Below are 41,607 nucleotides of genomic sequence, written 5' to 3'. Positions count from 1 at the left end.
CCCAAATGGAGCAGCTTACCACTGGCAGGATTTCTCTCCGCCGCACCGGCACCTATGCCGGCGCTCCCGTGGCCGGGTTTGTCACCGCCCTACACATATATCTCGGCAAGCTGAGAAGGAGTGTAATCCTCTAGCCGGATCCACTCGATGTAGGGATCGAGCGCACGGGTCAGCTGGATGCCGGCGCTGTCCAGCACATCGGAACGAGAGGTAACCAGGAACTTCTTGCCGGCGCCTGCCAGCTCCAGCAGCTTGGGCAGCTCGCTGCTCCAGCGATCGGCGCCAGGCGTAAGCCGGTTCCCGCCCCACGGATCCCGGAGGTGGAATAGGACCGAGCGCCCATCCGACAGCGAGCGTCGGACCGGCCCGGGCCCATGCTCTTCGCCGACGACCTCGAACGCTGGGACGCCACTACGCAACTCGAGTTCGAGGATGTCTGCCGTCAAGGTCTTCCCCGTGCCCGACGGGCCGGCGATCACAACGGCGTGCTCGCGTTCCAGCTTGCGCTTGATCGCCTCGTAAGATGCCGGCCGGACGTAGTGATCCATGTCGCGCCGCGGCGCGATCGAGCCGCCGTGCGCCACGAGCACCGCGACCAGCTCGTCCCTGTTCCAAACTCCACCGTGTCCGCCGCGGATGCGTTCGCGCACCAGATCGCGCAGGTCGCGCACGCACTCGGCATGCTTGGCCTGTGGAATGTGACCATGCTGCTCCAGCTGCGTGGAGATGCGGCCGAGCAGGACCTCCTCGGTTAGACCTGTCAGCAGCAGCACCCGCTGGGCGAGAGCCTTCCGAGCTTCGGGCTCAAAATCGTCCCTGGCGTGGGGTGGAAGGTCGGTGGGCTCCGCGAAGTCGAATAGGTGGTCGCCCTCATGCGCCCGGAGCGCGTCGCCCGACGCCTCGTTGGTCACGAAGACGTAGCGGCGCCGCTCATCGGCCTCTAGCATCGCGAGCGGCCGGCTCCGCTTGCCGCCCTTGCTGGCGTCATCGTTGCCCTTGCCGAGCAGGACGTCGGCGATCGCCGCGGCCGTCCACGGTGCGCCGGAGCGGGTCTTCGCCTGCAGCACCAGATCGAAGCCGTCACCCGCCGCGGTGCTCTCGAGCAGGCCGCTGTCCGGATCGGCGACCGCCGCCTCCAGGTCCTCGTCCGAGCGCGGTTCGATGGAGACCTGGCTGGCGGCGCCCTTCACCAGCATCAGGTCGAGCCCGACCCAGACGCTCACGGTGATCTGGTATTCATAGCCGGCGTAACCCGGGTTGCCGGCCTTCGGCCGAAGCCGCGCCGCCGGCTCGCCACCATTCGCCGCCGTGCGGCGTTTACCCTTCGTCGATCCTGTCGCGCCCACGCCGTCCTCGTCCACTCATCGGCGCTCGCCAGGCACCTGCATCGCGACTTCTGCCGCCTCCGCTCTGGCTATGCCTTCGTCCACACCGGCTGCAAGAGCGTATCTCTCCGCTGATGATCCGGTCGATCAAGTCGAGAGCCGCGGTCGCGGGCTTCGCGTCGCGCAGAGCGCCACGCCAGTATGATTGCACGGTATCGCCATATTCTTCCGAGCGGAGAGCGGCGAGGAAGGCGTCGGTCCGCTTGGCCTCATCAGGTGCCTCCTGACGCATGTCGCCACTGGGATCGACCAGGAGGAGACTCTGGACGGTGTCGCCCAGTCGGTTAGCTAGCGCGAGCGCAATCGAGGCGCCGGCGCTGTGGCCTACCATCACCAATTTTCTGTCACCTGGCAGTTCCAAGCGCTTGGCCAGCGCCGCGCCACGAAGGACGGCGCTCCGCTCGGAATCGGAACGTCGCCGTGCCCGGGCCACGATGGGGCGGAGACAGCCGCTACGCCGCGCAGGTGAGCCATCTGCAGGCGCCAATGCGCGGGGCTCCCGGCGAGCGGATGAAGGAACAGCACGGTCGGGCGACGTGGCGGCTTCGAGGCGATCGCTCCGTTCGAAGATGCCGCGATCGGGATCGCCGCCAACGCAAGCGCCATGCGACGCATCGCCGCACGTCGACTCATTTCCGCACCGTCGGTGGTTCCATCCTGTCGCATTGTTGTCCCGAGGCTCAGCAGCACCGCACCTGGTCAGGTTAGCCGAAAAACACCGTAAAAGCTGGCGACGGCGGTGAATGGTCGAAGCGTCCGTCTCGATGTGCGGCGTAGCCGACCCGACGTTGTTCGCGTCGCTTGCTTGCGGCTCGCCACACGAGGCACGGCCTGATACCGTTCAGCGATGCCCTACGATGCGTTCACGATCGACACCAACGCCGTTATCCAGGGCGGGATGGACTTCGAGGCGGGTCTTCTGGCCCAGCTCAAACAGTTCAAGGATGGCCCAACCGAATTCATCATTTCCGAGATAGTCGTCCGAGAGACGCTCAAGCACCTCCTGCTTAGCACCAAGAAAGCGCGCGACATGGCACTCGCCGCTGTGAACCGTGCGTTCGCGACCGGTCTCATGGACGAGCCCAGCCGAGAGGCGGCGGTCGCGGCGCTTAAGGATTCCCGCGCCGTTGCGCGCAAGCGATTATCCGCTTTCCTCGAAGCCACCGGGGCGGAGACTGTTCCTGCCAAGCTGTGCAGCATCGACGACTTGGTGAAATCGTATTTCGAGACCACCGCACCGTTCGAGGCGACGGGCGACAAGAAACACGAATTCCCGGACGCACTGGCGCTACTGAGCCTCCAGGAATGGGCGCGCTCCTCCGGGAAGACCATCCTGGCGGCCAGCGGCGACAACGGCTGGAAGGCGTTCGCCGAGGCATCGGAGCACGTCTTCGTCGAGGGCGACCTAGCCGCCGCGCTGGGAATCGTGCAGCAGCACACCGAGGCTGCCACCGTAGCGATCGAAGCGTTTCTGCAGGCGATCGACGATGGCGCCCTCGAGGAGACGAAAGCGTCGATCAACGACCAGCTGTCGGATGCGCTTGTCGACTGGGAGTTCGACGTGGAGGCCTGGTCCTCGATCCGTTACGAGGTAGATCAGACCGAACTCAAGTTCGGCAGCTTCGAGCTCGTGAAGGCCGGGGAGCAGTATGCGATGACGATCGTCCGTCTCGCCGCAGACGAGACGGTCGTGCGCGTTGAGATGGAAATCTCGGCGACGGCCAACGCCGACTTCTCGCTCTACCTCTGGGACAGCATTGATCGAGAGGAACTCAGCATGGGAGGCACCTCCGCCTCGTCCGAGGAAACCTTCGAGGCCTCCGTGCTCCTCACTATAGCCGGCGCCATCGATGGCGCCCCTGACCAGCTCGAGGTCATCGGGGTGGAGGTCATCGATGCGCTGGGCAGCGTCGACATGGGCGAGGTCGAGATCGATTACGGCGGTGACGACGACGACTACGATCAGCTACAACTTGAGCTTGAGGCAGAAGGCGACGAAGCGGGCGCTGCCGACGCCGGCAACGATCAGGCCGACCAGCCAGCCGAATAAAAGTTTCATGTGCCCAGCTGCTGGGCACCAATCGACAGAAGGGGGGGGGCACCACAGGGGGCACTCGCTCTTGAGACGGTGGCCGAGACAGTGCCGAAATAAGCGTCTTAGGACCCAGGGTTCGAATCCCTCCCGCTCCGCCACTTGCGCCCTTTTCGGGCGTTCTAAAATCCAGCTAAACCCGCTAAAAACAGCCAGTTCTTGGCTGTTGGAGCGTCCGCTCGCATCCGCAGCCATCCACCCGTTCCCACCACCGTTGGTGGGAAAAATGGTGGGTAAGGAGAGGTGCGATGGGCCAGCTCACTGCCATGAAGATCAAGACGCTGACGGAGCCGGGCCGGTACACGGACGGCGACGGACTCATGCTGATCGTCGCGACCGGCGGCGCACGGAGCTGGATGCTCCGCGCACGGATCGACGGGAAGCGTCGCGACATCGGACTCGGATCGCTCAAGGTGCTAACCCTCGCCGAGGCCCGCGTTAAGGCGGCCGAGCTGCGGCGGCAGATTGCTCAAGGGTTCGATCCCATCGCCGAACGCAAGAAGGTTGAAGACCCGGTCCCCTCCTTCCGCGAGGCTGCGACGCTCGTGCACGAGGAGCACAAAGCCGCCTGGAAGAACGGCAAGCATCAGGATCAATGGATCAACACGCTGACCACCTACGCCTTCCCCAAACTCGGCGATCGGCTGGTCAACGACATCGAAGGCCCGATCATCCGCGACGTCCTCGCTCCCATTTGGCTCGCCAAACCGGAGACTGCCCGACGCGTCCGCCAGCGCATTGGTGCCGTCCTCGATTGGAGCTACGCCAAGGGCTATCGCCCGACCGAAGCACCGATGCGCTCTCTGTCGAAAGGGCTGCCCCGGCAGCCCCGCAAGGCCGGCCATTTCGCCGCCATGCCATTCACCGACGTGCCTAAGCTGATCGCCCGCTTGCGTGAGCGATCGTCGGTGGGAAGGCTCGCCATGGAAGCCCTGATCCTCACAGCGGCGCGCTCCGGTGAGATACGCGGCGCGACCTGGAACGAGGTTGATCTGGAAGCCGGCATGTGGACCGTCCCGGCCGAGCGGATGAAGATGGGCAAAGTTCACCATGTGCCCCTCGCACCCGAAGCGGTCGACGTGTTCCGGCGCGCCGAAGCCCTCCGCGCGCCGTGCAGCGATCTGGTCTTCCCCGGCCAGCGATTGAAGAACCAGCTCTCGGATATGACCCTGTTGAAGGTCAAGCGCCATGCAAGCCCCCTGGTCGCACCCTTAGTGGCGAAAGCCAGTGAGGCGAAGCGGCAAACGGGCGGCGACCTGAACCACGATCGGCCGATCAGCCCACCCTGTCCGCTCGCCAGCTTCGGCCGTACATTCAGTTGAATACGGGATCACTTCCAGTCTCGTTCCCTGGCGTGTTGACGCGTGGCGTTGAGCTAGCCGCCTGTCTGGCCTTCATATGGTCATCCGCGATGAGTACAGTCGTTCACGTTCATCAGCATGGATGGGGCCGCGGACACAGATGTGGTGGAGGGGATGATCCATTCAGCAAACGACGCGAAGTCTACAGCGCTCGCGGCTATCATCAGCAACGTGAAGCGGCTTCTGAACGATGCTCGTCTGCTGCAGGAGAGTGGCAGCGCAGGCTCAGCGCTTAGCCTAGCAATTCTGGCGTTCGAGGAGGCTGGCAAGGGTCACATAGTCGAGAACGGCTGGGAAAAGCCGAAGAAGATGCACAGCAACCATAGCTACCGCCACTTTATGGCATTCTTCGTCTTGCAGGTTTCGTTCACGCAAAAGTATCAGCTCGATACGGAAGGGGTGCAGAGAAAGATCGCCGACCGGTTCGAGGTCCTTGGTTTGAAGTCTGGCAACAATGCGCCGTTGCCGCCGATGAGCCCGGAACTCCGCGAGGCGCTGCGCGCGGAACTGATACCGCAGTTTGCGCGCATGACGGACGACCAGAAGGCGGTCTTTGGGATCGAGCAACGCTGGCTCTTGAAAATCGCCGAAGCGGTTCACCAAGGTCAGCTCGAAAAGCTCCGGCAGTCCGGCCTCTACCTCGACACCGACACATCGCTCGCGGTCGTCTCCACGCCTGGGAGCGACCGCCGCAGAACGGGCCTTCATCAACGCGCAGGCGCAGGTTCTGGCGAGTATGCACCTGACCGATGGCGAACCCTGTCCTGTCTGCGGGAGCGCGGAGCATCCGTCTCCCGCACACGGCGAAGGCGATTCTCGTGCGCTCCAGACAGAGATGCGCGCTGCCCGCGAGCGCCTCGACGGCGCTGTGCGGACGGCCGACCTCGCCGAAGCCGCCGTCAGAACAGCCGAGGCAAGGCGCGGCCATCGCCTTATCGATCAAGGCGTTGCGTGAGGCGCTGGCGGGAGCGGAGGAAGCTCTACGAAACGCTGCAACGGCGAGGGACATTACCGGCGCCAAGGTGCTCGGCGCGATCGATGCCGTCGCGCAGGCCGAAATCGAGGTGGAGAAGGGGCGCTTGGCCTTCGAAGCTCGCCTTGCCGAAGTGGGGCTGGACGAGACGGCCTATGAACTCGGGTGCGTGGACATCCGTCAGATTGCTGCGCACGCGGAGCGAATCCGGGCCTATCGGAACGATGTGGCGATCGCCGAGGCGCAACCGTACAGCCGCTCGTCCCACCATACCGGCTCCGGCAGGTCATAGGAGATGCCGGAGGCATCCCCGTGCGTCGGGTTGATCAGGAGGTTGCGTTCGAGCCGGGCCGGGATGGATGGTACCAGCAGAAGCGCGCTGCGCTGCTTCGATCTGGGCGGGACTTCGCAGAAGCATCGGGATGCGGCGGCGAGGCTGTGGCCGATCAGGGAATCGTACCTGTCGCTGCTGACCGACTTGCGTATGCGGCGAATCTCGGACGACGACGCCGTGAAGCGGCGCGACGATCTTCAAGCGATGCTCGCCGCCATCTACAAGGGTGCACCCCAGACGACCGCCGCCGCCTACCCGCAGGAGCATGACCGGGGTCAGCGCCGTCGCGACGAGGATAGTCGTCAGGTGGACCCAGATCAGCGGCGGCACCATCTGCCATTGCGCGTGGCCGCGCACGATCGCGGCTGCGGCCGCGGCGAACAGCACAGCCGCGCCGATCGACAGCACCCGGTCGATCCGTTCGGGGCGCACGACCGGCGTGCGTCCAGGAGAGGTGTGAAACGCAGACGCCATCACCCTTGCCCCGCCTCGACCGGCCTCATCCCACGGTTGCCGAGCCGGGTCAGGATCAGAAGGACGAACGGCGTCACCACGATCATCGCGATCAGCCCGGCCGCTGGTGACACCATGCCCGCCGCAAACCCCGCGCCGGCGATGACGATCGGCGACCACATGGAGCGGCGAAGTTGGCGGGCGTCCTCCGTAGCCTCTGGATCGTCCCGAGACAGGTGGCGCAGGGCAACCTTGATGACCCGAACGTTGGCGAGGCCAACGACCAGCAGGTAAGCGGTGTAGAAGCCGATCGCGACGCGCAGCAGCGAATAGTCGCTCAGCACCGCGGTCGGGAACGGCATGAAGGCGATCGCCATCAGCAGCAGACGGTTGGCGCGCACCAACGCCGGATCGGCCGCATCGATCATCGCCATGAGGCGATGGTGGCCGGTCCAGAAGCGTCCGATGACCAGGAAGCTGATGATGAAGCCGATATAGTTCGGCAGCAGGTCCACCAGCGCCTGCGCCAGCGAGTGATCGGTTGCCGCGTGCAGCTCGGGCAGGCGCACCTCGATCACCAGCAGCGTCATGGCAATGGCGAACACCGCGTCCGAGAAGAAGGTCAGCCGTTCGAGCTTCGCGTGTTCGCGATCATTTATCATCGTCACCCCCGAGCCGGCATCTTCACCGCCTGCCCACATGGAGGCAAGGCGAAGCGTATGGCGATCGAAGTGGGAGCGCCCTTCTCACATTACTATCGGCAGGTGAGTTGCGAGAAGCCCCCCGCTTTCCCGTTATTCGATCGTTTTCGGGACAACTAACGACCGCCCGGCCTGCGCCGATGCTGGCTGCACGACTCCCGCTCCGAACATGACTGAACGTCTGAAGTTGAGAAGCAACGAAGACGGCGCGAACGTCTGATTCTGGGTCAATGCGGCGACAATCCCAACTCGACGCCAGTCTTGTCGTGCAACGCGAAGCGGTCGACGAGATCGGCGCTGGCCTGGTTGTACCCGATCACCTCGACGTCACGTCCGTCACGACGCAAGCGGGCGACGATCTTGTCCAGCGCGCCGACGCCCGAAATGTCCCAGAAGTGAGCGTGGGTCACATCAATCACTACCCGTCGTGTCGGCCCCTCCGCCTGAAACGCGTGGGTAAACCGGTTGACCGAAGCGAAGAAGATCTCGCCGGTGACTCGATAGGTTGCCCCGATACCGTCTGCCGTTTCCTCGCGCTCGACCGAAAACATCCGCTGCACCTTGCCGGCGAAGAAGATGCCGGACAGCAGCACGCCAGCGACCACGCCAAGCGACAGATCTCGCGTTGCGACGACCACCACGACCGTCGTCAGCATGACGATCGATGAGGTCGGCGGATGACGGCGCAGATTGGCGATCGAGTTCCAGCTGAAGGTGCCGATCGACACCATGATCATGATGGCGACGAGCGCCGGCATCGGCACGCGCCCGACATAGGGACCAAGCACCGCCAGCAGGAACAGCAGGAAGCCGCCGGCGACGAAGGTCGACAGTCGGCCGCGACCACCGGAAGTGACGTTGATGACTGACTGGCCGATCATCGCGCAGCCGCCCATGCCGCCGAAGATCGCGGCGACGATGTTCGATCCGCCCTGGCCGGCGCACTCCACTCGCTTGTCGCTGTCGGTATCGGTCATGTCGTCGACGATCTGTGCGGTGAGCAGCGATTCCAGCAGGCCGACCGCAGCCATCGTCAGGGAATAAGGAAGGATGATCCGCAGCGTGTCGATCGTCAGCGGCACGTTCGGGAAAGCGACGCTGGGCAGCCCTTCGGGCAGCTTGCCCATATCGCCGACTGTGTTGACGCTAAGGCCCATGCCGATGCTGATCGCGCTGAGGATCAGGATTGCAACCAGCGGCGAGGGCACCGCCTTGGTGACGCGCGGCAGGCCGTAGATGATGGCAAGGCCAGCGGCGACCATCGCGTAGGTATCCCACCCGACGTTGGTCAGCTGGGGCAGCTGCGCCATAAAGATCAGGATGGCGAGTGCGTTGACGAAGCCCGTGATGACCGAGCGGGATACGAATTGCATGACGAGGTCGAGCCGCAGCATACCCGCGGCGATCTGAATGAGCCCCATCAGTATCGTCGCTGCATAGAGGTATTCGACGCCGTGCTCGCGGACGAGCGGGATCACGACGACGGCAACTGCCGCAGTCGCCGCGGAAATCATGCCAGGCCGGCCACCGATCAGCGAGATCGTTAGGGCAATCGCCACCGACGCGTAGAGGCCGACGCGCGGGTCTACGCCGGCGATGATCGAGAAGCCGATCGCCTCCGGGATGAGGGCGAGCGCGACCACGATGCCCGCCAGGACATCGCGGCGGGCGGCGGCGCCGTCAGTGAACCACTGGCGGCGATAGGAAGCGAAATCGAATGTCATGGAAAGTCCACATCAGGGCACATGGCGCAGCGAGCGGCGCAGTCAGGTTGCATGTGTGATGTTGTCCGGCGGATTGGCGGCCGGAATAGCCACCCGGTATCTCACCGGGTCCTTGCGATTGCTGCGGCCATTAAGTGAGGCTCGCGCCGAGCGCAACTAAGCGCGCGAGGAGTCAGGCAAAGCGGGCGGCTCATGAACGGGCGACCGGAAGCGAGAACAGCGCGAGCTCCAACGAATGACTGAGTTTGGGTCAATCCGCGGACAACGCGTCTGCAACGGTGCACCGGATTGTTTTCTCCGAAGGGTCGATTGGGTCGAGCAAGAACATGCCGAGATGACGGTTCGCGACTAGCCAGGCGATATGCTCGGCGGTGATCCGCTGGCCAGGTACGAGGCGCGGCACGCCTGGTGGGGCGGGCGCGATGGTTTCCGCGGCTATGCGACCTGCCGCTTCCGTCAGCGCGACCTGCTCGACCGGCCCGAAGAAGGCTTCGGCCGGGTCCATCGCCATCTGTGTCGACAAAGTCGCGATGCATGGAGCGTCTGCGGCGGACGGCAGGTCAAGATCGCCGGAGCGGAGCCGTGCGACGCAGTCAGCCAAACCTTTCGCTAACGCGCGGACGTCGCTGGATGTGGTTCCGACTGAGACGATCGCCAGCAAATGGCGCCCATCGGAGAGCCCGACACAAATCCGGTGATGTTCGTTCAACCAGTCGTCGATCGCATAGCCCGAAACGCCAAGCGCGGACACGTCGATCAGCACCTTGGTGGGGTCGAGCTCGGCTCCAGGCGGGATATCTGGCTCGCCAAGGACGCGAAGGCCATCGATTGCGGCGATACGTTCACGCAGAGTTTTTGCCCGGGCGATCGTTGCGCTCCATGTGGCTTCGCCATCGACGGCGTGATCGCGCCGTGCAGCGTCGAGACTAGCGAGGATCGGCACCGACGGGCTCGTCGTCTCGTATAGCTCGTAGGCCATCCACAGCTGCTGCTGATCGACCAACTCGCCACGCGCAAGTAGTGCCGAGCCCTGCGTCAGCGCACCCATGGTCTTATGCATGCTGTACACCGCGACGTCTGCGCCTTTGGTCAGCGCATCGTGCGGCAACGCCTCACAGAAAGCGAAAGCGCCGCCCCAGGCCGCATCGCAGATTAAGGGTACGCCACGGTGGTGGCATAGGTCGACTAAGGCGGCGATGTCGCTGGTGACGCCATAGTACGTCGGCGATACGACTACGAACGCCTTGGCAGCTGGATTGGCATCCAGAGCGGCGGCGAGTGCGTTCTGGCTGACGCCGTGCTCGATGTCCCAAGCCTCGTCGACGATGACCGGCACGATGCGAGCATCCAGTCCCGCCGCCAACGCGTGAGCTCGCTCAGCCTTGTGAACGTTTGCGGCGAACAGCACCGTATCCCCAGCGCGAGCGACCGCGGCCAGCGCCATGTGGAGGCTCAGCGTCGACCCGCCGGTGACGAACCGGCAGAAGTCAGCGTTCCACGCCTCGGCTGCAATCTCGTGGGCTCGCTGGACGACGTGCGCACCCTCGGTCCGGTCATCGAGCCCCTTGGGCGTGATCACGTCTGCCTCGAAGACGCGTGACCCGAGCAGCCTGCGAACGTCGCGCGCCGCCCCTCGGCCTAGGTTGTGTCCCGGAGCGCCGAAGCCGCGGACCGGCCTTCGCTCCATCGTCGCGAGCGCCTCGAGAATGGGTGTTTGCTTCTGGTCCATGCTTCTTCAAACGCGCGATAGCGCCAGACGACTCCGCTCAGAATGGCTCACGGACCGATAGTTGAAGTGAACGAGCTTCCGCTCACGAGATCGTCAACCTGAGCTGGGAGCAGCTTCTGGGTCGACGTGGCTAGCTTGAGAAACCATAAGCCAGCCACGTCTTCCATTTACGCGAGCGTCCGGACGGTCGGTTCTCGATCCCAGTAGCGCTTTTTGGCCGCCTCGACAAAGCCGGCGAGGTCGGTGACGCCATCGCCGGGCTCGACACCCGCCTTGTCGAGCAACGGCTTGGCATCCGCGTTGTAGCCGATCGCCTTGAGATGGCCGAACGCGTCCATCACCCACTGCACCGCAGCGCCCTCCTTGGTCAGCTTGGCGGTCGCCTCCGCTGACAGGATCACTGCGCAGGCGTCGACCGTCACGGACGGCTGGCCGAACAGCTGCTTGTCGGCGACTACCGCCGAGCCGTCCGAAAGCGGCACTTTGCCCACCTTGGGTGCGATCAGCAGCGCGTGGCCCTTGGCCTTGGCGACCGCATCGGTGACCGCCGCGATTTCACCGGCATCAGAGCCGTCGGCGATCAGGATGCCGACGGTGCGACCCTCCAGCGTGTGCTTTTCCAGCGGACCGCGGATGATGCGGAGCGCGGGCGACGGCTCCATGTCGAGCACCGGCGCGGCGGTCGGCGAGGCGTCGGGCAGGTCCATCGCCAGTCCGTCGGCGACGCGGCTGGCCAGCCTCTCGTCGACGTTCCGCAGGTTCGCCATCATCGCGGTGCGAATATGCTCGAGCGACACCTTGCTGAGCTCGAAGACCAGCGCCGAGGCGATATGGGCCTGCTCGGCCGGGTCCATCGACCGGAAGAACAGCCGTGCCTGGCTGTAGTGGTCTGCGAAGCTCTCCGGCCGGATGCGCAGCTTTTGGCCCTGCTCTTCCGACGGGAAGGTCTTGTAGCCGCCGTCCGGGTCCTCGCGCGCGCCGCCCGGCTCGCCGACCTTCGCCAGGCTGTTGGGCTCGTAGTTGGCGCGGCCCTTGGGCACCGCCATCTGCATGTGACCGTCGCGCTGCTGGTTCATGAAGGGGCAGCCGGCCGCCTCGGCGCGGCCCTTGGCCGAGTTGATCGGCAGCTGGTGGAAGTTGACTGAGCCCAGCCGCGACAGCTGCGTGTCGGTGTAGCTGAACAGGCGGCCCTGCAGCAGCGGGTCGTTCGAGAAGCCGATGCCCGGCACGACGTGGCTCGGCACGAACGCGGCCTGTTCAGTCTCCGCGAAATAGTTGTCCGGATAGCGGTCGAGCACCATCTTGCCGACAATGCGGACCGGCAGCACCTCCTCGGGGATGATCTTGGTCGCATCAAGTACATCGTAGGGCTGGCTGTTGGCGAACTCCTCATCGAACAGCTGCACGCCGAGCTCCCACTCGGGGTAATCGCCGCGCTCGATCCGCTCAAAAAGGTCCCGGCGCTGGAAGTCGGGATCGGCACCGGCGATCTTTACCGTTTCGTCCCAGATCGTCGAGGCGAGACCCGCCTTCGGCTTCCAGTGGAACTTGACGAAGGTGCTCTTCCCCTCCTTCGAGATGAAGCGGAAGGTATGAACGCCGAACCCCTCCATGTTGGCGAAGGTGCGCGGCAACGTGCGATCGGACATTGCCCACATGATCATGTGGGTGGACTCCGGCATCAGCGAGATAAAGTCCCAGAAGGTGTCGTGCGCGGTCGCGGCCTGCGGGTAGCCGCGGTCGGCCTCCATCTTGGCGGCGTGGATCAGGTCGGGGAACTTGATGGCATCCTGGATGAAGAACACGGGGATATTGTTGCCGACGAGGTCCCAGTTGCCCTGCCGGGTGTAGAACTTGACCGCGAAGCCACGCACGTCGCGCGGCGTGTCGATCGACCCCGCACCGCCCGCGACGGTCGAGAAGCGGACGAACACGTCGGTGCGCTGGCCCTTCTTCTGGAACAGGTCAGCGACGGTGATGTCGGACAGGCTCTCGGTGCATTCGAAATAGCCGTGTGCGGCCGAGCCGCGGGCGTGGACGATGCGCTCCGGAATGCGCTCGTGGTCGAAGTGGTTGATCTTCTCGCGGTAAACCTCGTCCTCCAGCAGCACGGGCCCGCGCGCTCCCGCCTTCAGCTGGTTCTGGTTGTCGCTGATCGGCGTGCCGTGGTTTGTGGTGAGAACCGGATGATCGTCATCGGCAACCTGATGGGTTTCGCCGCCGTGGCCGGCGTTGAGAGCGGTAAAGTCGGTCATGATGTTCCTGTCGGGATCGAAGAAGATGGGAGGCGGGTCGGGTCAGTACATCGGCATGCCGCCTGTCACCGGGATCACCGCTCCGGTCATGTAGCTGCCCTCCGCCGAGGCTAGGAGGACGTAGGCGCCGGCGAGCTCGCCCGGCTGGCCAGCGCGGCCGAGCGGTGTGTTCTGGCCGAGCGTCTTGAGCTCGTCCGGATCTTTGGCGATCGGCTGGATCGGCGTCCACACGGGTCCGGGCGCTACCGCATTGACGCGGATGCCCTTGGGCGCGAGCAGGTTGGAAAGACCGATTGTGTAACTCGAAATCGCGCCCTTAGTCGTCGCGTAGACGATCATGTTCTTGGTCGCGACTTTGGCCTGGACGCTGGTCGTGTTGATAATTGCGGCACCCGGCTTCATGTGCGAAACGGCGGCCTTGGCGAGGCGGATCATAGCAAAGACGTTGGCGGCGAAGGCACCCTGCATCTCGTCGTCGTCGATGTCGCACAGGTCCTCGTTGATCGTCTGCGCGGCGGCATTGTTAACGAGTATGTCGAGCCTACCGAACTCGGCCACGGTGCGCTCGACGAGGTCGGCGCAATGATCGCGGTCTCGGATGTCGCCGGGCAGCAGCAGGCAGCGGCGACCCGCCTTCTCGACCCAGGTGCGCGTATCCACGGCGTCGGCCTGCTCGTCGGCGAGATAGGAGATCGCAACGTCCGCGCCCTCGCGCGCGTAGGCAATAGCGACCGCCTTGCCGATGCCCGAGTCGCCGCCGGTGATCAGCGCGGCTCGGCCTTCGAGCGCTCCTTTGCCGGCATAGCTATGCTCACCGTGATCCGGCTTGGTGTGCATCGATCGCTCCAGACCCGGTCGGGGCTGGGTTGACTCGTCGGGAAAGCTGGTCGGTTCGCTGCTGCGGGGATCGTCGGTCATGGCCGTCCTATCTAATGCGCTGGAGGCCCAACGATGCAGGACAGCGGAACGCTCCGGTGTAGGGGGGCCTGTGCAAAGATCGCCTTGAAAAGTCCGCTGTTCGCGGCGGGACTCGAGCTTACACGCAACAGAGTGGAGGAACGACTGCCCCTCAGCCCAAATCCTACTTCTCCGCCGCTCGGGCCAGTTCTGGCCGTCCTGATCGAGATGAACAAGAGGCGGAAGTCGGGGAACTCTTGATGGGCTTCTGACGACCGCAACTGGGTCCTTGCCTCAAGATTAAGCGCTTGTGGGGCAAGCCGACCAACGCGACCAAGGCGACAGAAGTGCTACTCGCGGTCCCGGTGGTTCTGAACGGCGCCGCCGATATGGCCGTGATCGATACGGGCGCGCGAAGGAGCCGCGCCATTGAACCTTCGCCGCGCGCGCCGGCCTTCCGGCCCTCATTGTGCCGCTGCGCGCGAATCGCGGCGCCAACGGCAAGGCGGCACAGGTACCCATGGCGCAGGTTAAGGACCATGCGACTATCGGATCAGGATGTGGGCGCACGACGATCAAGGTTGCAGATCTGAGCATCTTCAAGGCGTTTGGACAGGCCGATCGGTCGGCGATACTCCTCAGCTTCAATCATCTCCGAGAGTTTCGCCTAATCGTCGACGCCGATGGTGTTAAGATCTGGTTTGCAAGGCCTCGTTGCGGACGGAGCGGGAGAGCTCCGGGTCGAGAAGGCGCGCGCATTCTAAAGTGTTAAGCGACACCTTGCCGTATGTAGCTCCCAACTATGTGATCTGTATCATAGTCATTTGCTGGTACAGCCTATTCGCCGAGGGGTGGCGACAGACGAACCAGCATTGCGGCCATAAGAGCGGGCACGGCGAGGAGGATGCAGATCAACTCGGGCGTGAGGCCCGCCGCCAGCAGGGATCCCCCAACCAGTGGACCCAACACTGAACCAACCCGCCCCGCTGTAGCAATCAGGCCTGCCGCAGTGACGCGGACGCGGGGCGGAAACGCTGCTGCTAGCAGCATGTATATTGAAGCCATGGTCGCGAACATTGTGAAGCCGAGGCCGAGCGCCGAACTGATGAGGATTGCACCGCCAGCACTGGCAGCGATCCCGAACCACCCGACAGCCAATCCCATCGCGCCAACGGCGACCTGCGTTACCCGTGAAAGACCATAGCGGGAAATGGCCAGCCCCGCGATCAGACCGCCGGCCATGCCGCCAATATTCAGGTACAGTCCCGCCGCGATCCCATCCCGTCCGGTGGCACCCAGCATCGTCACCAACTTCGGTGCCCAGTTGATGATGAAGTAGAAGGACAGCATCACCAGCAGGAACAATCCGCCCAGCGCCAGTGACGAACGGCGCAGGCCGGGCCCGACGATCTCCGCGATCTTGCCGGCGAAGGACTGGCGTTCGGCCGGGCGTGCTGCGATCGGCAGTGGCCGCTCCATCCGTGCCAGCATGTCTCGGGCGCGCTCGGCATCGGCGGCGTGGCCGGTCTGGGCGAGGAAGCTGGGCGATTCGGGCAGGTACAGGGCGACGAGCGGGATCAGCACCGCCGTGGCCGCGCCGCCGGCCAGGAACACGCCGCGCCAGCCGAAGCCGTCGATCAGCAGCAACGCGACGCCGCCGCCCAGCGTCGCGCCGGCGGGAAAGCATACCGCCATCGCTCCCATCGCCAGCCCGCGATAGCGGTCGGACGCGAACTCGTACACCATCGCGCCGGTGCTGCTGATGATCGCCCCCACGCCGATGCCGGTGACGATGCGGGCCGCCGACAGCTGGGCGAAGGAGTGCGACATGCCGGCGCCGATCATGCCGCTCGCGACGAAGACCAGGCAGAGCAGGATCGTGCGGCGCCGCCCGATGATGTCGGCCAGCGGCGACAGGGCCAGCGCGCCTGCCGCCATACCGGCGAGGCCCGCGCTGAACAACAGGCCCAGCCGGTCCGGCGCGATCGTCCATTCGGCGGCCACAGCCGGCGCCGTGAACGACATGGCGAGCAGATCGAACCCGTCCATCAAATTCATTGACAGGCAGAGCAGCACGGCCAGCAGCTGGACCACGGCCATGCTGCGGCCCTTGCCGGGAGCGATGATCGACGACGCCGGAGTCATGCGTGTTCCTTGCGTTCCGCCGCCTCGGCAAAGGCGGCCTCAATGGCGGCGTGGCGCGCCTTGACCCGGCCTGCGAGTTGCGGGTGGGTGATCGCGTAGAGGCGGCGATTCACGATGGCATCGACGACGATGCGCCCGACCGCGATCGGTTCCAGCCATGGCGGCCCGTCGGGACCGAAGATGCCGGCCGTATCGAGGTCTAGATCCACGAGCGCCCCGCCATCGGGAGCGGCCGGCCGGTTGCGCGAGCTGGCCCCGATCCGGCTGCGCACCGGGCCGGGGCACAGCACCGTCGTGCCGATCCGCGGTTCCTCTGCCGACAGGGCCTCGGTCAGCGCCACGACACCGAATTTGCTGACGGCATAGGCCCCCAGCGACGGGGCTGCGGCCAGCCCCGACATCGAGGCGGTGTTGACGATATGACCCCCGTCCGGATTGGACTTCAGCAGCGGCAGGAATGCCTGCACGCCATGGATCACGCCCCACAGATTGACGTCGAGCATCCATTGCCAGTCGGAGATCGACAGATGCTCGATCCGCCCGGCCGGGCCGATCCCTGCATTGTTGCAGACGATGTCGACGCCGCCGAGCGCGGCGGCGGCCGCCGCGGCAAGCTCGTCCACCGAGCCGCGCTCGCGAACGTCGACATGCCGGGCCGGGATGCCCAGCGCCGCCGCGGCGGTGTCGAGTGCCGCCGGTTCGACATCGGCGATCATCACGGCGGCACCGGCCTCGATCAGCGCCTGCGCGATGCCATAGCCGATCCCGGACGCGCCGCCCGTCACGACCGCGCGTCGGCCGCGTAGATCCGTCCAATGATGCATCACAGCGCGCCCTGCGGAGAGAGATCGGGTGACGCAGCGATGACCGCCTGCACCAGCGCATCGGCATCCGTGTCGCCGCGGAAGCCCAGGGCTGTCGCACCCGCCGCAACCAGCGGGACCTGTGCGAACGATCTTCGCACCGCCGCGTCGGGAATGCAGGTCAGCCCCGCGACCCGCTCGCGGCCATAGACGCGCTCCAGCGCCGCGATCAGCGCATCGATCCGCACCGCCAGTGCCGGCAGGGTCCAATATCGCCGCTGCGGCAGCCGCTCCGCAGGCAGGTCGAGCGCATGGAGCAGATTGTCGATCAGGCGCGTCCGCGACATCACCCAGGTTCGGTCCTCGCCCGCCAGCGGGATCGTCAGCGGCTCACCGCGCCTCGCCGCATGGAACATGTCGCTGAGGAAGGCGGACAGCATCGTGTCGGAGCCGGCCGGTCGCGCGACGATGCCCGGCAGGCGCAGCGCGATCCCGTCGATCAGGCCCGCACGCGAATAGTCGGACACCAGCAGCTCGCCGATCAGCTTGTGCGTGCCGTAGCTGGTGGTCGGGACCGGCAGCGTGGCGTCGTCGACCGCGTCGGGCAGCGGCGGGCCGAACACGCCGACCGAACTGGCATAGACGAAGCGCGGCGGCGCTTCGGGGCGTCGGGCGGCTTCCAGAAGCATCTGCATCGCCACGAGGTTGGTCGCGCGGCCCAGATCGAACTGCGCCGATCCCACCCCGGCCACCGTCGCCAGATGGACGATGCGATCGAAGGGCGACGCGAAGAGGCGCGCGATCGCGGCCGGATCGTCGAGCCGCTCCTCGTGCCACCGAACCCCGGCCGATGCAGGCGGAGACGCGAACGCCAGATCGGTCGCAACGATCTCGCCATCGGCCTTGGCGGCGAGGGCGTGGACCAGCGCCTGGCCGACGAAGCCGCCCGCCCCCGTCACAAGCGTGCGCGTCATGCGTGGACCGCCGGCAGTGGCGGGGCGTAGGTCATCGTCATCGCGCTCTCCCACGATCAGAGATGACGGCCCGCGTGCCGGCTGTCAACGGTTGTCCATACGTGTTGAAAGGTAGATACACTCGACAGATTGACACTTGTCCGAACATGTATAGGCTTGCCGCAACAAAGTCCGCAGCATACTGCGCATAGGGGAGGACGGGCGTACATGTTCCTGAGCAGCATCGATCGATTCGGCAATGCATCACGCTACGCTCTGGCCGTCGCCGCGCTGATCGGCGGCACCGCCGCCGCCGCCCAGACGAGCGCGCCACCCGCCGATGCCGCGACGACGGCGGCTACGACGACCGCCGACCCGGCACCGCCCGCCGTCGACGTCTCGACCGAGGCAGAGGCCGCCGACATCGTCGTCACCGCGCAGCGGCGCGTGCAGCGGCTGCAGGACGTGCCGGTCGCGGTCTCTGTGGTGTCGGGTGCGCAGCTAGACCGGACCAATATCAAGACGCTGACCGATCTCGCCGTGCGCCTGCCCAACGTCCGCATCGCACCGGGCGCGCTGGTTGACTTCCTCAACGTCCGCGGGGTCGGTTCGGGAAACAATGCCGGCTTCGAACAGTCCGTTGCGACGTTCGTCGACGGCGTCTACCGATCGCGGTCGCGCGCCACTCGCGCCGCCTTGTTCGATATCGATCAGGTCGAGATCCTCAAGGGACCGCAGACCACCTTCTTCGGTGCCAACGCGATCGCGGGCGCGCTCAACATCACGACCCGCAAGCCCCGGCAGGAGTTCAGCTACAACGCGCAGGCGCTGTACGGCACCGATGGCGAATATAATGCCGAAGGTGGCGTGACCTTGCCCGTCACCGATACGCTCAGCGCGCGCGTCGCCGCGCGGTTCTTCGGCATGGAAGGGTTCGTGAAGGTCGGGCGCGACCAGCGCGGTCCGGCACAGGACGGCGCGCAGGGCCGGCTGTCGCTGCGCTGGGAGCCGGACAGCGGAGCCACGTCCGACCTGCGGGTCGATATCGGCCGTACCCGCACGCAGAACAGCTTTCCGTTCGAGCTGATCGGCTGCCCGCCGCCCGCGCCCTTCACGCTGGTCGCGACCAGCACCTGCGCCCGCTTCATCGCCTATAATGGCGGCCGGCCCGTCGACGACAAGCTGGACGGACATAGCGATCAGACACCCACCTTCTCCGACTATGACTTCGTCGAGACGGCCTGGACCAATTCGGCGGATGTCGGCGGCGGCACGCTGACCGGGATCACCGCCTATTTCCATCATCTCGCCAAGGACCGCGTCAACCAGGTGCCGTTCCCATTCCGCAGCCCGGTGGTCGACGGATATGACGGGCAGACGCTGGAATCGTTCGAATATTACGATCAGCTGTCGCAGGAGGTCCGCTTTCAGTCGGAAAGCGGCGGCGCCTTCGAATATATGGTCGGCGGCTATGCGGCACTCGGCAAGCTGAAGTATCTGCGCACCGCCGCCTTCGGCTTCAACACCTTCGGGGCGGTCCCCGCGGTCGCCGCGACGGGCACCACCGCCGCAACGCCGGTCGCCGCGCAGAACGACCTGCGCGAGACCAGCCAGACGCTGTCGGCCTTCGCCTCGGCGACGATCCGGCCGATCGACGGGGTGCGGATCAATCTGGGCGGACGCTATTCGCGCATCCACAAGAGCACCGACCGCCTCTCGACCTTCGGCACCGCGATCAATGGCCGGCGCGAGACCTATGCGGTCCTGCCACTCGCCACGCAGGTCGCGCTGTCGCGGGTGATCGGCGCGGATCTTGGCCAGTTCCCGCGGCCGACCCGAACCGACGACAAGTTCATGCCCTCGGCCGGCGTACAGGTCGATCTGGCCCGCGACGTCATGGCCTATGCCACCTATTCCAAGGGCTTCAAGGCAGGCGGCTACAACAGCAATTCGCTCGCGCTGGATTATGGCCCGGAATCGGTGAACGCATACGAGCTCGGCCTGAAGGGCGTGTTCCTCGACCGCGCCCTGACCCTGAACGCCGACATCTTCCGCAGCGACTATCGCGACCTGCAGGAAACGACGCTGATCTTCACCACGGCGGTTCCGACTTCGGTCGTCGCCAACGCCGCCGGTACGCGGTCGCAGGGCGTCGAGGCGAGCGTGACCTATCGCGTGTCGCCCATTCTGACGCTCAGCACCGACATCGCCTATCTCGACGCCAAATATACCGACTATACCAACGCGCCCTGCACGATCGCGGCAGGCATCGCCGGTTGCCGATCGCAGGATATGTCGGGCAAGCGCCGGCCGTTCGCGCCCGAATGGAGCGGCAACGTCGGCGCCACGCTGACGCTTCCGGTCGCCGGCCAATCGCTGCGGGTCAGCCCGCTGGTCTATTGGTCGTCGCGCTACTTTCAGTCCGCGACGGCCGATCCGCTCCTGTCGCAAAGCGGCTATGCCAAGGTTGACCTGACGGTCGGCTACGGTCCGGCCGACGGCCGGTGGGAATTGGCGCTGATCGGCAAGAACCTGACCGATCGGCTGACCGCCTCGTTCCGCCAGCCGGTGACGGGATCGACCGGCAGCATCGCCGCCGTGACCGAGCGCGGGCGTGCGGTCGCGATCCAATTCTCGGTCCGTCCATAATCGGGTAGAGGGGAGGGGCGGCCCGCCACCCCTCCCGTCAGCCGATCGGCGGTACGTCGAGGCGCGCGACCATCCCGGCCAGCTCGGGCGAGGGTACCGGGTAGCGGGCCATTACCAGCGGATCGTGACCGGGGATAACGTGGTCGTCGCCGTCCGCAAGCTCGCGCAGGCGATGAAACCCCTCCAGCATGTCGCCCAGATGATAGACCAGCGGGAAGCTGCGCCCGGTTTCCATGTTGGCGTAGAAGTGGCTGGCGTCGGACGCGAGCACCACCCGCCCCCGCGCGGTGCGGACCTGCACGGCCTGCAAGCCATCGGTGTGGCCTCCGATGCGGTGGCAGACGATCCCCGGTGCCAGTTCCCAGCTGCCGTCGTGGAACGCGACGCGCTCGGCGAAGATGCGGTGGACCATCGCCGCGACGTCATCCGCTTCGTAGGGGGCCCGCAGCGCGCCATGCACCATTGCGCGCCCGGTCGCATAGGCCATCTCGCGGTCCTGGACATGGAAGCGCGCCTGCGGGAACAGGTGATGGTTGCCGGCATGGTCGTAATGGAGGTGGGTGAGGATCACATCCTCGATCCCCTCCGGATCGACGCCCATCCGGGCGAGCGTCTTGGCCGGGCAGGCGAGATGCGTGCGACCGCGCCGGTCCGCCATCGCTCGGTCGAAACCGGTATCGACCAGTATTGCCCGCTCGCCCGAGCGGATCAGCCAGACGAAGTAGTCGAGCGGCATCGGTCCGTCATGCGGGTCGCCGCCGATGAAGTTCTGCGCCGCGCGCTGGCCGGGATTGACGGCGTAGCGGATCGCATAGACCTGCCACACGCCGTCCGTGTCAGCCATGGGCCGGCACCGCGGCATCGCGGCTGCGGATCTTCACCCCGGCCGCGCGCTCGGCGCGTTCGACGACGCGGGTAAAGTCGGCATCGCCGCCCAGTTCCTCGGTGGCCTTCGCCCAGATCTCCGCGACCAGTTCGGAGGCGGGCATCGAAAGTTCCATCGCCTTCGCCTGGCTCATGCAGAGATGCAGATCCTTCTGCATCAACCCCATGGCAAAGCCGGCATCGAAGGTGCCGGGTAGCACCTGGCGTGGGAATTTGTCGAGCGTGGCGCTGTTGCGGCCGCTTCCGGCGTTGAGGACGGACACGACGGTTTCCGGGTCGAGCCCGGCCTTGACCGCCATGGCTGCGGCCTCGCCTGCGACGACCAGCGCGTGCGCCGACATCAGATTGTTCACCACCTTCATCATCTGGCCCATGCCGGCATCCGGGCCGACATGGAACAGCCGGCCGAAACATTCCAGCAGCGGGCGCACCCGGGCGACCGCTGCGTCGTCGGCGCCGGCCATCAGCGCCAGCGTGCCCGCCCGCGCGCCGGCGACCCCGCCGCTGACCGGGCAGTCGACCAGCGTGATGTCCGCTGCGGCGAGCGTCGCCGCCGCCGCCCGCGCGCCGTCCGGACCGGTGGTGGACAGGTCGACGACGATCCTCGTCCGGCCGGGGGCGGCGGCGATCGCCTCCACCACCTCGGCGACGATCGGCGGCGTCGGAACGCTGAGGAACAGGATTTCCGCCTGCACCGTCAGGTCGGCGACGGTCGCGCCGATGCTGTCGAAGCCGGCGCATGCGTCGGGCTTTGCGTCATGCGCGATCACCCTGTGGCCGGCTGCGACCAGACGCTCGGCGATCGGCCGTCCCATTTTGCCGATACCGATAAATCCCAGGGCCTGAGCCATGCCGAACGTCTCCAGATAATCCGCCGTAACTTGTACGGATATGTACCTGCGGCGGTCCGTCTTGCCAAGCCACCTCGTCGACGACGACGGCGCGGGCTTGCCCGGCGTAGCCGAGCCTCGTTACATTCCCCGCCATGGCCAGATCCTCAAGCAAGCCGGATATGATCGCGACCGCCGAGAAAGGCGAGGACCGGCTGCACCAGATGGTGCTGAAGGCGCTGCGGACCGAGATCCTGCGCGGGCTTCACCCGGTCGGCGCGGCGCTGCCGTCCGAAGCGACGCTGGTCGCCCGGTTCGGGGTGAGCCGCCATACGGTGCGCGAGGCGCTGCGTCAGCTTCGCGAGCTCGGTTTGGTCGAGCCACGCCAGGGGTTCGGCACGGTCGTTACCCAGCAAGGCGGGCCGCAACCCTATGTCCACCGGGTCAGCTCGATCAGCGACCTGCACGACTTCGGCGTCGAGTCCCGCTACTTCGGCGACAGCGCGACGCTCATCAAGACGCCGCCCTCGGTCGCACCCCATCTGCATGCAACCGATGCGCAGTCCTGGCTGCGGATCGACGGACTGCGCTACGCGCCCGGCGACGACGTGCCGCTGTGCGAGGTGGAGATCTTCGTCGCCGCACAGTTCGCCGGCGTGGGGCGGCTGCTCGGCAAGCAATCGGGGCCGATCTATGCCCTGATCGAGCTGATCTATGGCGAGAGCATCGGCGATGTCGAACAGTTCGTCCGGGCGTTCAAGCTCGAGGCGCCTAGCCACGCGCTGAAGCTGCCCGCGGGCGAAACGGTGATCGAGATCCGCCGCGTATACCACACGCTGGACGGAGATACCGCCGAAGTGACCTTCAACCGCTACCCCGCCGACCGCTTCAGCATGTCGATGCACTTGCGCCGCATGAAGGCCTGATTCTAATCTAACTTGTCTGGACAAGTTTGTTGTGACACAAGCCCGGCGAGGATCGACGGGAGGATGACGGGTGAGCAACACGAAGTTTGATGCCGGGTTGGCGCTGCGCAAGGAGGTGCTGGGGGCTGACTATGTCGAGCGGTCGTTAGCGTCCGCCGACGATTTCAGCCGGCCGATGCAGGAATTGTCGACCGAATATTGCTGGGGCCATGTATGGACCCGCCCGGGCCTGTCGCGCCGCGACCGCAGCCTGCTCAACATCGGCATGATCAGCGCGCTGAACCGTCCGCACGAACTGAAACTGCACGTCAAGGCGGCCCTGACCAACGGTCTGTCGCGCGAGGAAATTTGCGAGGCGATTCTGCAGGTCGCGGTCTATTGTGGCGTGCCGGCGGGGCTCGATTCGACCCGGATCGCGCGCGAAGCCTTTGCCGAGCTCGACGCGGCGTGACTGGGAAGGCGGATGCGGCGGCGGCCGGCATGGATGCGGCCCGGCTCGACCACCTTTGCCGCGTAATCGAGGCCGATCTGGCCGCGCGCCGCTATCATGGTGCCGTAGTCAGGGTCGCCCGTGGCGGCCGGATCGCGCTCGATGCGGTGATCGGTCACGCCGATGCGGATCGCGCGCGTCCGCTGGCGGCGGATTCGGTCTTCACCATCTTCTCGACCACCAAGGCGTTCACCAACGTCCTCGCGCTGCGCGCCGTGGAGCTCGGCCGCTTCGCCCTGACGACCGCGGTGTCGGAAGTGATCCCGGAATTCGACGGCGGGCTTCGCGCCCAGATCACCGTCTTCGACCTTCTGACCCACAGCTCCGGGCTGCCGATGCACTATGCCCCGCAGCCCGGAATGGCGCTCGACGATCTGGATGCGGTGTTGCGCGTCGTCTTCGAGAACGTGCACAGCATCGAGCCCGCCGGCGACCGGGTGAACTATTCGCCGATGTACAATCAACTGCTGCTCGGCGAGATGCTGCGGCGAACCGATCCGGCGGGCCGCGGCTATCGCGAGATCATAGCCGACGATCTGTTCGCGCCGCTCGGCATGGACGATACCGCGATCGGCGTGCGCGCCGACCTGCAGGCGCGCCACATCGTTCCGGACTTTCAGGGCCATTCGCCGATCGAGCATCGCAGTGCGCGCGTGCCCGGGCCGAACGGCGCCTTCGAGGACGAGCGGGCCGAGATGCCCTGGGTCGGCGCGGTCTCGACCGTTCCCGACCTTCATCGCTTCGCCGAGATGCTGCGCCGTCGCGGCACGCTCGATGGCGCGCGGATCCTCTCGCCGGTGACGATGGCGCTGGCGACGCGCAACTGGACCGGCGACAAGCCCAACGAACTCTATCGTATGCTCGCGCACAAGCGCGGCTGGACGCCGGCGCCCGCCGGTATCGGCCTCGGCTTCACCGTCCGCACCGACCATGTCCGCCATCACATGTTCGGCACGCTGACCGCGCCCGGCACCTTCGGCAATTACGGCGCCGGCAGCGCCCTGTTCTGGATCGATCCGGTATCGGACGTCAGCTTCGTCTGCCTGACCGCCGGGCTGCTGGAGCCGAACGACAATATCCTGCGCTTCCAGCGCTTGTCCGACATCGTCGCGTCCGCGGTCGGCTGAGCGCTATGGACACCGCGCGCTTCGCCTTGTCCCGCGCCGATCTGCGCATTGAGGCGGCCTATATCGCGGGCGGTTGGGAAACCGGTGGAGGGCACATCGCCGTCCACGATCCCGCGACCGGATTGCTGGTTGGCCATGTGCCCAATCTCGGCGCGGTTGCCGCCACGCGCGCGGTCGATGCGGCGGCAACCGCGCTGGGCGACTGGCGCGCCCGGAGCGGCAAGGAGCGGTCGGCCGTTCTGCGCCGCTGGTTCGACGCGCTGCGAGACCATCGCGACGATTTGGCAAGCATCATCACCGGCGAACAGGGCAAGCCGCTGGCAGAGGCCCGCGCCGAGGTCGACTATGGCGCGGCATTCGTCGAATGGTTTGCCGAAGAGGCCAAGCGCGTCCAAGGCTTTGTCACGGGAGGGCCGACCGCTGACAGCCGCATCACTGTGTTGCGGCAGCCGGTCGGTGTTGTCGCGGCGGTGACGCCGTGGAACTTCCCCCTCGCGATGATCACACGCAAAGCGGCGCCGGCCTTGGCGGTGGGGTGCACCATGGTGCTGAAGCCGTCGGAATTGACGCCGTTCACCGCCCTGGCGCTGGCGCGCCTCGGCGAAGAGGCCGGCATTCCAGGCGGCGTCTTCAACGTGGTGACGGGGGCACCCGGGCCGATCGGCGACGTGCTGACGGGCGATCCGCGCGTGCGCAAGTTCACCTTTACCGGCTCGACTGCAATCGGCAAGATGCTGGCTACACGTTGCGCGGCGACCGTCAAGCGCGTGTCCTTGGAACTGGGCGGGAACGCACCGCTGCTGGTTTTCGACGACGCCGATTTGGAGGCGGCGGTGGAAGGCGCTCTGGCGAGCAAGTTCCGGAACGCTGGGCAGACTTGTGTGTGCGCCAACCGCGTACTGGTCCAGAACGGAATATACGATGCCTTCGCAAGCCAGCTCGCAGAGCGCGTCGCCACCATGACGATGGGCGACGGCTTTGTCCGCGATTACCAGATCGGCCCGCTAATTGATGATCGCGCGGTACAAAAGGCGCGCCGCCACGTCGAAGACGCGTTGGAGAAAGGAGCCAGCCTTTTAGTCGGCGGACCCTCCGCGCCTTCCCACAGAGGAAGCTTCTTTAGACCCACCGTCCTGCGCGACGTATCGCCCGATGCGCTGTTAGCACGGGAGGAAACCTTCGGTCCCGTGGCGGGGCTTATTCGTTTCGAGACGGACGCGGAGGCGATCGCTCTTGCTAACGACACGCCCGCGGGATTGGCAGCGTATGTCTTCACCCGCTCGGCCGATCGAATGACCCGCATCGCGGAAGCCCTCGAATATGGAATGATCGGTTTGAACACTGGGCTGATCTCGTCGGAATTGGCACCGTTTGGCGGCATCAAGGAATCAGGGTACGGTCGTGAGGGAGGGCAGCTCGGGATCGACGATTATCTCGTGTATAAGACTGTCACTAGGGTCAGGACTCGTTGATTATAGCCAAGGGCTTCGTCAAACTAAATGAACCGGCCGCCATGTGCGGCTAGAGCAAGGGAATGCCTCGCCCGCGCAAGCCCGCTTCGCCGTTTCGCTACTTCAACTCGTCGCCGGAAGTGATCCGGCTCGTGGTGCTGATGTACGTGCGGTTCCCGCTGTCGCTCCGCAACGTCGAGGATCTGCTGTTCGAGCGCGGGATCGACATCTGCCATGAGACCGTGCGCCTCTGGTGGAATAGGTTCGGCCCGATGTTCGCAGGCGATATCCGCCGTCAGCAGATGAGCCGGATGCGGGGCTTTCGCCACTGGCGCTGGCATCTCGACGAGATGTACGTGAAGCTGAACGGCGAGATGGTCTACCTCTGGCGGGCGGTCGATCATGAGGGTGAGGTGCTGGAGAGCTACGTCACCAAGACCCGTGACAAGGCGGCCGCGCTTACATTCATGCGGAAGGCGCTGAAGCGGCATGGCTCACCCGAGGCGATCACCACCGACGGTCTACGCTCCTACCGTGCTGCGATGAACGAGCTGGGCAACGGGGAGAAGCAGGAGGTTGGCCGCTGGGCCAACAACCGGGTGGAAAACAGCCACCTGCCGTTCCGACGACGAGAGCGGGCGATGCTTAGGTTCCGGCAGATGAAGACGCTACAGAAATTTGCTTCCGTCCACGCCAACATCCAAAACCACTTCAGCCTGGAGCGCCACCTCATCGACCGCAAGACCTACAAGTAACGACGCTCCGCCGCGCTGGCGGAGTGGCAGATCCTTGCGAGCTAAGCTGCAAGCCTCAAAGGCCAAGGTGCATGGTGGGGAGAGCGGTTCGCGTTAGACTGACAGCACCCGCTGAACCGCTTGCATTCAACATGAATTGGCTCGGAGGTGGTCAGCTCCATGTGACTTGGTCCTGCAAAAATGCCTTCTTGGCGGGGCGCATTGGGTCACATAGCTGGTCCAGGTCACTTTTCCAGACCGGAGCTGACCCTATGAACATCCTGCACCTTGACGCTAGCGCAAGCGACAGCACCGCCTTGCATACACGGCGCCTATCTGGCGAACTCGTTCAGCGGCTCGAAGCCGCCAATCCCGGTGCGACGATCGTGTACCGCGATCTCGTCGCCGCCCAGCTTCCTCACATCGACATGACAATCCGGCATGCCTGGACGGCCGAGGATACAGGCGACACCAGGCTGGCCGAGACCATAAGCCGATTCAAGGCTCTCGTTGACGAGCTCAAGGCGGCGGACGTGGTGGTGGTCGGCTCGCCCATGTACAACTTTACAGTACCCTCGACGTTAAAGGCGTGGGTCGACCATGTAGCGATCGCCGGGCAGACATTCAGCTACACGGCCGAGGGGCCACGCGGCTTGCTGAACGGCAAGGTCTATCTCGTGCTCTCATCGGGCGGTATTTATTCGCAAGGACCGTTTGCCGCGTACGATCATCTCTCGACCTACCTCAAAGCGATCGTTAACTTCGTCGGCATCGTGGACGTCGAAATAATCCGAGCGGAAGGCATCGCTTACGGACCAGAGCAGGATCAAGCCGCGATGGCGAGCGCCGCCCAGAAGATCGAGGCGATCGCTGCCTGATCAGTTCGTCAGTGCGGCCAGCTACGGAGATCAGGCCGTGGCCGGCCACCTGATAGGCACTTGGGAAGAAACCTGAACGAACGTCCGGTTCGCGCGCGCAGCTAGTCCAGTCTGAATGACCGAGGATGCGTTTTGTTGAAGATTCTGGATCTTCGTGTCCCACTCATGAGCGCTCGTTGAAGTAAGTTACTGCAACGAAGTCGGAAGAGGCCCGTCCGACCAACGCCGCGCTTGCAACTGCGTCGTGATTGCTTCGCCCAGATGCTCGGCGTCGTTGCCGAGGGCAAATCTGTAGCGACCGCCGGGCATGCTCCATCCCTCTGACACGGCATCGGCAAGCAGCCGAGGGTCGATCACGAGGTCGACACGCTGGCTGGCGCCCCGCCCGAGCTGCACGCGCTGGAATCCGACCAGACGCCGCACCGGCTTGCCGGCGCGCTCGACCAGGTAGAGCTGTGCGATCGTCGCGCCGTCGCGCTGGCCGGTATTGGCCACCTCGAAGCGGGCCTTCATGCCATCGACGCGCAGCCCGGTCATGCCGAATTGCGTGTAGGACAGGCCGTAGCCGAACGGGAACAGCGCCTGATGTCCCTTGCGCGCATTCCAGCGATAGCCGAGGTCCGATCCCTCGATCGCATAGTTTGCCTGAAGGGTCATGCCCGGCCGCGGCATGCCGCCGGCGAAATCGGGCTCCAGCGTGTCGAATCCGTCGAGCTGGGGACGCGGCAACTGGCTCGTACCGGCGGGGAAGGTGATCGGCAGCTTGCCCGAGGGGTTGACCCGGCCGAACAGGACGTTGGCGATGGCCTCGGCGCCCCGCGCGCCGGGGAACCATGCCTCGACCACCGCCGCCGTCCGATCGAGCCACGGCATCAGCACCGGCCCGCCGGTCTGGAGAACGACGATGGTGTTGGGATTGGCCCGCACCACCGCATCGATTAGCGCATCCTGCCCGTTCGGCAGCGACAGATCGGGCTGGTCCAGTCCTTCGGTCGCCCATTGATTGGCGAACACGATCGCAACGTCGGCCGCCTTGGCCTGCGCCACCGCGTCCGCGATGTAGCGGCCGTCGCGGAAATGGAAGTCCGCCTGCGGCGCGAGCGCTCTCAGGGCCTTGAGCGGAACCGAACGGTGGTAGGACTGGGCGATGAACGAGGCGAACGGCCCGTCGCCCCCGAGCGGAATCGACAGCGCGGGACCGTCCTTGCCCTGCACTTGGCTCGACCCGGCGCCGGACAGCACGCCCGTATCGGCATAGCCCCCGATCACCGCGATCCTGCGAGCGCTCGCCGCCAAGGGCAGGGCGTTGCGCTCGTTGCGGAGGAGCACGATCCCCTGTTCGGCCACGCGTTGCGCGACGGCAGCATTCGCGGCGACGTCGATAGCGCCCCCCGGACGCGCGGGGACGCGGTCGAGGCCATTGGCGTAGATCGCCCATAGGACGCGGCGGTTCATGTCGTCGAGCCGGGTCGCGTAGGCGGGGTCGGTCCTGGCCGCGGCAGCGAGCCGGTCGCCGAAGAACAGGCCGGGATCGAGCTGCTCGCCAGACTGCTGGTCGAGGCCCTTCAGCGCCGCGTCGAGGCCCGGCACCGCGCCCCAATCGGACATGACGAAGCCTTTATAGCCCCATGAACCTTTCAACACCCGGTTGAGAAGCCAGTCGTTGGCGCAGGCCTGCTCGCCGTTGACGCGATTATAGGCGCACATGACCGATCCGGGCTGACCGATCTCCATGCCGATGCGGAAGGCCAGCAGGTCGCTCTCCCGCGCGGCCGCCTCGCCGATCCGCGCATCGACGAACTTGCGACCCGTCTCCTGGCCGTTGAGCGCGAAGTGCTTGATGGTCGAAATGATATTGTTCGACTGGATACCGCGGATCGCATGGCCGACAAGGGTGCCGGCGAGCAACGGGTCCTCGCCCAGATATTCGAAGTTCCGGCCGTTGCGCGGATCGCGCACGAGATTGACCCCGCCTGCGAGCAGAACGTTGAAACCCTTCGCCCGCGCCTCTCCGCCGATCATCCGGCCGCCTTGCTCAATGAGGTCCGGGTTCCAGGTCGATGCCATCGCCAGGCCCGAGGGCAGCGCCGTCGCCCCGTCCTTGCGCAAGCCGAAGACATAGGCGACGCCGAGGCTCGCATCGGTCTCGCGAAGCGACGGGACGCCGAGGCGCGGAATGCCGGCGACATAGCCGGCACCGGGGATCGCCTCGGCCGGCACGGGGGGCGGATTCTCTCCGATCGGCAGCGGCATGATGCCATGGGTCAGCACCGTCTTCTCCGCCGGACGCATACGGCGAAGCGTCGCCTCCGCCCGTGCCGACGCGTCTGAGGCCCCATTCTGGGCGAGTGCTGGCCCCAGCGCGCCGAAGGCAAGGGGCAGAGCGGCGATAAGGACGGTCGAGCCACGAAGGTGGTTCATCATATTTCCTTCAGGATGTCGGGGGGGCAGAGCAGGTGAAGCTGTCCGCCCGGCGCGGATCGCCACCGCGGAAGACGGCACGTCGGGGATAGGGGCAGAGTGGACGGGTACGCCCCGCCGCGTCGGCCGCGACGAGGTGCTCGGGCACGACCGCGCGCTCCACCCAGGCCTCCATCGCAGCCTGTGGGTCGAACCGGTCAAAGCCCGGGCCGCCAGCGCAGTGACCAACACCCGGCGCGAGAAACAGTCTGGCCCATTCGTCGCCGCCGGTCACGGATCGCGCGTGCCGGAACTTGGCGACCGTATCGCGCGGCGAGACGACCGGGTCGGCGAGGCCGTGATAGACAAGTAGGCGACCTCCGTGCGCGCGAAACCGCGACAGATCGGGGCTGACCGCGTCGACCGTTGCCGACAGCCGGCGTTGCGCCACGGCGAGATCGCGCGCCGGATTTAACGACCACCATGTCCATTCTGGCGTCCGGAACACCCAGTCCCGCCAGAAATTGATGCGAGCGGGCTGCTGCGCGTTGCCCGGGTCGGCCCAATAGCCGCTCCAACCGGTTTCGCTGCCCGGAAGCCATGCATAGGTGAGGGACGCGCCCGAACGTGGGTCATGAACGCCTTGATACATCGCTTGGGCTGCTTCGACTTTGGTTGGGGAGAGGCAGTCACCCGATGCGCCCGGCCGACAGAGCAGGGCAGCGGGATCGGGACGGCAGGACAGCGGATCGTTGAGCCAGGGATCGTCCGCCAACCCGCCGCCGAGCCCGCCGTTGGTCGACCGACAGCTGGCGTAGCTATGACGCGCCAGCAGCTGGAGGTCGCCGCTATCGAGGATGGCCGTGTCGTTCCGGCCGCGCGGATGATTGGACAGATATTGCCACAGAAACGCGGCATTGAGCCGCGTCCGGTCGGCACCGGGAGCACCCGCGACGATGCCGTCGAAATCGTCCGGGAAGCGCTGGGCTTCCATCATCGCCTGATGGCCGCCGGTCGAGCAGCCGGCAAAATAGCGATGGGATGGAGGGCGGCCGTAATAGCGCGCCGCCAGCCTTTGCGCCGCGCGCGCGGTGAGATGGACGGCCCGCCACCCCCAATCGACGATGGCTTCCGGCCGGCCGCGCGCAAAGCTTGGATCGTCGCCGTCATGGCCGGTATCGGTCGCGACCACAGCGCTGCCGCGACCGAGCGCTGCCATCATTGCCGCACGTGGAAGTGCCGAGGAATAGCCGCCATTGCCGAGCATCTGGAAGCGGCCCGTCCAGCTCGCCGCTGCGGGCAGCAGCAATTCGAACCCGATGCGCGAGCCCGCGACGGGGCGCAGCGTTCCCGTGACCCGGCAGAAGGCTGGTGTCGTCCCTACTGCCGCGATGGGCCTCGCCTGCACGCTGCCACCCGACGCCGATAGCGCCGCGCAGGGCTGGGTCGCCGCGCCAGCGGGCCCGGCCAGCAGCGCCGCGGCGAGGATGAGCCTAGCGGAGGACATCGCTCGCTTGCGCCTGCGCGATCAGCTTTGCGGCGTCGTCGGGCAGCAGCCACCCCGCCGCGACCTGCTCTGCCGCCACCGCGCGCACCCGCGCGACGAACCCGTCATGGTCGCGGTAGCGCGCCTCCAGCGAGGGGCGCGGGTCACCCGCGGCGCGGCGCTCCCCCTCGGTCCGCGCGAACGGCACGAAACCGCCGACAAAGCCGCAGCCGCCGCCCTTGCCATAGCCGGCGGCCAGTTCGTTCCAGCCGGTATAGGTGCCGATCGGCACGAGCAGCTGGACCGAGGGAACCCCGGCCGTCTCGTTGCCGTCGGCATCGACGCGCGGCACCAGCGACGGGATCGTCCGCCGGATCACCGGCGGCTGGCGGGTCAATACGCCGGACAGGTCGCGATAGTCGAAGCGGTCGCCAAAATCCTGATCCAGAAACGGATTGAGCTTGCCGTCGGGCGAGGGCACGCCGGGTATGCGCGGCCACCCCATCGCTGCCGCGTTCGGTGCGACCAGATCGCCGGCGGCGATCGTCGGATAGCGGCTCGGCGACGGCGCGCGCCCGGTGGCGACCCATTCCGCCAGGGCCTTGAGCACGGCGCGCCGCGTCTCGGTGGACGGATTGGGATTGAACGCCAGGGTGCAGGCCGGCGCACCCGGAAAGGCGGGGTCGCCCTTGGTCGGGAAGCCGCCGACATAGGAGCCGCCATGCGTCACGCTCGGAAAGTAGTAGCGGCGCACCTCAGCGGGCAGAGGGAGGTCGGCGCTCGCGTCGGTGCCGACAAGGTTGGGCGACATGCGAAGCCCCCAGAACTCCGCCGAGCCGAAAGTCTCGACGATCTTGGGGCAGGTCTGCGACAACCGGCACCGGTCGAGCAGGCTGGCGGTGCCACGACCGCGGACCCGATCGGTGTAGGAGGTCCACCAGAGCGGCCCTTCGCTACCCGGCTCGTAGAGGCCCGCGGCACCGCCCGGCACGCCGAAGCGGATGTTGAGCGGTACCTGACGCGCCGCGATGTTCGGGTTGGCGCCGTCGAACACACGGTGACCATCCTCGCCCTGATTGAAGCCGAGGGCGATGAAGCTGCGGACGAAGTTGCCGGATTGCGACGTGCCGGTGATGATCGGCCAGCGCACCATCTTCGCGACCGGGTTGGGGTTTCCGACGTCGTCGGCCGCGGCGGAGCGAAGGAAGCTGTTGAGATCCCGCACCGCGGCGAAACCGATGCCGAGGACCTGCGGCGCCTTGCCTTCATAGACCAGGGTATAGGCCTGGTTGCGGTCGAAACCGCCGCGCAGGCAGAGGCGCCCGGGATCGGGCGTGCCGGGGAATGGCATCGTGCGGCAATCGGCGAACGCCCAGTCGCCGGGCGCGATATCGACGGGTGCTGCCGTGTCGCTGGTCTGGCGGAACAGTCGCGCACGGCGTGTGTCGAGCGAGACGGGCGCCGGGCGCGGGGTGGGCCGGCCGATCCCGCCGGTGATGGCGATGCTTGTCGCGCCGGCGGGCATGTCGGTGAAGCGCTGGAGCACCGGCGCGGTCAGGGGGCGCCCGCGCGGACCGGTGGCGATCGGCACCGTCAGGCGCTGGGCATCGGCGTCGGTGATGTCGCCCTGCCAGCCGCTGATGACGCGGACATGCCCGTCCGGGTCCGCCGCGACCGCGCCGTTGCCGCGATTGGGGACGTCGTACATCAGGAACCCGCTCGCCCGGCTGCGGTCCACGGGCAGCGCAATGGCGAAGGTCGCGGAATAGGGCACCCGACCGTTCGAGGCACGCGGCGCGCCATCGAGATCGGTGATGATCCGGTTGTGGGGATCGCGCGGGTCGAGATCACCCTCATATCGCCCACGCAGGATGCGATAGCCGGGCGCACCTAAACCAGCCGGCGCGACGGTCTCCGTCTTCTCCACGATCAAACGGGTCAGACGGGCGTCCGCAGCGCCGGCGGCGAGCAGGACGATGGCGGCGGCGGCGCCGATGCGCACCGTTCGGGTCATGACGGGTCTCCGATGGTCCCGCGAAGCGGCAGATCGAGCAGCTGCGCGCCGAGGGACTTGCCATGCGCGTCGAGCGCGAGCGAGCGGGTTACCCCGCCGTTCAACGCGCCCTCCAGCACGAAATTGAGCGCGCCGAGTCCGGGCAGCTCGTAGCGGGTTGCCCGCCGGACGGTCAGCGTCGCGAGATGCGTCAGCACCCGATCGACCGTGACTTCGCGTAGGAGCAGCGCATAGTCGGCCGGATCGTAGGCGATCACCGATACCTGCGAGATGTCGCCCTTGTCCCCGGTGCGCAGGTGCGCGATGTCGCCGAGTTGCATTTAGGCCTCCACCATGACGACGCTGGGGCTGACCCGGTCGCGGGGGATCAGGGTAGAGGCGACCGCCACCACCGGGCGCACCGAACGGGTCGCACCGCCCCCGCCGAAGGGACCGTTGGTGTACAAGGCCTCGACCTCCGCCCCGATCGAGGCCGCATCCTCCTCGCGGGCAGCCCTGCCGCAGATGCGAACCCGGATCTCGCGGGGGCAGGAGCCGAGACCGGTGCGATCGACCGCGTCCATCCCGATCAGGTCGCAGCGCAGTTCGTCGATCCTTGCATCGATCAGCGCGAGCCGCTCGCGCACCACCGCGATCGCCAGTCGCGCCCGATCGACGGCGCCGGGCCCGGCATAGGAGATCTGGCCTTCGCCGATGAAGCCGTCGTCATAGCCGATCGAGACCTTGAGCGTGTCCGGCCGGACGCTGCCGCCGCCGCCGCTGACGGCGACCCGGTCCGGGCCCACTTCCTCCAGACGCACCGACCGGAAATCGGCGACGACATCGGCCTGGTGATAGGCGCCGGGATCGAGGATCTCGTAGAGGAGCTGCTCCTTGCAGGAGGCGAGCGAGAGTTGCCCGCCCGATCCGGGAACCTTGGTGAAGACGGCGCCGGCATCGGCCGAAACCTCCGCCAGCGGGAAGCCGAGGCGGGCGAGGCCGGGCACCTGCTTGCGTCCGGCATCCGCAAAATAGCCGCCCGTGAGTTGTCCGGCGCATTCGAGAAGGTGGCCGATCACCGTCGCCTTTCCCATCAGGGTCGGATCGTCGAGCGACCAGCCGAAGGCGTCGATCAGCGGCCCGACGAACAAGGCCGGGTCGCCGACCCGCCCGGTGATGACGATGTCCGCACCGCGCGCCAGTCCGTCCGCGATCGGCGCTGCGCCGAGATAGGCGTTGGCGGAGATGATCGGCGGCAGATCGGCGCTCGTGCCCTCGCGGTCGATCAATGCGAACGGCTCGCTGCGAACCGTATCGAGCACGTCGTCGCCGAGTACGGCCGCGATGCGCAATGGCCCGATCCCGAGAGAGCCGGCGAGGGCGGCCACGGCGCGGGCCGCGCCGAGCGGATTGGCCGCGCCGGCATTGGTGACGATCCGCACCCCTCGCGCCCGCGCGGCGGGCAGGATGCGGCGCATCCGCTCGAGCAGCATCGGATCGAAACCTCCGTCCGGGTCGCTTCGGCGGGCGTTCTGCGCGAGCGCGATGGTCCGCTCGGCGAGGCATTCGAAGACGAGGAAGTCGAGTTCGCCCTTTTCCACCAGCTCCAGAGCCGGCTCGATCCGATCCCCCGCGAAGCCGGCGCCTGCGCCGATCCTGACGGTCGCCGGCCGGATCACAGCGGCAGCACCCCGAAAAGGAGCGCGGCGGCGAGCATGACAAGGCTCGCGGCGAACAGCCAGGGGATCGAGAAGCGCTGATGCGCGCCCAGTTCGATCCCGCTCAGCCCGGCGACGAGGAAGGTTGCGGGGGTAAGCGGGCTGACCGGGAAGCCGGTGGTCATCTGTCCCAGCAGTGCCGCGCGGCCGATCGCCACCCCCGGCGTGCCGAAGCTCTCCGCGACCCCCGCGATCACCGGAAGCACCCCGAAATAGAAGGAGTCGGGATCGAACAGCAGACTGAGCGGCATCGCCAGGACACCGACGACCACCGGCAGGCGCGCGCCGAGTTCGCGCGGAACGTGGGTCGCGGCGGTTTCCGCCATCGCCGCGATCATCCCCGATCCGTTCAAGATTCCGGTAAAGGCGCCCGCCGCGAACAATATGCCCGCCATCAGCAGCGCCGCCCGGGCGTGCGCGTCGATCCGCGCGCGCTGCTCGGCGGCACCGGGATAGTTAATGATGAGTGCCGCGGCGGTGCCGATCATGAAGACCACCACGGGCTCGGTCAGGCCGGCGATCATCACCCCGACCACGAGCAGGGTCAGGACGACGTTCACCGGCAACAGCTTCGGGCGGCGCAGCCCGGCGGCATCCGTGTCCCCATCATGTCCGGGTGCCGGCGAGGCGCCCGGCGCGACCGACGCTCCCGCCGCGACGGGCAGGGGGTCATTGGCGGCCAGTCGAACCTCCTCGCGTCGCCCGAGCCACCAGGAAGCCGAGAAGACGAAGACGAGGCCGACGAGCTGGACCGCGATCATCGGGGTGAAGAGCGTGTGGACCGGCACCTTCAGCGCTGCCGCCGCACGCAGGGTCGGGCCGGTCCATGGCAGGAAATTGACGCCGGCCGCCATCGAGGCGGTGCAGGCGAGCACCCGCCGATCCATGCCCAGCCGGTCGTAGAGCGGACGCAGGGCCGGGATCGTGACCAGGAAGCAGACCGCGCCCGACCCGTCCAGATGGATGAGGAGCGCCAGCAGCGCAGTGCCCAGCGTGATCCGCGACGGCCGCTCGCCGACCAGCCGCAGGACGAGCGACACGAGCGGGGCGAGAAGCCCGGCATCGGTCATGATCCCAAAAAACAGGATGGCGAAGACGAACATGCCGGCGACCGGGGCGATCTTGGTGAGCCCCGCGACGACATAGCCGGGAACCGCCGCGCCGAGCCCTGCCACAAGCGCTGCGACCACGGGCACCAGGATGAGGGCAGCCAGCGGCGATGTGCGATTGGACAGGATAAGCGCAAGCAGCGACACCACCGCCAGCGCTCCGATGACTGCAAGCATGATCCTCCCCGTCCGGTCGAGTGCCGGGCCCAGCCATCATGCGACCTTGCTGTTGATCCAGCAATGAGAATGATTGGATAGACCTATACAATCCGAGAATGGATCCAACGTGAAACGATCGATGCATATTTGCTATGGGTCGATCGTAAGTTTCTATTTCTTTTCTGGTCCTCACCGATCCAAGACAAGGGTGCAACTCGGCAGAAGACCGTGGTGGAGAGGATCGGCGAACCCTGAGGTACGGCATCGAGCCGTCCATTGCGCCCGCCGTTCCCCGCCATGGCTCTGCAAAAGGGAGGGGACGAGATGACCGTGGTTCCACACAAGCGCAGCCGTATCCGGGCAGTGGCGATGCTGTCCTGCGCGACGACCCCTATGCTGCTGGCGACCGCCGCTGCGGCGCAGACCGCCGAGCCGCCGGCCGGCCCGACCAGCCCGGCACCGGCGGGTCAGCAGTCGCCTCCCTCGCTCCCCGCGGCACCGGTGACCACCGACGATACGACCGTCGACCCGGCCGCGAGCAGTCAGGCACCGACGCAGGATGCGGCGCCCGACATCATCGTCACTGGCTCCTACCTCAACGTGCGCCAGGAAGATCGCGCATCGCCGGTGCTGGCGATCGACGCCAAGGACTTCAACCGGACCGGCGTCCAGTCGCTGGCCGAAATCACCCGCTTCATCCCGCAGAATGTCGGCAGCGCGGGCGGCATCCAGGATCTCGCCAAGGGCGGCGGCGCGGACTCGCGCGATACCCGGTCTGCCAATCTTCGCGGACTGGGTTCGGGGGCGACGCTGGTGTTGCTCAACGGCCGGCGCGTCGTCCCCGCCGACGGCTTCGTGAACCTGAACAGCCTGACGCCCGAAATCGCGATCGAGCGGATCGAGACGGTGCTCGACGGCGCTTCCTCCACCTACGGTGCGGACGCGGTGGCGGGTGTGTTCAACGTTATCACCAACACCCGCTTCAACGGGCTGAAGCTGTCCGCGCAGGCGACGCATATCGACGACTCGCCGTCAGCGAACGTCCAGGCGATGATCGGTTTCGGTAACGACCGCTTCCACAGCGTCACCTCGGCCGCCTATCGCTATCAGGACCGGTTGCAGAATGGCGACCGGGCGATCACCAATTTCTTCAATCCTTCGTCGGGAGCTGGCGCCAATCCGGGCAGCTACATCCTCTACTCGCGACCACGCACCGTCGCGGGCGGCGACGTGATCATCAACGGCAACAATTATTCACAGCTCTACGATCGCTTCCGCAACGCCGCCGGGACGGTCAGCGTCGTGGACCCGAATTGCGGCTCGACCGAAACGCAGAGCCGCTATGTCCCCGCCGCGAACAGCCCCGGCTTCGGTCTGGGATCCTGCCAATTCAGCTTTCAGGCGCAGAACCCGATCCGCCCGGAGGCGAAAAGCTACCTCGTCCACAACGACACGACCTATGAGATCGCGCCGGGGCATACACTGTTCGCCGAATTCGGCTTCTACCACCAGGATTCGAAGCGGTTCAGCGTGCCCTCCTACGCGCAGAACCGGATCGGAGCGCGGCCGCCGATCGTGCCGGCGTCGAACCCCTATAATCCCTTCGGCGTCGACGTCGCCTTTGTCGGGCGGGCGATCGGCTCGGCGGGCTTTCCGGATTATCAATATCGCCTGATCCAGGACAAGGTCGACCAGCGTCAGTTCGTGCTGGGCGGGCGCGGCCAGATCGGCGGCGGCTGGCGCTACACGGCCAATGCGACCTATTCACGCGCCGACGTCCAGTCGACCGACCGCGACACCGACTTGACGCTGTTCCAGGCGGCGCTCAACGGCTTCGGCGGACCCAATTGCAACTACCGCTACAGCGGCCCCGGCGCCGGTGCGGTCGCGGGGCAGGGCAATTGCCTCTATTACAGCACCTTCGCCAAGGACACGGCCGGCCTTGACCCGTCGCTGATATTCAACCTCCAAAGTAACGTCGTTTCCAACGCCAAGATCGAATATGCGATCGGCGAGGCCGTGGTGAACGGCCCGCTCCTGTCGATCAACGGCCGCTCGCTCGACGTGGCGGTGGGCGTGCAATATCGCAAGGAGAAGCTCTCCAACACCTATTCGGATCTTCTGACCAGCGGTTTCGCAGGCTTTCTCGGGCCAAACCGCAACACCGCCTTCGAGCGCGAGGTGAAAAGCGTCTTCGCCGAGGCCAATTACGAAGTGGTCGATGGTCTCAACATCAACGCCGCCGGCCGGTATGAAGACTATGGCGCTTTCAACACCGTTGCGCCAAAGATCTCCGCTAACTGGCGGATCATCCCGCAGATCGCGGTCCGCGTGTCGGCGAGCAAGGCGTTCCAGGCGCCCTCGATCCAGAACTCGGCGGCGGTGCTGATCAACACGAACGTCGTCAATATCATCGACCCAAACGATCGAACCACCGTGTTCCGGTCGGTCCAGACCTATGGCAACCCGAACCTCCAGCCGCAGAAGGCGGACGTGTTCAACATCGGCACTACCCTGCTGCCGGTCCCAGGGCTGCGGCTCTCGGTCGATTACTGGAAATACAAGTACAAGAACCAGATCCAGCTTCAGAACGGCCAGGCGGTCATCAACGCCGATCCGAACGGACCCAATGTGATTCGTGACGCGACCGGCTCGGCGCAGACAATCATCGTCCAATCCTACAATGCGCCGAGCGGCACGGGCACGTCGGGCATCGACGTCGCCGCCAGCTACACCTTCGACATCGGCTCGGCCCAGGTCTCGCTGCGCGACAATCTCAGCTATCTTGCGACCTATGACGTCGACACGGGTACGGTCGTCTACGACGGCGTCGGCTACCGCAACAACTTCCAGACCTCGCCGCTGACCGCGGCGGCGGCGCCGCGCTGGCGCAACCTGGCGAGCATCGACGCATCGGTCGACGCCGTGTTCGCCTCGGCGACGTGGCGGTACGTATCGGGGGTGAAGGACGACTATCTGGCGGTGGTCGGAACACCCGTGACCGACCGGATCGGCGCCTGGTCGGCGATCGACGTTCAGGCCGGGCTCCAGTTCGGGCCTGACCGGCGGTTCGACGTTATCGTCGGCATGATCAACGCGTTCGACAAGACGCCGCCCGCTGCCAAATATACGGGCTATCTCTCGACGCTCGGCGATCCCTTCGGGCGGCAGACCTACATCCGGCTGGGCGCGAAGTTCTAGGCGGATTGCGGCGGCTGGTGCGCGCGCTGGTCGCCGCGCATCTCCGCCAGATAATGTCGGCGGAAGGCGTCCGCGGCGGGGGGTAGCGTCCTGCCGAGAGGGTAGGCGAGGCCGATCGTCCGCTCGACGCTGGGATGGGACAGCGGCCGCGCTGCGATCCGCCCCTGATGCAGGATGCCGAGGGTCGAGCGAGGCAGGGCGGTGATGCCCAGCCCCGCCTCGATCAGCGCGCCGACCGTGGCGAGCTGGGTGCAGTCATATAGGCCACGCACGGTCACGCCGGCCTTGCTCACGGCCGCATCGGTCAGCTCACGGACGCTGCTGCGCGGTGCCATCGCGATGAAGGGGTGGTCCGCGAAGATCGCCCATCGTGCCGGCGTCCCCGTATCGAGTTCGCTGCCCGCCTTGACCACCAGGACCATCGCGTCCTGCATCAGCGGGTCGAAGTGGAACGCCCCCTCCTCCGGCGGCGTGGTGACGGCAAGATCGATCTGCCGCTCCTGCATCTGCTGGTAGAGCGTGCCCGACAACTGGTCGCGCAGCACCACGTCGACCAGTGGATGGCTGAGCCGGAACGAGGCGATCACCGCGGGAAGGTCACCGGCCGCAACTGACGGTAGCGCCCCGACCACGACGCGACCGCGCGCGCCGCTCAGGCTTTGCGAAAGCTCGGAAAAGGCGTGATCGAAGTCCGCGGTCAGTCGCTCGACGATCGGCAGCAGCGCTTCGCCCGCGGCGGTGAGCCGGACGTTTCGCGAGTCCCGATCGAACAGACGCGCGTCCAGCTGTTCCTCCAGCATCCGGATGGTGCGGCTGAGCGCGGGTTGCGAAACATTCGCGACACGCCCCGCTTCGCTGAAACTCCGATGATAGGCGACGAGCATGAACAATCGCAGGCTCGTCATGCTAGGGGACCTTGGCATAACTTCACGATGGTACTGTTTTTGAGGTTCGGTCAACCACGCTGCACTCGGTCACTATCGGCCGGTTTGCAGGTGGAAAACAGCGGCATTGAGGATGCTTCCCATTGGCCAGACAGGCTGCCCGCCGTGCGATCGCGCTCGCTCCGCCTATCGGCGGGTTATACTTGGCGCTGGCCTTCGTGCTTCAAGCCAAACTCGACCTTTGTGGCGCGTCTCAAGCCTACGATCGGCCCTATGCCGCCTCGCCGGGCGACGCAGTGGTGCTGCGGACGCGAGGCACCTTCCTGTTTAACTTCGGCGATGCCGAAGCGATCACGCTTTACCAGCGCTCGGAGGCCCTCGACCCGTTGAGGAGCAGATGCCGCCTTTGCAGCCATCGGACGCGTATGGGACGGGCTGGATCCGGGGCTAATCAACCTCAAGGCCGACCCGTTGCTCGCCCCCATCCGCTCCGACCCGCGCTACAGCGAATGGCTGCGCAAGATCGATTTCGTGTGATCTGCGTCACGCTCTAGCCGTCGCCGTCAGAGGTTCTGACGCAGGTTCGTTGCTGAGTGCTTTTCAGGTTTCCCTGATTAGCTGAACGAGTGTCCGAACCTTGGAAGCGGCAGAGCGGACACGACTGACCGGAAGTGGGTCCTAGCTGCTCAAGCAACGTCCCCTTTATCCAAACTAGCCCCAGAAGGCGAGCCCGCCGAACATTCCGATGCGGAGCATTAGAAGCGCCCAAGGCAGCAGGATGAGGGTGTGTAGGGCGGTGACAAACCCGGCCACGGGAGCGCCGGCATAGGTGCCGGTGCGGCGGAGAGAAATCCTGCCAGTGGTAAGCTGCTCCATTTGGGG

The 41,607-nt window shown here is 66.1% G+C and carries 29 protein-coding genes, 2 pseudogenes and 1 other annotated feature; of the genes and pseudogenes, 13 read left to right on the top strand and 18 right to left on the bottom strand.

All coding sequences use genetic code 11. The features are described 5' to 3' along the window. Positions 1 to 89: 89 nt before the first annotated feature. Positions 90 to 1,361 (bottom strand): DEAD/DEAH box helicase family protein, encoded by a 1,272-nt coding sequence (locus IEX18_RS17940; RefSeq protein WP_188661124.1) that lies wholly within the window; start codon positions 1,359 to 1,361, stop codon positions 90 to 92. Positions 1,362 to 2,232: 871 nt separating this feature from the next. Between IEX18_RS17940 and IEX18_RS17930 the strand changes: the two genes are divergently transcribed. From IEX18_RS17930 to IEX18_RS18700, 5 genes and pseudogenes are all read left to right on the top strand, one after another. Further along, positions 2,233 to 3,435, top strand: a complete 1,203-nt coding sequence (locus IEX18_RS17930; protein ID WP_188661119.1) for a PIN domain-containing protein — start codon at positions 2,233 to 2,235, stop codon at positions 3,433 to 3,435. A gap of 290 nt (positions 3,436 to 3,725) precedes the next feature. Continuing rightward, the gene (locus IEX18_RS17925; RefSeq protein ID WP_188661115.1) at positions 3,726 to 4,799 is read left to right on the top strand and encodes a tyrosine-type recombinase/integrase; all 1,074 of its coding nucleotides are present in this window, start codon (positions 3,726 to 3,728) and stop codon (positions 4,797 to 4,799) included. Positions 4,800 to 4,916: 117 nt separating this feature from the next. Then, positions 4,917 to 5,456, top strand: a pseudogene (locus IEX18_RS18890) (AbiV family abortive infection protein); the annotation flags it as partial. A gap of 131 nt (positions 5,457 to 5,587) precedes the next feature. Further along, on the top strand, positions 5,588 to 6,103 hold the full coding sequence (locus tag IEX18_RS18705) for a hypothetical protein (RefSeq protein WP_229664703.1): 516 nt from the start codon (positions 5,588 to 5,590) through the stop codon (positions 6,101 to 6,103). Between the two features lie 3 nt (positions 6,104 to 6,106). Further along, positions 6,107 to 6,346 (top strand): annotated as a pseudogene (locus IEX18_RS18700) (hypothetical protein); the annotation flags it as partial. A 272-nt stretch (positions 6,347 to 6,618) separates the two neighbouring features. Here IEX18_RS18700 and IEX18_RS17910 read toward each other — a convergent pair. The 8 genes from IEX18_RS17910 to IEX18_RS17875 all read right to left on the bottom strand — a co-directional run bounded on the left by IEX18_RS17910 (position 6,619) and on the right by IEX18_RS17875 (position 17,826). Further along, the gene (locus IEX18_RS17910; protein ID WP_188661109.1) at positions 6,619 to 7,260 is read right to left on the bottom strand and encodes a TMEM175 family protein; all 642 of its coding nucleotides are present in this window, start codon (positions 7,258 to 7,260) and stop codon (positions 6,619 to 6,621) included. A gap of 266 nt (positions 7,261 to 7,526) precedes the next feature. Further along, a complete protein-coding gene (locus tag IEX18_RS17905; protein ID WP_188661106.1) occupies positions 7,527 to 9,023 on the bottom strand; it encodes a SulP family inorganic anion transporter in 1,497 nt (498 codons plus the stop codon). A gap of 59 nt (positions 9,024 to 9,082) precedes the next feature. Then, positions 9,083 to 9,138 (bottom strand) — a sequence feature (sul1 is cis-regulatory element that is thought to sense ions involved in sulfur or methionine metabolism; They are found in Alphaproteobacteria). 135 nt (positions 9,139 to 9,273) lie between these two features. Then, the gene (locus tag IEX18_RS17900; protein ID WP_188661104.1) at positions 9,274 to 10,752 is read right to left on the bottom strand and encodes an aminotransferase class I/II-fold pyridoxal phosphate-dependent enzyme; all 1,479 of its coding nucleotides are present in this window, start codon (positions 10,750 to 10,752) and stop codon (positions 9,274 to 9,276) included. Positions 10,753 to 10,919: 167 nt separating this feature from the next. Then, the gene (locus IEX18_RS17895) at positions 10,920 to 13,007 is read right to left on the bottom strand and encodes a catalase (protein ID WP_188661094.1); all 2,088 of its coding nucleotides are present in this window, start codon (positions 13,005 to 13,007) and stop codon (positions 10,920 to 10,922) included. 42 nt (positions 13,008 to 13,049) lie between these two features. Beyond that, positions 13,050 to 13,925 carry an SDR family oxidoreductase gene (locus IEX18_RS17890; protein ID WP_188661092.1) on the bottom strand — a complete coding sequence of 292 codons (876 nt, stop codon included), beginning with the start codon at positions 13,923 to 13,925 and terminating at the stop codon, positions 13,050 to 13,052. Positions 13,926 to 14,741: 816 nt separating this feature from the next. Further along, positions 14,742 to 16,049 (bottom strand): MFS transporter, encoded by a 1,308-nt coding sequence (locus tag IEX18_RS17885; RefSeq protein WP_188661089.1) that lies wholly within the window; start codon positions 16,047 to 16,049, stop codon positions 14,742 to 14,744. Continuing rightward, positions 16,046 to 16,873, bottom strand: coding sequence for an SDR family NAD(P)-dependent oxidoreductase (locus IEX18_RS17880; protein WP_188661086.1), 828 nt, complete (start codon positions 16,871 to 16,873; stop codon positions 16,046 to 16,048). The genes IEX18_RS17885 and IEX18_RS17880 overlap by 4 nt, the downstream gene beginning before the upstream one ends. Then, positions 16,873 to 17,826 (bottom strand): NAD-dependent epimerase/dehydratase family protein, encoded by a 954-nt coding sequence (locus IEX18_RS17875; protein ID WP_188661083.1) that lies wholly within the window; start codon positions 17,824 to 17,826, stop codon positions 16,873 to 16,875. Before IEX18_RS17875 ends, IEX18_RS17880 begins: the two co-directional genes overlap by 1 nt. 207 nt (positions 17,827 to 18,033) lie before the next feature. Here IEX18_RS17875 and IEX18_RS17870 point away from each other — a divergent pair, with 207 nt between their 5' ends. Then, on the top strand, positions 18,034 to 20,454 hold the full coding sequence (locus tag IEX18_RS17870) for a TonB-dependent receptor (protein ID WP_188661080.1): 2,421 nt from the start codon (positions 18,034 to 18,036) through the stop codon (positions 20,452 to 20,454). 37 nt (positions 20,455 to 20,491) lie between these two features. Here IEX18_RS17870 and IEX18_RS17865 read toward each other — a convergent pair whose 3' ends face one another. Both IEX18_RS17865 and IEX18_RS17860 read right to left on the bottom strand, forming a co-directional pair. Further along, positions 20,492 to 21,298, bottom strand: coding sequence for an N-acyl homoserine lactonase family protein (locus tag IEX18_RS17865; protein ID WP_188661078.1), 807 nt, complete (start codon positions 21,296 to 21,298; stop codon positions 20,492 to 20,494). Continuing rightward, positions 21,291 to 22,190: an NAD(P)-dependent oxidoreductase gene (locus tag IEX18_RS17860; protein WP_188661075.1), complete on the bottom strand. Its 900-nt coding sequence runs from the start codon at positions 22,188 to 22,190 to the stop codon at positions 21,291 to 21,293. The genes IEX18_RS17865 and IEX18_RS17860 overlap by 8 nt, the downstream gene beginning before the upstream one ends. A 134-nt stretch (positions 22,191 to 22,324) precedes the next feature. Here IEX18_RS17860 and IEX18_RS17855 point away from each other — a divergent pair, with 134 nt between their 5' ends. From IEX18_RS17855 to IEX18_RS17830, 6 genes are all read left to right on the top strand, one after another. Beyond that, complete coding sequence (locus tag IEX18_RS17855) at positions 22,325 to 23,095, top strand: GntR family transcriptional regulator (RefSeq protein ID WP_188661073.1); 771 nt, start codon at positions 22,325 to 22,327, stop codon at positions 23,093 to 23,095. A gap of 70 nt (positions 23,096 to 23,165) precedes the next feature. After that, on the top strand, positions 23,166 to 23,546 hold the full coding sequence (locus tag IEX18_RS17850) for a carboxymuconolactone decarboxylase family protein (RefSeq protein ID WP_188661071.1): 381 nt from the start codon (positions 23,166 to 23,168) through the stop codon (positions 23,544 to 23,546). Further along, on the top strand, positions 23,543 to 24,712 hold the full coding sequence (locus IEX18_RS17845) for a serine hydrolase domain-containing protein (RefSeq protein WP_188661068.1): 1,170 nt from the start codon (positions 23,543 to 23,545) through the stop codon (positions 24,710 to 24,712). Before IEX18_RS17850 ends, IEX18_RS17845 begins: the two co-directional genes overlap by 4 nt. 5 nt (positions 24,713 to 24,717) lie before the next feature. Next, positions 24,718 to 26,184 (top strand): NAD-dependent succinate-semialdehyde dehydrogenase, encoded by a 1,467-nt coding sequence (locus IEX18_RS17840; protein WP_188661066.1) that lies wholly within the window; start codon positions 24,718 to 24,720, stop codon positions 26,182 to 26,184. Positions 26,185 to 26,246: 62 nt separating this feature from the next. Next, entirely contained in the window at positions 26,247 to 26,918 is a 672-nt protein-coding gene (locus IEX18_RS17835; RefSeq protein WP_188661063.1) for an IS6 family transposase, read from the top strand. Positions 26,919 to 27,169: 251 nt separating this feature from the next. Beyond that, positions 27,170 to 27,775 carry an FMN-dependent NADH-azoreductase gene (locus tag IEX18_RS17830; RefSeq protein ID WP_188661060.1) on the top strand — a complete coding sequence of 202 codons (606 nt, stop codon included), beginning with the start codon at positions 27,170 to 27,172 and terminating at the stop codon, positions 27,773 to 27,775. A 186-nt stretch (positions 27,776 to 27,961) separates the two neighbouring features. On the opposite strand, the gene IEX18_RS17825 is transcribed toward IEX18_RS17830, so the two are convergent. From IEX18_RS17825 to IEX18_RS17800, 6 genes are read right to left on the bottom strand one after another with little or no spacing between them, the layout of a single operon-like run. After that, on the bottom strand, positions 27,962 to 30,199 hold the full coding sequence (locus IEX18_RS17825; protein ID WP_444544616.1) for a beta-glucosidase family protein: 2,238 nt from the start codon (positions 30,197 to 30,199) through the stop codon (positions 27,962 to 27,964). Positions 30,200 to 30,206: 7 nt separating this feature from the next. Then, the gene (locus IEX18_RS17820) at positions 30,207 to 31,682 is read right to left on the bottom strand and encodes a tannase/feruloyl esterase family alpha/beta hydrolase (protein WP_188661054.1); all 1,476 of its coding nucleotides are present in this window, start codon (positions 31,680 to 31,682) and stop codon (positions 30,207 to 30,209) included. After that, positions 31,669 to 33,675 carry an alpha/beta hydrolase domain-containing protein gene (locus IEX18_RS17815; RefSeq protein ID WP_188661051.1) on the bottom strand — a complete coding sequence of 669 codons (2,007 nt, stop codon included), beginning with the start codon at positions 33,673 to 33,675 and terminating at the stop codon, positions 31,669 to 31,671. The genes IEX18_RS17820 and IEX18_RS17815 overlap by 14 nt, the downstream gene beginning before the upstream one ends. Beyond that, positions 33,672 to 33,995 carry an AtuA-related protein gene (locus tag IEX18_RS17810; protein ID WP_188661049.1) on the bottom strand — a complete coding sequence of 108 codons (324 nt, stop codon included), beginning with the start codon at positions 33,993 to 33,995 and terminating at the stop codon, positions 33,672 to 33,674. Before IEX18_RS17810 ends, IEX18_RS17815 begins: the two co-directional genes overlap by 4 nt. Next, positions 33,996 to 35,333, bottom strand: a complete 1,338-nt coding sequence (locus tag IEX18_RS17805) for an acyclic terpene utilization AtuA family protein (RefSeq protein ID WP_229664702.1) — start codon at positions 35,331 to 35,333, stop codon at positions 33,996 to 33,998. Beyond that, positions 35,330 to 36,658, bottom strand: a complete 1,329-nt coding sequence (locus tag IEX18_RS17800) for a CitMHS family transporter (protein WP_188661046.1) — start codon at positions 36,656 to 36,658, stop codon at positions 35,330 to 35,332. Before IEX18_RS17800 ends, IEX18_RS17805 begins: the two co-directional genes overlap by 4 nt. A 306-nt stretch (positions 36,659 to 36,964) precedes the next feature. On the opposite strand from IEX18_RS17800, the gene IEX18_RS17795 reads away from it, so the two are divergent. Further along, positions 36,965 to 39,841, top strand: a complete 2,877-nt coding sequence (locus IEX18_RS17795) for a TonB-dependent receptor domain-containing protein (protein ID WP_188661042.1) — start codon at positions 36,965 to 36,967, stop codon at positions 39,839 to 39,841. Here the strand turns inward: IEX18_RS17795 and IEX18_RS17790 are convergent. Then, on the bottom strand, positions 39,838 to 40,746 hold the full coding sequence (locus IEX18_RS17790) for a LysR family transcriptional regulator (protein ID WP_188661039.1): 909 nt from the start codon (positions 40,744 to 40,746) through the stop codon (positions 39,838 to 39,840). The genes IEX18_RS17795 and IEX18_RS17790 overlap by 4 nt on opposite strands. Positions 40,747 to 41,607: the final 861 nt, after the last annotated feature.

Source organism: Sphingomonas metalli (genome assembly GCF_014641735.1).
Taxonomy (GTDB): Bacteria; Pseudomonadota; Alphaproteobacteria; order Sphingomonadales; family Sphingomonadaceae; genus Sphingomonas; species Sphingomonas metalli.
The sequence above is the reverse complement of the archived record's forward strand: the minus strand, read 5'-3'. Positions and strand labels throughout refer to the sequence as shown.

Bases quoted from the DNA above. Each gene is read 5' to 3' on its own strand.
- IEX18_RS17930 (WP_188661119.1), top strand. From the start codon at position 2,233: ATGCCCTACGATGCGTTCACGATCGACACCAACGCCGTTATCCAGGGC.
- IEX18_RS17925 (WP_188661115.1), top strand. From the start codon at position 3,726: ATGGGCCAGCTCACTGCCATGAAGATCAAGACGCTGACGGAGCCGGGC.
- IEX18_RS18705 (WP_229664703.1), top strand. From the start codon at position 5,588: ATGGCGAACCCTGTCCTGTCTGCGGGAGCGCGGAGCATCCGTCTCCCG.
- IEX18_RS17910 (WP_188661109.1), bottom strand. From the start codon at position 7,260: ATGATAAATGATCGCGAACACGCGAAGCTCGAACGGCTGACCTTCTTC.
- IEX18_RS17905 (WP_188661106.1), bottom strand. From the start codon at position 9,023: ATGACATTCGATTTCGCTTCCTATCGCCGCCAGTGGTTCACTGACGGC.
- IEX18_RS17900 (WP_188661104.1), bottom strand. From the start codon at position 10,752: ATGGACCAGAAGCAAACACCCATTCTCGAGGCGCTCGCGACGATGGAG.
- IEX18_RS17895 (WP_188661094.1), bottom strand. From the start codon at position 13,007: ATGACCGACTTTACCGCTCTCAACGCCGGCCACGGCGGCGAAACCCAT.
- IEX18_RS17890 (WP_188661092.1), bottom strand. From the start codon at position 13,925: ATGACCGACGATCCCCGCAGCAGCGAACCGACCAGCTTTCCCGACGAG.
- IEX18_RS17885 (WP_188661089.1), bottom strand. From the start codon at position 16,049: ATGACTCCGGCGTCGTCGATCATCGCTCCCGGCAAGGGCCGCAGCATG.
- IEX18_RS17880 (WP_188661086.1), bottom strand. From the start codon at position 16,873: ATGCATCATTGGACGGATCTACGCGGCCGACGCGCGGTCGTGACGGGC.
- IEX18_RS17875 (WP_188661083.1), bottom strand. From the start codon at position 17,826: ATGACGCGCACGCTTGTGACGGGGGCGGGCGGCTTCGTCGGCCAGGCG.
- IEX18_RS17870 (WP_188661080.1), top strand. From the start codon at position 18,034: ATGTTCCTGAGCAGCATCGATCGATTCGGCAATGCATCACGCTACGCT.
- IEX18_RS17865 (WP_188661078.1), bottom strand. From the start codon at position 21,298: ATGGCTGACACGGACGGCGTGTGGCAGGTCTATGCGATCCGCTACGCC.
- IEX18_RS17860 (WP_188661075.1), bottom strand. From the start codon at position 22,190: ATGGCTCAGGCCCTGGGATTTATCGGTATCGGCAAAATGGGACGGCCG.
- IEX18_RS17855 (WP_188661073.1), top strand. From the start codon at position 22,325: ATGGCCAGATCCTCAAGCAAGCCGGATATGATCGCGACCGCCGAGAAA.
- IEX18_RS17840 (WP_188661066.1), top strand. From the start codon at position 24,718: ATGGACACCGCGCGCTTCGCCTTGTCCCGCGCCGATCTGCGCATTGAG.
- IEX18_RS17835 (WP_188661063.1), top strand. From the start codon at position 26,247: ATGCCTCGCCCGCGCAAGCCCGCTTCGCCGTTTCGCTACTTCAACTCG.
- IEX18_RS17830 (WP_188661060.1), top strand. From the start codon at position 27,170: ATGAACATCCTGCACCTTGACGCTAGCGCAAGCGACAGCACCGCCTTG.
- IEX18_RS17825 (WP_444544616.1), bottom strand. From the start codon at position 30,199: ATGATGAACCACCTTCGTGGCTCGACCGTCCTTATCGCCGCTCTGCCC.
- IEX18_RS17820 (WP_188661054.1), bottom strand. From the start codon at position 31,682: ATGTCCTCCGCTAGGCTCATCCTCGCCGCGGCGCTGCTGGCCGGGCCC.
- IEX18_RS17815 (WP_188661051.1), bottom strand. From the start codon at position 33,675: ATGACCCGAACGGTGCGCATCGGCGCCGCCGCCGCCATCGTCCTGCTC.
- IEX18_RS17810 (WP_188661049.1), bottom strand. From the start codon at position 33,995: ATGCAACTCGGCGACATCGCGCACCTGCGCACCGGGGACAAGGGCGAC.
- IEX18_RS17800 (WP_188661046.1), bottom strand. From the start codon at position 36,658: ATGCTTGCAGTCATCGGAGCGCTGGCGGTGGTGTCGCTGCTTGCGCTT.
- IEX18_RS17795 (WP_188661042.1), top strand. From the start codon at position 36,965: ATGACCGTGGTTCCACACAAGCGCAGCCGTATCCGGGCAGTGGCGATG.
- IEX18_RS17790 (WP_188661039.1), bottom strand. From the start codon at position 40,746: ATGACGAGCCTGCGATTGTTCATGCTCGTCGCCTATCATCGGAGTTTC.